At 39.6% G+C, this 42,660-nt stretch carries 39 protein-coding genes and 5 tRNA genes; 32 read left to right on the forward strand and 12 right to left on the reverse strand.

Annotated features, from left to right (window positions below; translation table 11 throughout):
* The first annotated feature begins 347 nt into the window (after positions 1 to 347).
* The 4 genes from ACFSTH_RS12350 to ACFSTH_RS12365 all read left to right on the forward strand — a co-directional run bounded on the left by ACFSTH_RS12350 (position 348) and on the right by ACFSTH_RS12365 (position 2,815).
* Positions 348 to 1,067, forward strand: coding sequence for an aminoglycoside phosphotransferase family protein (locus tag ACFSTH_RS12350; RefSeq protein WP_377770517.1), 720 nt, complete (start codon positions 348 to 350; stop codon positions 1,065 to 1,067).
* Complete coding sequence (locus ACFSTH_RS12355) at positions 1,054 to 1,872, forward strand: protein kinase domain-containing protein (RefSeq protein ID WP_377770519.1); 819 nt, start codon at positions 1,054 to 1,056, stop codon at positions 1,870 to 1,872. The genes ACFSTH_RS12350 and ACFSTH_RS12355 overlap by 14 nt, the downstream gene beginning before the upstream one ends.
* Positions 1,873 to 2,022: 150 nt before the next feature.
* Positions 2,023 to 2,433 (forward strand): carboxymuconolactone decarboxylase family protein, encoded by a 411-nt coding sequence (locus ACFSTH_RS12360; protein WP_377770521.1) that lies wholly within the window; start codon positions 2,023 to 2,025, stop codon positions 2,431 to 2,433.
* 19 nt (positions 2,434 to 2,452) lie between these two features.
* Positions 2,453 to 2,815, forward strand: a complete 363-nt coding sequence (locus ACFSTH_RS12365; RefSeq protein WP_377770523.1) for a glyoxalase superfamily protein — start codon at positions 2,453 to 2,455, stop codon at positions 2,813 to 2,815.
* A gap of 37 nt (positions 2,816 to 2,852) precedes the next feature.
* Here the strand turns inward: ACFSTH_RS12365 and ACFSTH_RS12370 are convergent, their stop codons facing one another.
* Entirely contained in the window at positions 2,853 to 4,121 is a 1,269-nt protein-coding gene (locus ACFSTH_RS12370) for a BaiN/RdsA family NAD(P)/FAD-dependent oxidoreductase (protein WP_377770525.1), read from the reverse strand.
* A 166-nt stretch (positions 4,122 to 4,287) separates the two neighbouring features.
* Here ACFSTH_RS12370 and ACFSTH_RS12375 point away from each other — a divergent pair, with 166 nt between their 5' ends.
* The 6 genes from ACFSTH_RS12375 to acpS all read left to right on the forward strand — a co-directional run bounded on the left by ACFSTH_RS12375 (position 4,288) and on the right by acpS (position 10,694).
* Entirely contained in the window at positions 4,288 to 5,118 is an 831-nt protein-coding gene (locus tag ACFSTH_RS12375) for an alpha/beta hydrolase (protein ID WP_377770527.1), read from the forward strand.
* A 141-nt stretch (positions 5,119 to 5,259) separates the two neighbouring features.
* On the forward strand, positions 5,260 to 5,694 hold the full coding sequence (locus ACFSTH_RS12380; RefSeq protein ID WP_377770529.1) for a BrxA/BrxB family bacilliredoxin: 435 nt from the start codon (positions 5,260 to 5,262) through the stop codon (positions 5,692 to 5,694).
* A 15-nt stretch (positions 5,695 to 5,709) separates the two neighbouring features.
* Entirely contained in the window at positions 5,710 to 6,519 is an 810-nt protein-coding gene (nadE, locus tag ACFSTH_RS12385; protein WP_377770531.1) for an ammonia-dependent NAD(+) synthetase, read from the forward strand.
* 623 nt (positions 6,520 to 7,142) lie between these two features.
* Positions 7,143 to 8,333: a transposase gene (locus ACFSTH_RS12390; RefSeq protein WP_377770533.1), complete on the forward strand. Its 1,191-nt coding sequence runs from the start codon at positions 7,143 to 7,145 to the stop codon at positions 8,331 to 8,333.
* A 328-nt stretch (positions 8,334 to 8,661) separates the two neighbouring features.
* Positions 8,662 to 10,242, forward strand: coding sequence for a copper resistance D family protein (locus ACFSTH_RS12395; protein ID WP_377770534.1), 1,581 nt, complete (start codon positions 8,662 to 8,664; stop codon positions 10,240 to 10,242).
* A gap of 56 nt (positions 10,243 to 10,298) precedes the next feature.
* Entirely contained in the window at positions 10,299 to 10,694 is a 396-nt protein-coding gene (gene acpS / locus ACFSTH_RS12400) for a holo-ACP synthase (RefSeq protein WP_377770536.1), read from the forward strand.
* 9 nt (positions 10,695 to 10,703) lie between these two features.
* On the opposite strand, the gene ACFSTH_RS12405 is transcribed toward acpS, so the two are convergent.
* On the reverse strand, positions 10,704 to 11,078 hold the full coding sequence (locus tag ACFSTH_RS12405; protein ID WP_377770538.1) for a c-type cytochrome: 375 nt from the start codon (positions 11,076 to 11,078) through the stop codon (positions 10,704 to 10,706).
* Between the two features lie 159 nt (positions 11,079 to 11,237).
* Here ACFSTH_RS12405 and mutY point away from each other — a divergent pair, with 159 nt between their 5' ends.
* Entirely contained in the window at positions 11,238 to 12,500 is a 1,263-nt protein-coding gene (gene mutY, locus ACFSTH_RS12410; RefSeq protein WP_377770540.1) for an A/G-specific adenine glycosylase, read from the forward strand.
* Between the two features lie 71 nt (positions 12,501 to 12,571).
* Complete coding sequence (locus ACFSTH_RS12415) at positions 12,572 to 13,864, forward strand: transglutaminase domain-containing protein (RefSeq protein ID WP_377770542.1); 1,293 nt, start codon at positions 12,572 to 12,574, stop codon at positions 13,862 to 13,864.
* A 90-nt stretch (positions 13,865 to 13,954) separates the two neighbouring features.
* On the opposite strand, the gene ACFSTH_RS12420 is transcribed toward ACFSTH_RS12415, so the two are convergent.
* Positions 13,955 to 15,103 carry a conserved virulence factor C family protein gene (locus tag ACFSTH_RS12420; protein ID WP_377770544.1) on the reverse strand — a complete coding sequence of 383 codons (1,149 nt, stop codon included), beginning with the start codon at positions 15,101 to 15,103 and terminating at the stop codon, positions 13,955 to 13,957.
* Between the two features lie 189 nt (positions 15,104 to 15,292).
* On the opposite strand from ACFSTH_RS12420, the gene ACFSTH_RS12425 reads away from it, so the two are divergent.
* From ACFSTH_RS12425 to ACFSTH_RS12440, 4 genes are all read left to right on the forward strand, one after another.
* On the forward strand, positions 15,293 to 16,537 hold the full coding sequence (locus tag ACFSTH_RS12425) for an MBL fold metallo-hydrolase (RefSeq protein ID WP_377770546.1): 1,245 nt from the start codon (positions 15,293 to 15,295) through the stop codon (positions 16,535 to 16,537).
* Between the two features lie 56 nt (positions 16,538 to 16,593).
* On the forward strand, positions 16,594 to 18,216 hold the full coding sequence (locus ACFSTH_RS12430; RefSeq protein ID WP_377770548.1) for an ABC-F family ATP-binding cassette domain-containing protein: 1,623 nt from the start codon (positions 16,594 to 16,596) through the stop codon (positions 18,214 to 18,216).
* A 215-nt stretch (positions 18,217 to 18,431) separates the two neighbouring features.
* Entirely contained in the window at positions 18,432 to 19,325 is an 894-nt protein-coding gene (locus ACFSTH_RS12435; protein WP_377770586.1) for a cation diffusion facilitator family transporter, read from the forward strand.
* Positions 19,326 to 19,758: 433 nt separating this feature from the next.
* Positions 19,759 to 20,892, forward strand: coding sequence for a C40 family peptidase (locus ACFSTH_RS12440; RefSeq protein ID WP_377770550.1), 1,134 nt, complete (start codon positions 19,759 to 19,761; stop codon positions 20,890 to 20,892).
* 81 nt (positions 20,893 to 20,973) lie between these two features.
* Here the strand turns inward: ACFSTH_RS12440 and ACFSTH_RS12445 are convergent, their stop codons facing one another.
* Positions 20,974 to 21,717, reverse strand: a complete 744-nt coding sequence (locus ACFSTH_RS12445; protein WP_377770552.1) for a YqaA family protein — start codon at positions 21,715 to 21,717, stop codon at positions 20,974 to 20,976.
* Between the two features lie 116 nt (positions 21,718 to 21,833).
* Positions 21,834 to 22,949, reverse strand: coding sequence for an MGDG synthase family glycosyltransferase (locus tag ACFSTH_RS12450; protein WP_377770554.1), 1,116 nt, complete (start codon positions 22,947 to 22,949; stop codon positions 21,834 to 21,836).
* A 629-nt stretch (positions 22,950 to 23,578) separates the two neighbouring features.
* On the opposite strand from ACFSTH_RS12450, the gene gltB reads away from it, so the two are divergent.
* The 4 genes from gltB (at position 23,579) to ACFSTH_RS12470 (ending at position 30,294) form a co-directional block, all read left to right on the forward strand.
* A complete protein-coding gene (gltB, locus tag ACFSTH_RS12455; protein WP_377770556.1) occupies positions 23,579 to 28,231 on the forward strand; it encodes a glutamate synthase large subunit in 4,653 nt (1,550 codons plus the stop codon).
* Positions 28,232 to 28,296: 65 nt separating this feature from the next.
* Positions 28,297 to 29,217, forward strand: coding sequence for an ABC transporter ATP-binding protein (locus ACFSTH_RS12460; protein ID WP_377770558.1), 921 nt, complete (start codon positions 28,297 to 28,299; stop codon positions 29,215 to 29,217).
* Entirely contained in the window at positions 29,201 to 30,016 is an 816-nt protein-coding gene (locus ACFSTH_RS12465; protein WP_377770560.1) for an ABC transporter permease, read from the forward strand. Before ACFSTH_RS12460 ends, ACFSTH_RS12465 begins: the two co-directional genes overlap by 17 nt.
* Before the next feature lie 50 nt (positions 30,017 to 30,066).
* Positions 30,067 to 30,294, forward strand: coding sequence for a hypothetical protein (locus ACFSTH_RS12470; protein ID WP_377770562.1), 228 nt, complete (start codon positions 30,067 to 30,069; stop codon positions 30,292 to 30,294).
* Positions 30,295 to 30,390: 96 nt separating this feature from the next.
* Here the strand turns inward: ACFSTH_RS12470 and ACFSTH_RS12475 are convergent, their stop codons facing one another.
* The gene (locus tag ACFSTH_RS12475) at positions 30,391 to 30,714 is read right to left on the reverse strand and encodes a dehydrogenase (RefSeq protein ID WP_377770564.1); all 324 of its coding nucleotides are present in this window, start codon (positions 30,712 to 30,714) and stop codon (positions 30,391 to 30,393) included.
* 202 nt (positions 30,715 to 30,916) lie between these two features.
* On the opposite strand from ACFSTH_RS12475, the gene ACFSTH_RS12480 reads away from it, so the two are divergent.
* The 5 genes from ACFSTH_RS12480 (at position 30,917) to ACFSTH_RS12500 (ending at position 35,870) form a co-directional block, all read left to right on the forward strand.
* On the forward strand, positions 30,917 to 31,528 hold the full coding sequence (locus tag ACFSTH_RS12480; RefSeq protein WP_377770566.1) for a DedA family protein: 612 nt from the start codon (positions 30,917 to 30,919) through the stop codon (positions 31,526 to 31,528).
* Between the two features lie 43 nt (positions 31,529 to 31,571).
* Positions 31,572 to 32,138, forward strand: a complete 567-nt coding sequence (locus tag ACFSTH_RS12485) for a thioredoxin family protein (RefSeq protein ID WP_377770568.1) — start codon at positions 31,572 to 31,574, stop codon at positions 32,136 to 32,138.
* A gap of 34 nt (positions 32,139 to 32,172) precedes the next feature.
* Positions 32,173 to 32,826, forward strand: a complete 654-nt coding sequence (locus ACFSTH_RS12490; RefSeq protein ID WP_377770570.1) for an MBL fold metallo-hydrolase — start codon at positions 32,173 to 32,175, stop codon at positions 32,824 to 32,826.
* Between the two features lie 179 nt (positions 32,827 to 33,005).
* Positions 33,006 to 35,162, forward strand: coding sequence for a Tex family protein (locus tag ACFSTH_RS12495; RefSeq protein WP_377770588.1), 2,157 nt, complete (start codon positions 33,006 to 33,008; stop codon positions 35,160 to 35,162).
* 30 nt (positions 35,163 to 35,192) lie between these two features.
* On the forward strand, positions 35,193 to 35,870 hold the full coding sequence (locus ACFSTH_RS12500) for a nitroreductase family protein (protein WP_377770572.1): 678 nt from the start codon (positions 35,193 to 35,195) through the stop codon (positions 35,868 to 35,870).
* A 109-nt stretch (positions 35,871 to 35,979) separates the two neighbouring features.
* Here ACFSTH_RS12500 and cmpA read toward each other — a convergent pair whose 3' ends face one another.
* Together cmpA and ACFSTH_RS12510 are read right to left on the reverse strand one after the other, a co-directional pair.
* Positions 35,980 to 36,126 (reverse strand): cortex morphogenetic protein CmpA, encoded by a 147-nt coding sequence (gene cmpA, locus ACFSTH_RS12505; RefSeq protein ID WP_377770574.1) that lies wholly within the window; start codon positions 36,124 to 36,126, stop codon positions 35,980 to 35,982.
* Positions 36,127 to 36,234: 108 nt separating this feature from the next.
* Positions 36,235 to 36,597, reverse strand: a complete 363-nt coding sequence (locus tag ACFSTH_RS12510; protein WP_377770576.1) for a hydrolase/acyltransferase — start codon at positions 36,595 to 36,597, stop codon at positions 36,235 to 36,237.
* A 139-nt stretch (positions 36,598 to 36,736) separates the two neighbouring features.
* Here ACFSTH_RS12510 and ACFSTH_RS12515 point away from each other — a divergent pair, with 139 nt between their 5' ends.
* The 3 genes from ACFSTH_RS12515 to ACFSTH_RS12525 all read left to right on the forward strand — a co-directional run bounded on the left by ACFSTH_RS12515 (position 36,737) and on the right by ACFSTH_RS12525 (position 37,742).
* Positions 36,737 to 37,201, forward strand: a complete 465-nt coding sequence (locus tag ACFSTH_RS12515; RefSeq protein ID WP_377770578.1) for a SprT family protein — start codon at positions 36,737 to 36,739, stop codon at positions 37,199 to 37,201.
* Between the two features lie 370 nt (positions 37,202 to 37,571).
* Positions 37,572 to 37,647 (forward strand) — tRNA-Asn (locus ACFSTH_RS12520).
* Positions 37,648 to 37,651: 4 nt separating this feature from the next.
* Positions 37,652 to 37,742, forward strand: a tRNA-Ser gene (locus ACFSTH_RS12525).
* A gap of 108 nt (positions 37,743 to 37,850) precedes the next feature.
* Here ACFSTH_RS12525 and ACFSTH_RS12530 read toward each other — a convergent pair.
* Together ACFSTH_RS12530 and ACFSTH_RS12535 are read right to left on the reverse strand one after the other, a co-directional pair.
* Complete coding sequence (locus ACFSTH_RS12530) at positions 37,851 to 38,162, reverse strand: hypothetical protein (protein WP_377770580.1); 312 nt, start codon at positions 38,160 to 38,162, stop codon at positions 37,851 to 37,853.
* Positions 38,163 to 38,168: 6 nt separating this feature from the next.
* Positions 38,169 to 40,022, reverse strand: coding sequence for a hypothetical protein (locus ACFSTH_RS12535; RefSeq protein WP_377770582.1), 1,854 nt, complete (start codon positions 40,020 to 40,022; stop codon positions 38,169 to 38,171).
* A 417-nt stretch (positions 40,023 to 40,439) separates the two neighbouring features.
* Here ACFSTH_RS12535 and ACFSTH_RS12540 point away from each other — a divergent pair, with 417 nt between their 5' ends.
* The 4 genes from ACFSTH_RS12540 to ACFSTH_RS12555 all read left to right on the forward strand — a co-directional run bounded on the left by ACFSTH_RS12540 (position 40,440) and on the right by ACFSTH_RS12555 (position 41,961).
* Entirely contained in the window at positions 40,440 to 41,444 is a 1,005-nt protein-coding gene (locus ACFSTH_RS12540; RefSeq protein WP_377770584.1) for a LacI family DNA-binding transcriptional regulator, read from the forward strand.
* A 131-nt stretch (positions 41,445 to 41,575) separates the two neighbouring features.
* Positions 41,576 to 41,650 (forward strand) — tRNA-Glu (locus tag ACFSTH_RS12545).
* A gap of 47 nt (positions 41,651 to 41,697) precedes the next feature.
* Positions 41,698 to 41,773, forward strand: a tRNA-Lys gene (locus ACFSTH_RS12550).
* Positions 41,774 to 41,875: 102 nt separating this feature from the next.
* Positions 41,876 to 41,961 (forward strand) — tRNA-Leu (locus tag ACFSTH_RS12555).
* Between the two features lie 220 nt (positions 41,962 to 42,181).
* Here ACFSTH_RS12555 and ACFSTH_RS12560 read toward each other — a convergent pair.
* Together ACFSTH_RS12560 and ACFSTH_RS12565 are read right to left on the reverse strand one after the other, a co-directional pair.
* Entirely contained in the window at positions 42,182 to 42,475 is a 294-nt protein-coding gene (locus tag ACFSTH_RS12560) for a site-specific integrase (protein ID WP_377770590.1), read from the reverse strand.
* 12 nt (positions 42,476 to 42,487) lie between these two features.
* Positions 42,488 to 42,660, reverse strand: a 173-nt coding sequence (locus ACFSTH_RS12565; protein WP_377793700.1) for an IS3 family transposase, incomplete at its 5' end; no start/stop codon positions are given.

The following is a 42,660-nucleotide window of genomic DNA, read 5'->3' on the forward strand; positions in this document are numbered from 1 at the left end:
AGAGGAGATACATCGATATGGACCTATATTGGACGTGGAAAAAAGAGAAGAAGAAAGCCGAACCCAAGTCATAAGTCCGGCAGATCATATCTAAAGGGAATTTACACATAAAAAAGGACTTGACCTTCCGATCATCGCAATTGCGGTTGTTTGTTTGTTATTTCGTATAAACTTGATCTCTCCACTCGTTTGTTCGAATGTTTGTATGTTTTTTAGCATAATATACCACTGTACTCTCATCCTTTATTAATAGAAAAACTTCTATTGCTAAAGGATGGGAGCAATTTACGTTAGTTCAATTGTATAATACATTTATAGCTAGAATTGGATGAACGGACGGTGACGGTATGAAAGAGATAGTGGATATAATGGATGATAAAACGTTTGTAAAGGTTGAGCAGATCGATAAAGGCTGGTCGAATGATAAGAAATATTATATAGAAACTATTGATGGTAGGAAGCTGCTTCTGCGAGTAGCAAACATTTCCGAATACAGCAGAAAAAAAGTCGAGTTTGAACTGATGCAACAAGTGGTTACTTTGGGAGTAGCTATGTCGGAGCCTCTGGACTTTGGGATTTGTCATAACGGGGAGAGTGTCTATTCCCTTTTTACATGGTGTGACGGTGAAGATGCTGAAGTTGTCATCCCACACCTCTCCGAAACCGAGCAATATGTGCTTGGTGTAAGGTCTGGCGAAATACTTAGAGAAATTCATTCTATTCCCGCTCCGAAAGAACAGGAAGAATGGAGCAGTAGTTTCAACCGAAAAACGAACAATAAAATTGAAAAGTATAACGCTTGTGGCATTAGCTTTGATGGCGATGATAAGATAATTAGTTACATAGAAAGCAATCGTCATTTACTTCGTGGCAGACCGCAGTGTTTTCAGCATGGTGATTATCATACTGGAAATATGGTTATTTCATCGGACAATGCTCTTTCCATTATTGATTTTAACCGATTAGATTATGGTGATCCATGGGAAGAATTTAACCGAATTGTATGGAGTGCCGCTTCATCCTATTCCGACTTGGTATTTAGAAAATTTTCACATGCAATATATTAATGATGTGCCCTATAAGTTGAAATCAGCGTTTGATTTATCATTTATTGAGAAATACGGTCATGTGTTTAAAGTGTATGATGATCAAGATTCCGGAAATATTTGTTTTGGGGTAAAGCAAAAAAATAATAAATATTTTATCAAGTTTGCTGGAGCACCGACTGAACAGTATGCAGGATCACGTGAAGATGCAATAGCAAGGCTACAAGCTTCTGTATCTATATATGAGAATTTGGTTCATCATAATGTCATTAAATTTATAAGGTCAGAAGAAATTAATAGTGGATTTGCGATGATTTTTGAATGGATTGACGGTGAGTGTATGGGCAGAATGTATCCACAGTCGAGACGAAAATTTATGCAAATGCCTTATAGTACAAGGCTAGATGTGTTCGATGATATTTTGTCTTTCCATGCTTATGTGGTCGCTCAAGGTTACGTTGCTATTGATTTTTATGATGCTAGTATTATGTATGATTTCGAAGCAAAGAAAACTATAATATGCGATATTGATTTCTATTCTAAGATGCCCTATACAAATAAAATAGGGAGAATGTGGGGAAGTTCTCGTTTTATGTCACCCGAAGAATTTGAATTAGGCGCGACTATAGATGAGGTAACGAATGTATATCTGATGGGAGCAACTTCATTTGCTTTATTTGCTGAGTATGACAGAACGCTTGAAAAGTGGTCACTTAGTGAGGATTTGTATAAAGTGGCTATAAAAGCTGTAAGCAATGAGCGTAACCAACGACAACAATCGATAGAGCAATTTATAGAGGAATGGAACGAAGCGAGAAAAAAATAAAGAATTTCTATACGATTTCATTTGCAACTATAACGAGCGCCTGCCCTCATTAATAGTAAAAATGGTATAATGCAATAGGATATGACACGATGTTTCACTATCTATATTTACAAATTAATAAATTATACAATTACGGAGGAGGATTTTGTCATGACAAATGAACGTTATCAAAAGGGGATCGAAACAATTAAACAGTTTACCATTCCAACGGAAGAAAATCCAACGGGTCATATGGATATTGGGGAAGCATTTACAGATATTGCTCCAGATTTAAAGGAAATTATCGTTGAATTTGCATTTGGAGATATTTATGCTCGCCCTGGATTGGATAAAAAACAAAAGGTAATTGCGACTATCTCAGCTCTTGTTGCGCAAGGAACACCACAAATCGAAATGCATGTAAGGACAGGATTGGCGGTTGGTTTAACAGCAGAGGAAATTGTCGGATGTATCATTCACCTAATTCCATATACAGGTTTCCCTCGCGTGTTAAATTCTTTGAAAGCAGCACAAAAAGTATTTGCTGAGCAAGGGATTACAATAAATACGAGTGGACAATAAGGAATGGAGCTGGTTGGAGATGCAAACAGTAATTCCTGCTTTTCGTATAACCGATTATAGCAAAAGCAAAGCCTTTTATGTGGAGGGAATGGGGTTCAAGATCGATTGGGAACATCGCTTTGAGCCGCACTTCCCTGTTTTCGTGCAGATTAGTAAAGATGACATGATTATTTATTTAACGGAGCATACAGGTGATTGTCAAGTTGGCGGATTAATTCATTTATTTGTCCCCGACGTTGACGAGTGGTACGCTGCATTGCAGGTGAAACTTTCTACTAATATTGCGGAGCCTCCCAATGAAGATCTTGAAGGGTTGCGCATGATGACAATAGTCGATCCAGATGGAAATCAAATCCGAATATGTTCGCGAATAGCTTCTTGAGATAATACAAGCTTCCATCTTTTAGATGACACATAGTTCAACTATACAATTGCGCAGCACTTGTGCCAGCCGCATGACCTGTTGAGAAAGCAGCAGTAATATTGTAGCCACCAGTATAGCCATGGATATCTAGTATTTCACCGCAGAAGAATAGTCGCTCCGTTAATTTAGACTCCATTGTTTTTGGCTCGATTTCTTTTAAATGTACACCGCCTCCGGTGACGAATGCATCTTCGATAGATAATGTTCCATTGACGTTGACGGGCAACGCTTTAAGAAGTATTGCGAGTTGTTGCCATTTTTGTTTGTTAATATGGTCGTAAGTAATATCATCTTCTATATTTGCCATCGTAAAAATAAGCGGTAGTAATCGATCTGGTACGACTGCTTTTAATACGTTTTTCATTGCTTTTTTCGGTTCGTTGCCAGCTAACTCATAGGTGAGATCGAAAACATCTTGTATTGTTTGCTGCGGAAACAAATCAATGGTTGCCAATACATGCGAAGATGCAGGGTTCTTTTTTAACTGTTTCACGACAAACTGACTACAGCGAAGGGCAATCGGACCAGATAGACCAAAGTGAGTAAAAATCATATCTCCTTCATGGGAGATCAATTTTTTTTCTTTTTCGTTCCAAATGGATAGTGTAACATCGCGCAGCGATAATCCTTGTAATTGACGATCTATTATAAATGGTTCTTGTGATGTTAAAGGTACTTCCGTTGGGAATAGGTCTGTAATGGTATGACCTGCTTCGATAGCCCACGGATATCCGTCACCTGTTGAGCCTGTTTTCGGCACAGATTTTCCACCAACGGCAACGATGACAGCGGATGCTGCAATAGATTGCCCATTTTTTAATAACACACCGCACGCTGCTCCATTGTTATAAAGTACTTTTGCTACAGGGCTATTAGTCATAATGGTGACCCCTTGCGCTTTGACTTGATTGACTAACGTATCGACAACTGTTTTCGCTTTATCCGAAATAGGGAACATCCGCCCATTGTCTTCTTCTTTTAATTTGATTCCTAATGATTCGAAAAAATGGATGATATCAGTATTGCCAAATTGGGAGAGGGCGCTATACAAGTAACGTCCATTACCAGGTATATTTTTAATTAGTTCGTCGGTTTCTTTGGCATTAGTAACGTTGCATCGCCCGCCGCCTGAAATACCTAGTTTTCGTCCCAGTTTATCTCCTTTATCGATTAAAATAACTTTAGCTCCGTTTTTGCTAGCTGCAATGCTGGCCATTAATCCGGCTGAACCTGCCCCTACAACTACGATTGGATGATTATTCATTTTATGCTCACTCGCCTTATATAATATATATAAAAACATTCATGTCCTTTGGTCATACTAATTTAAGTTTTGAAATTTATAGTGTAATAGAACCATGTCCATTATAATCGAAGCAAGAAGGATATAAAAGGTGAAATGAAATAGAGTGTGGGGAGGGGAGTAGTTTATGAAGCATAATCAGTGGTTTGTTCAAAGCAAAGCGGACTATAAAATTTTTGTACAGCAGTGGTTGCCCGATGATGGGGAGGTTAAAGCAGTTGTCTGCTTATTGCATGGTAGCGGAGAACATAGTGGACGTTATGATCACGTAGTTGAAGTGCTGATTGCTGCTCATATTGTCGTTATTGCCTATGACCACTATGGTCACGGTCAGTCTGAAGGTAAACGAGGCGATATGTTGAGCATTGCTGCATGTCTAACAGATGTGGCAGATATTTGTGAATATGCTAGTCAACAATTTTTAGATAAACCACTTTATTTATATGGACACAGTATGGGAGGTAATATTGCGCTTAATGCTGCATTGCGTCAATCGCTACCAATTAGCGGGTTGATATTGACTAGTCCATGGCTGCGGCTAGCATTTTCTCCTTCGCCATTCAAAGTATGGTTAGGGAAAAAACTTGTTAATATAGTTCCAACTTTGCAGCAAAGTACTGGTTTAAAAAATGAAGATTTGAATCGACCAGGATTTAGACCAGTTCGAACGAATAACGATCCACTTTTACATACTCGAGTAACTGTACGAGCTTTTGTAGCATTGGAGGAAGCGGGTGCTTGGGCATTGCAGCATGGAGATGAACTGAAAGTACCTTTACTATTACTGCATGGAGATGCAGATAATATAACTGCTTATGAGGCTAGTGTGGAATTGAAAAAAACGGTTGGAGCCAATTGCCGATTTATAACGTTTCACGGTGGATATCACGAGCTACATAATGACTTGGAAGGAGAGAAAATGTTAAGGGAAGTTGTCGACTGGATTAGTTTGGATTAATCTGTTGCTTTACTGTATAAAAATGCGAATATAGCTCATCCTATTTTATATAAATGGAAGGATACTGTACTAGCCGTTTACAGGGCAACTCTCTAAAGGTATAATAGTAGCTAAAATAATGTAATTAGGAGTGTTATTATTATGTCTATGTCTTTTGAAAGATATATGTTCGATACGATCCAACCTATGCGCGATGAATTAACTAATATTGGTATTAAAGAATTGCGTACACCAGAAGAAGTAGAAGCTCATTTACCAGATGCAAAAGGAACAACTCTAGTCGTTATTAACTCTGTATGTGGATGTGCAGCCGGATTATGTCGTCCAGGAGTAGCCAAAGCGTTGGAGAATGCTGTAGTTCCAGATCATTTGTTTACCGTATTTGCTGGTCAAGATAAAGAAGCAACAGCAGCAGCACGTGAATACTTTGCACCGTACCCACCTTCATCTCCATCCATAGCGTTGCTAAAAGATGGTGAGCTTGTTCATTTTATTGAACGTCATGGTATAGAAAACCGTTCAGCAGAAGAAATTGCTGCTGATTTGACAGAGGCATTTGATAAATATTGCCAATAAGGGGTTTGAACGTATATGAGTTTGCAACAAGAAATCATTGCTCGCTTCAAAGTGAAGCCAGAAATTGATGTAGAGCAAGAACGCGAATTACGTGTTAATTACTTGAAACTATACTTGCAACGAGCAGGAGCCACGGGTTATCTCATTGCTATTAGCGGTGGATTAGATAGTGCAGTAGCAGCCGGACTTTGCAAACAAGCAACGGATGAACTATCCAGTGAAACAGGACAGCCATACGTGACGTTAGCTTTGTTTCAACCGTATGCTGAACAATCGGACATTGCTCACAGCTATGAAGTAGCTGACGCATTTCAGCTTTCGCTCAGAACGGAAACGAATATTGAAGAAGCAGTAGACGAAATTTCGTTAGAAGTAGAACATAGTTTCAAAGCAATCCAAAAATCTCGCCATATAAGCCATGCAACTAAAGGCAACATCAAAGCGAGAACACGAATGGTTATGCAATATGCGATAGCCCAAGAATTGAACTTACTAGTTGTTGGTACTGATCATGCATCTGAAGCGATAACGGGGTTTTTCACAAAATGGGGTGATGGTGCAGTTGATCTGGAGCCATTGCAGTCGCTAAATAAACGTCAAGTGTATCAACTTGGAGCATTAATTGGTGTACCTACATCCGTAATGGAAAAAACACCTACAGCTGGGCTCTGGGATGGTCAAACCGATGAAAATGAACTCGGCATCAAATACTCTGACATTAATAATTATTTAGAAGGAAAAGCGATCGATCCAGTTGCGCAGGAAAAATTAGAAAAACAATACTTACGATCTGAGCATAAGCGTTCGCCAATTCCTGGAATTTAACACAGCCCCCCAACTTTTTAATGATGAAAAGAGTACCAAGTGCGATATTAGTAATGAAATTTTATTACTGATATTCGCACTTTTTTTATTATTTTTCGCTGGTTCTTGCGAACTACTCCCTTTTTAGCACAAGCACGAACCTCCAACCTTCAGCCTGAAGTACACAGTCCCAATCAACCACCAACCACCAACGACCAACGACGAACAACGAACAACGAACAACGAACCACGTACCACATACCACATACCACATACCACATACCACAAATCACGTACCACATACCACATACCATGTACCTGCCTAGCATAGCTTTCAATGCGTATCCCATTCGCTCAGTATTATTTAAATGTAAATAATTAACAATTATTTGTGGTTATAAATAGTTAAATTATGGTAGATTTATGCATTGAAAAACGTTTGCCAAAAGGAATTGACATAAGAACGTTTGTTCTATATAATTGAATTATAAGAACGTAAGTTCCTGTTTTGTCTCCTGTAATGGATTCTGTCTCTGTCTCTGTCTCTGTCTCTGTCTCTAGTTAGATCTACTTAAATTTTTTTACTTATTAATTATAAAATCGTTAGAATCCAGAATGACAAAACAAGATTGGTGGGGATGATAGTGATTCAAGAAGATAGGATGTTAGCCATTTTGTTTCGGGTTCCATACTTAAGAAATCGAATTAGCGTACATAATTATCCATGGATTACGGAGCTTCTTGCACAGTGGAGACAATTTATAGATCAGTTCCCGACTGAGGAAACTTGCTATGCTTATTTATATGAACTTAAGTGGCCTCGTGGTTTCCGGTGTCCGAAATGCAATTTTTCTAGTTGTAGTAAAATAACTACTCGTAGATTGCCAATTTATCAATGTCATAACTGTTATCATCAGACTACTCTAATAGCGAATACGATCATGGAACAATCACGCTTACCTTTGAAAAAATGGTTAGCTGCTTTCTTTTTTCTATCATTAAATCAAATAGGGGTTAACGCTTTACAATTACATCTCCTACTAAAAATAACCTACAAAACTGCTTGGGCACTCCATCGCAAAATTCGCCAAGCTATTAGTCAAGCTGATTCTTTCGATCTAATAGGAAAATCTATTAAGCCTTTTGACAGCGCATCACGTGATACAACGATCTCTAACAAGAAAGTTATTAATGAAGAAGTATTAGATGAAAAAATGAATGAAAAAAATTCCGTATTGGACTCATTGAGAAGGAAAAGACTTATTAATTATTCTCCTGAAACCAAAGAATGGAAAGAGAATAAATGTGATGATGCAATCCGAAAAAGAGCAAATAACAGCAAAATTATTAAGCTGGACCAAGCGAATCCACAATTGTGCGGGATTATGTTTGAGCGTGCACCACAGGAGAAGCCTATTATGGTCGGCTTTGAACTGCAACACTGTAATAAAACATCTTCACGATTTGCTTCGCATGTAACATCTGTAGTAGTACAAGTAAAACTTAAACTAATTCCCTCTGCACAGATGACACACGATAGTATAGTTAATACTTCTTATGTACACGACTTCAAGCAACAACACTTTTCAAACCAACTTCCAACATCACAGATTATTCATTCACCTCGAATAGCTTATCGTCAAAAAAGAGCAGTACAAAAAACATTTGATTCCATAATGCAGCGTTTTCTCCAGACTTATGGTACAATTCGAAATAAATATTTACAGTATTATTATGATGAAATGTGTTTTTACTACGCAGCTTCTATTCACCAACGTTCTATATTCCATCAATTATCACTACTTAGTATGACTTACCAACTTCGATCTCATTAAATTGGTAGTCATAAACTATTAGTCAGTCTGGGTTAATTTGTATTATTGACTATTAACTTAACTATTAACGTAACTATAAACTATTAGCTAATATCTATCATCTATCAGTCTTAAAATCCAATTATTGAGAATAAGCAATTACTGAGCGATGGGGATACGTCAATAAAGGCTAGAAAAGAGGTAGTTAGATGCTGATGGGTTATAGGGAGTGTTAACTTCTTCACATAACATTCACAGTTACTTGTAGAGAGTAGTCATGTTAAGCATGAATATTCTGTTACAATTATGGCTATATCTGAAAATATTATAACTTCGGGGGCTATAACGAATGAAAAACATCGCAGTAAAAGTTATGACCATTGTGCTGCTGCTCGTTATTCTCTTGCCGCATAGTTTGGCGAGCATAGAGGCAGCCTCAAGTTCACAAGTAGAATGGTTTGCAGCGGTAAATAAATCAGAACAAGCAGGTAAAACAGAGCAATCAAATCAAGCAGATTCTTCTGAGCACTCAAATCATGTGGGACAGGAAAGTAATGAAATTCATGAAGGGCACGAAGGTCATGAAGATCATGGGACGAATCAAGGTTATTTAATTGCTATGCGTATATTTGAGATAGTGGCGGCTATAGCTATTATTGGTGTGTTATTTTTTAGATATTTTTTATGGCGAAATATAGATGAAGAGGAACCGTTTGGATTTACGTTGCGTTCGGAACGAATTATTTTGTTTACAGTGTCTATTTTATGGGCTGTTACAGGTACTGCGCGACTAGCTTTATTGTCAGAACAGTTGGGCGGTGTGTCGCTTCTAGCTATTGCAACAGGGACGATGACAGGTTATGTCGCTATTTTGCGTCCAGTAGGAGCTTTAATCATATTATTGTTGGCATTTGCTCCGAAAAAGGAGTTAGTGTGGTCAAGACCGTTGCAATATATTTTTGCTTTAGCGTTAATTGTTACTTTTCCGCTAACAGGTCATGCGAATGCTGCGGAATCCGGTGTAGCTGGTTTAGTTATTGCTCATAGTTTTCACATAGCAGCAGCAGCGTTATGGATTGGTGGGTTAGTAGGTTTATATTCAAGTGCAAGTAAGAGTAAATATGTAAATCATATTAATATTGTTGCAACACGCTTTGCAAAGTGGGCTCTGCCGAGTGTTGTATTAATGATTTTAAGTGCATGCTGGTTGGCATTTGCGCAAGTAACGTCTTATAAACAATTGTTGACGAATGAGTACGGAATTATGTTGTTAATCAAAGTAATTCTCATGTTACTTGTCATTGTTATTGGAGCTTTTCATCGTTTATGGTTTATGCCGGCGATTGCAGCTGTGGTGGCTGAGCAGCAAAATAAACAACCTGATGGTATAGCGAGTATATTTGCTACTGATTCAACTACAAAGCAAAATCCACAAGTAACTGTCCAGCGTTTATTAGCGGGAGTGAGGGCGGAGATTGTAATCGCTGTCTGTTTAATTATCGCAGCTGGCTGGTTGGCAACGACTTCACCACCTAATGCAGATGTATATACATCTTCGGAACCGGTACACTGGCATGAAATGGGTAGTAAAGTTCATATGACATTGCGAGTGTCTACGGGTTTTGAATCAGAGACGCAATATGTTCGTTTGTTTGTTTGGCTTCCTGAAAATGTAGGTGCTCCTGTGGAAGCATCTGTACAAATAGTTACTACGGAACCAGGCGGAAGCGGTAAAGTGATTGATATTCCTTTGCAAATGGAACAAAATACAGAAAATAAGTTCGAATTTCCTGGGTTTTTAAAATATAATTATATTACACAAGGGGCATATATGGATCTAAACGAGCCGCATGAAGCGTTAGTGAAAATTGTAGATGCGGAAGGTAATGAATTTAAGTACAGCAAGTTGATCGGTGGTTCTCATCGTTAGCAAATTAATGTGTATAGTAAAACAAACTATTGTATAGGATAAGGCGGTTGTTGTAGTTGATTATTGGTATCGGGCACGATTTGATTCGAGTGGAAAGAGTTGCAGCGATATTATCGGGAAAAAACGGTTCACGTTTTTTAGAGAGGATATTAGTTAGTGCTGAACTACAAATGGCGAAACAGTATAGTAATGGTCGTTTGCATCAATTTGTAGCTGGTCGCTTTGCAGCTAAAGAAGCAGTATCGAAAGCGTTTGGGACGGGTATTGGTGCTGCGCTTGCGTTTTCGGATATATCAATAGAGCGAGATCGTTTGGGGAAGCCATTTTGTCATTTGACAGAAAGGGCTTGGCATAGTTTAGGAATGGAACCGAGCGCTACTCGTATACATCTAACAATTACACACGAGGATCATTTAGCGTCAGCTTTCGCTATTGTAGAGCAGCAGCCGTAAGGCTGACTGCTATTTTTTTTTGGATAACCATTCAGACAATCGATCCATTTCTTCGGCAGTTAATTTGTCTTTATGTGGTTTCATACTATATCCGCCATTGGCGTCTATAACACCATTAGCAATCGTATCGGAGATTTCTTCTTTCGATAATCTTGCTCCGATTTTTTGCAAATTGGTTCCTGGACCAATTCTTCCTTGTAAATCTGTGCCATGGCAGCTAATACAATTGTTACGATAAACACTTACGACGTCTTTGGGAGCAGATAGTAGCGCTCGTCCAGTTACTTTTTGTTTACCGCCATCGCTACATGCGGCTAGAACGAACAGTATGCTCGTCAATATTAATGCTATCTTGCTAATATGGACAAATTTTCTTTTGTTCACTCGTCTCATCCTTAAATCAATTATTAAATTTATTTTATTATTGCAACTGTAGTAGTCTTATATAGTGTATCATAGCTTTGTATAGATTGTATAATTTGGATTATCGAAAAAGTGATTTAGCAAATAAACGGTCAGTGCTTTTGTGAAAAGGTGGATGAAATGTTTAAAGAAAATGAAGTATATATAGGCTCACCTTTGGATGAGCAGTCATTAAAGCAGTTTTATAGTAAGGAGTTATTACATTGGTATCGAGCGCAGAAGCGATCGTTGCCTTGGAGAGAAAATAAAGATCCGTATCGGATTTGGGTATCTGAAATTATGTTGCAGCAAACGAAGGTGGATACGGTTATTCCATATTTCCAACGATTTATGGAAAGGTTTCCTACGGTGCAGCAATTAGCAGTAGCAGAGGAAGAGGAAGTGCTCAAATGCTGGGAAGGGCTTGGATATTATTCAAGAGCTCGTAATTTACACACTGGTGCGAAGATGGTAGTAGAGCATTTTGGTGGAGTAGTCCCTAACGATAAAACGGAGGTAGCTTCTCTTAAAGGAGTTGGTCCGTATACGACAGGTGCGATTATGAGCATCGCTTTTAATGAACCAGTACCGGCTGTAGATGGTAATGTTATGCGGGTGTTATCACGCTTTTTTTTGTTGCAGGATGATATTGCTAAACAGAAAACGAGAGTCTCTATTGAACATTTAGCGGTGTCGCTTATACCAGAAGGAGAAGCAGGTGACTTTAACCAAGCATTGATGGAACTAGGCGCATTGGTATGTACACCGAAAGCTCCAGTATGTCTGACTTGCCCTGTTATGGAGCATTGTGCAGCTAGACTGAATGGAATGGAATTGCAGCTACCGATTAAAACGAAGGCAAAACCACCGCGTTCGGAATGGCGAGGTGTTGTTATAGTAGAAGGAAGCGGCGAACAGACAGGAAAAATATTAGTTCGGCAACGACCGGAGACTGGATTGCTGGCGCAGATGTGGGAATTGCCCCACTTGTTGTTACCAGAAGAGAAGGGAAAGCAGTGGTTTCAAGAAACAGCTACCAAAAAAGAACCACAGCTGGCTAGGCTATTAGGAGAAATGTTAGTAGAGGAACAGCAATTAATTATTCGACCTACGCAATGGTTAATGGATATTGATCATATTTTTAGCCATATTCATTGGAAAATGCGAGTATATATAGCAGATACCAGTACAGCAAATGACTGGATGCAAAGTGATAGAGTAGCTGAAACTGCTAATTCTATAGCCGAAGAGAGTTTGCCCGATCAACAAAGCGGATATACTACTAGTATTACAGTTAAGGAAGAATTGGCTGATATGTACAGATGGATCGGTAAACAAGACTTGGAGCAGCTGCCGTTTCCTAATGTGTTTGTACGCATATTGCAGCAGTATTGGTCAGAGTAGCTTTAGTAGCTCTAGTACCTCTAGCCAGCAGAATAATATAGAACTATTGCTTGTGATACGGAGGGTTGGAGATGAAACGTGCCCTATGGCGATTAATGTGGATCGTTGTTATTGTTTATGGTATTTATTACTTAAATGAGCAAGTAAAAGACGAATCAGAATTAAGTAAACAAACATTAAGCGATGAACTGTCTACACTATCTACAGCAGAGCCTATTCCTCCAGAAGTACAGATGGACTCGGAATCTAGTTTAGAAGATGATGAGCAGCAAGTTCCTTCTTTATTAGTACCTGAAGATGTGGAAAGCAACGATTCGTTATATGAGCAAATAAATCCTGAAGTAGCAGAGCCGTATGTGGCGTTGGAAAAAGAGATTCGACGAGCTTTCTTAGATCGGGAAGAGTCATTCACAGTAACCTTTGACGGAGATTCAAAAAAGCTCAAGGATGATTTGGGAATTATCATTGAACAAGCGATGACGTGGGATGATTATACGGCCTATATAATAGAATCTTATCGTTATACGGTGCAAAGCTTTGCTAAAAATAATACGATAACGATTGAAAGTAAGTATCGAGAATCAATAGAACAGTCAGCGTTTGTTAGCAAGCAGGCGGATGATATATTAGCAAAAATTATTAAACCAGAGATGAATGATCATGAAAAAGTATTGGCTATTCATGACTGGATTGTAACTAATATTACGTACGATAGTTCCCTCACTCGCTATACTGCTTATGATGCTTTAACAGTCGGTACGACGGTATGTCAAGGTTACTCGTTAATTACGCATCGATTGATGAATGGAGCAGGCATTGAATCGATCATTACGGAAGGCGAGGTGGAATCAGGTTTACATTCATGGAATATGGTGAAACTTGATGGACACTGGTATCATATTGATACGACTTGGGATGATCCGGTTGGTGGTACAGGTATTTCGTACAAATATTATTTGGTAACCGACGAACAATTGCAAAAAGATCATAGTTGGACTAATCCGTATCCTGTTGCGACTGTTTCGTATAATCAACAACTACAGCAACTAACACAGCAATTAAATAAAGCGGATAGTAATCAGGAGCAAGGCAATCTTTATGAAAATATCCGCCAGCATGTAGGATTGCATTGGTTTGATGATGAGCATACCGTTAGCTCGGTTTCAGCGATTGAGCAGCGAATGAAAGCAGCTCTGAAATCTAAAAAAGAGCTTGTACAATTTCGCTATAATGGTGATCAGGAGTTGAAGCAATTGCTGCAAGCAGCTGCGAAAAAAATGAATACATCGTTTAGCTATAGCGCTACATTTGAACCGATGATAGATGGTCAATCACAATTCGTGAATATTCAATTGAAATATTAATAATTGCAATATCAAAGACACTTCTGCTCCGTGACGGAAGGAACTGAAGTGTCTTTCGTTTATTCTTTGAAGTTGAAATTGTTGCTATGGTTACTGTTGTTGTTTACGAGCGGCGGTCATTTGTTGCCAGATGGAGCCAGCAGCTTCTTCTCCCCGCTCAATGCGTTCGAGCGCCATGCGGGCTTGCAATTGAATTTCGAATTCGCTATCATTGGCTGCTTCTCTAAGTGCTTCAGTGGCAGTTTCGTCACCCGCTTCATATAAAAATCGAGCAGCACGCCAGCGGACTAACTTGTTTTTATCTTTTAGCGATTTGATCATGGGACCGATGGCTTCTGTATGACCTAGATCAGAAACGGTATCACCAGCTGTGCGTCGCACAGAAGCAGATGAATCTTGCAAAGCGGTAAATAATAGCGGTAGAACAGCTTTCGATTCCAAATCGCCTAAATATACGACAGCTAGTCTACGTATCGATGTATGTTCATCATGAATTGCTTTTTCTATTAAATCTAGTCCCGCTTCATCAATAACGTAACGATCCAATGCTGCATATCTTTCTTGCCAATCAGCGGACTGAAATTTTTCCGTTACTTCAGCAAGAGTGAGCGGAGTTGGGCGAATAACTTCTACTTCGCTCGTTGGCTCAGAGCCTTGCGCAATGGATGCTGCAATAAGTTGTTGCAAGTGCTCATCGGAATAAGCAGCATCTAGTTCTTTTATAACTTCTTGAATGATTTCTTCAGCATCACCATAACGTACGCCGAATTCTTCTAGTTTACGTTCGCGAATCATGGAAGAGCCAGCAGCTTGCGACACCGCTTGTCCGAATTTATCTGGCAACGCGGAGCGAGTTTCTTGATCGCCGTGTCGTACTCGTATTTGCATCGGAATGCCGCGGAACATTTGTACTAGTACCTGTGCTTCACCAAAGCTACCTGTACTATTCATCGATGGAGCCGCTGTATCACTGGTTGAATCTGCTGCATCAAAGTATTGACTAGCTGTATGCAATATCGCCGACCAATCGGCGCCAGGTCTACGGTCAAGTGCAATAAAATCTGCGGTACGAAACACGCTACGTACACCTTCAATTTGTAATAGATTACGATAAAATGGTGGTGCTTGTTCTGCTTCACTTACTTTGTAAGTAAAACGTTGTCCCCTTGGCAACAATTCATCAACATTTATTTTCATAGAATTTGGACTCGGAGTAGGTTCTACAGAAATGAGTTTCATTCTAACAGCCTCCCTAAAAAGTTTGTGGCGTTAAGTTACAATCATCTTTCATTTTACTATAGGCATCGGTTTAATTCAAAAAGGGAATAAATCTGTAGTCGGATGAAAATAAAACAGTCCATCATTTGCATATAATACCCCTAAATTGGTATCTTATAAATAGTGTAACTAGCTATGCGAGGTGAAAACATGCGATCCAAAAAATTTACTAACATTGATCCGATAAAACATCATACATCTTTAAATCAATTTAAGCGATGGCGGCAAGAAAGAATTCGCAAATTGCGTTCCAAAGATTACAGCTATAATGTGCCTATGGTGCAGCCGGATCTTTCCTATATAAAGCAAAATGAACAGTCACCGACTATTACATGGATTGGTCATTCTACGTTTTTCATTCAGTTAGCTGGTTTGAATATTGTTACTGATCCTGTTTGGGCAAGCCAGATGGCATTGCGAAAACGAATGACTGCTCCCGGAATAGCGATTGATCGTGTACCGCCGATAGATGTTGTCTTAATCTCACATTCTCACTATGATCATTTAAATATACCTTCCTTACGCAAGCTGCAAGGGGATAAGCTACTGCTTGTACCGGCTGGGTTAAGTGCGAAGTTAAAGGGGAGAGGTTTTACAAATGTTCACGAATTATACTGGTGGGAATCTTATACTGTAGGCGAGGTTACATTTACGTTTGTTCCTGCGCAGCATTGGACAAGGCGTAACCCGTGGGATACGAATAGTTCTCACTGGGGAGGATGGTTGATCGCACCGGCAGACAAAGAGCAAACGAGTCAGCAATCCGACAATCAGCATTCAGATAAGCAAATAAAGAGCAATTTGGTAGATGGCAATGAAGTTGATACAGATGTAGATACAGTTACTGATGTAGATACTGATGTAGTTACAGATACTGATATAGATTTAGATATAGATAGAGATAGAGATGTAAATGGTAAAAATAGTAGTGTGAAAAAAGAACAAGCCACAATATCCTCTGCTTCTTTAGCAGGTGAGGTGTGTACAGAAATGACTGCTTCGGTAAGTTGTTTTTTTGAACAGCATGAGGCGAAAAGGCCAGAGCTGACGGAGCAGCCAGTTATTTATTTTGCCGGAGATAGCGGGTATTTTGCTGGGTTCAAAGAAATTGGCTACCGCTTCGATATAGATATTGCGCTTTTGCCGATAGGAGCCTATGAGCCAGAATGGTTTATGGGACCGCAGCATATTACGCCGGAGGAAGCGTTGCAAGCATTTTTGGATACGAAAGCAAAACATTTTGTGCCAATGCATTATGGATCTTTTAAATTGGCAGATGATACACCGAGAGAAGCGCTGGAGCGGTTATTTAACGAAATGAATAGATTGGTGATTGATCCCGCTTCCCTTATTTTGTTGCCGCACGGAGAAACTTGGCGCATCACGAATGAATAATTTTGTGCTATAATATAGAGTGGTATGTACAATTAGTGAAGGACGGGATTAAATAAATGATTAGTACTTCAGGCATTACATTACGCTTTGGTAAAAAGGCGTTGTTTGAAGATGTGAATATTAAGTTTACACCGGGAAACTGTTATGGTTTGATCGGTGCCAATGGTGCAGGAAAGTCTACCTTTCTAAAAATTTTATCAGGAGAAGTTGAGCAGTCACAAGGTGAAGTGCATATGACTCCTGGCGAGCGTTTAGCAGTATTGAAGCAAAACCATTACGAGTTTGATGATTATGAAGTGTTAGAAACTGTTATTATGGGGCATAAGCAGCTGTACGATGTTATGAAAGAAAAAGATACACTTTATGCAAAAGCTGATTTTACCGATGAAGATGGCATGCGTGCTGGTGAACTCGAAGCTGAATTTGCCGACATGAATGGTTGGGAAGCGGAGTCAGAAGCAGCTGAAATGTTGAACGGTCTAGGTATTACAACAGACCTTCATTACAAAAAAATGGGTGAGCTGGGTGGTAATGAGAAAGTACGTGTTTTATTAGCACAAGCTATTTTCGGATCACCACATATTTTACTACTGGATGAGCCAACGAACCATTTGGATATTGAATCTATTCGCTGGTTGGAAGAGTTTTTGGCAGATTATCAAGGTACTGTTATTGTAGTCAGTCACGACCGTCACTTCTTAAATACGGTATGTACGCATATTGCTGATATTGATTTTGGAAAAATTAGACTATATGTCGGTAACTATGATTTCTGGTACGAATCTAGTCAATTAGCACTTGCATTGATGCGTGCAGATAACAAAAAGAAAGAAGACAAAATTAAAGAGCTACAAGCGTTTGTTCAACGTTTTAGTGCGAACAAGTCGAAATCGAAGCAAGCAACTTCTCGTCGGAAATTGCTTGATAAAATTACGCTTGATGATATTCGTCCATCTAATCGTAAATATCCGTTTATCCTTTTCAAAGGAGAGCGTGAAGCGGGTAAACAACTACTTCTTACAGATGGATTGTCAGTTTCGGTAGATGGTGAAAAAGTAATTGACAATATGACGATCGCTATTAATAAAGGTGATAAAGTCGCATTTGTTGGACCGAATAGTTTGCCGAAGACAGCTTTGTTTGAAGTGTTGTCAGAGGAACAAGAAGCGAGTGCTGGCTCCTTTTCTTGGGGTGTAACAACTACTCGTGCTTATTTCCCGAAAGATAACTCCAAATATTTTGACGGAGTAGATATGAATCTAGTAGAATGGTTGCGTCAATATTCGAAAGATCCAGATGAAACATTTTTGCGCGGCTTTTTAGGTAGAATGTTGTTCTCTGGTGATGATGCGATGAAGAAAGCTAGTGTATTATCTGGTGGTGAGAAAGTTCGTTGTATGCTGTCTAAGATGATGCTTGAAGGTGCTAACGTGTTTATTATGGATGAGCCAACGAATCACTTGGACTTGGAGTCTATTACGGCACTTAACAATGGTTTAATAGATACGGATTGTACGGTGCTCTTTACATCTCATGACCATCAGTTCGTACAAACGATTGCTAATCGGATTATCGAGATTACACCAAATGGTATTATAGATCGGATGACTACGTATGATGAATATTTGGAAAATCCTGAAATTCAAGCTCTTCGTGAAAAAATGTATGCTACTGAGTAGTGAAAAAAATGCTGGCGGCAAGGAAACTTGCTGACCAGCTTTTTTTGCTTTCCTTATTTCTCCTGGTAAAAGTAGAGTGTGACCAACTGTGTTGGTACGATGCATAAAAGTCTGCGTGTAGTCAACACTGTTTCTGTAGACCCACATGATATTCATTTAGTATGATGATATAGAGAAATGATGATATAGAAAAACATACATAGGAGGAACGGACACTGGATGAGTATACAGAAATAAGACAGGCTGAAAAAGGTGCCTGGGTTAGTATAGCTGCCTATTTGGTTTTGACAATATTCAAACTCGTGTTTGGCTATTTGTTCCTGTCTAGTGCGCTCGTAGCAGATGGATACAATAACTTAACGGATATTGTTGCTTCAATAGCTGTTTTAATTGGTTTGCGAATATCACAAAAGCCCCCCGATAAAGATCATGCATACGGACATTTTCGCGCTGAAACAATTGCAGCATTAGTTGCATCGTTTATTATGGTTTCGGTTGGTATTCAAGTTATCGTTACTGCTGTCAAATCGATTTTTGATCCTGTACAGCAAACACCTAGTTTATTAGCAGCACTTGTTGCACTTCTATCAGCTATTTGTATGGTATTTGTCTACCGGTATAATAATAATTTAGCTAAAAAGCTCGGCAGTCAAGCACTACATGCTGCGGCGAAAGATAATCTATCTGATGCGCTTGTAAGTATTGGAGCTGTTGTAGGGGTAGTTGGAGCACAATTAGGGGCAGCGTGGCTTGATCCGTTAGCAGCTTTAGTTGTCGGCATCATTATTTGTAAAACAGCTTGGGATATTTTTTATAGTGCCACTCACGCTTTAACCGATGGTTTTGACGAAAATGAACTAGGAACATTACGGACGACGATTAGTAAAACGAAAGGTGTGCGAGATATTACAGATATTAAAGCACGCATTCATGGTAGTAAAGTACTGTTGGACGTTATTGTGCAGGTAGATCCCAAATTAAGTTTAGTAGAAAGTCATCATATATGTGACGATATTGAACGAAGAATGCTGCGCAAACATAACATCTGGAGTGTACATGTTCATGTTGAACCATTTAAAATGGAAGTCGATAAAGAAAGTAATAAGTAGTGATTGGATGAAAAAAAATAAGCTATACTTCGTAAGTCAACAGTTGGTTTCAAACAAATGTAATTAAATAAGTAAAGTATGGTAACAATAGACTAAATTTGGTGTGGTAAAAGTAACCACACCTTTTTTTTGTATTTTTTAAAATGGTACTTTTGCCCTAATGAGTATGAGAATTATGAGTAGACAGATGAAGGTCTTAATATTGCGGATACGTGTCTACATATCTATTGGTTTTCTATACCAAGCTTAGTTCTTTGATGGAAACATGACCATATTATTAATTTTTTCTTAGCAAAAACTAGTCGGTCCATCTTCCCAAGTTCGCTATTTTACTATAGGTGTCTGGGTCGATGCTCGTCTGTATGCCCTCCTCTTACAATGAAAACATCGCCGATAGCCGGTGGATAAAATCATCTTAGAGGAGGCGTATGCTTTGAAAGCTTCAATAAAAATCAAAGTAGCAACAGCGGTACTATCTACAACATTGGTGATGGGGTCAATTGCTTGGCCAAGTGCGGCAGAGGCAACATATGCAGCACAATCGATCCAAACAGCAACAGTGCAATATGGTGTCAATATGAGAACCAAGGACTCCACAGCGGGTAAAGTGATCCGCATGCTACGTAAAGGTGAAACGGTTACGATAAACTATCAATCTAATTCTGGTTGGTATCAAGTGACGGATCGAAATGGCGTAAGTGGGTTTGTTTCTAATGACTCTAAATATTTAGATATACAGCAAACGACTACTCCAGAACAGCCAACTAACCCTGTTCAACCTGTCGATCCCACCCCAACAGAACCAACTAATCCCAATCAAAATAATGGGTCACAAACAGTGCTTAACCAATCTGCTACCGTAATATATGGTGTTAATATGCGGACAGCACCTGTAAGCGGCAAAGTTATTCGGATGCTAAGTAAAGGTGAACAAGTACAAATTGTTGGACAAGCTGGTGCGGGTTGGTATCAAGTGAAGGATGCTCGTGGTACAAGTGGTTATGTATCTGCTAGTAGTAAGTATTTACAAATAGCTGGTGAACAACAGCCAGGAAATAACAATGGAAACAACAATAATAACAGTAATAACAACAATGGTGGAAATAATGGCGGCAGCCAAACAAGTAATGCAACGGTAGAAAAAATTATCGCTGCTGGTATGAAATATTTAGGTACGCCTTATGAGTTTGGCTCCAGCCGTAGTTCTACCAGAACATTTGACTGCTCGGCATTTGTGCAGCGTGCATTTTTGGATGTAACAGGGAAGAAAATACCCGGCGATTCTCGTAAGCAAGGTCAGTATGTAAAAGATAAAGGTAATGCAAAATATAGTATAAGCAGCTTGAAACGCGGAGATTTAATGTTCTTCATGTCATACAAAGGTAGTAGCGCTTCGTCTTATAGTGGTCTTAATAAATCCAGTCAAAGAATAACACACGTTGGGATTTACTTAGGGAACAATCAGATATTACACACTTATTCTAAAGAAAGTGGTGGCGTAAAAGTGGATACCTTTACTGGGAAGCATTGGGAGCACCGCTTCTTATATGGAGGAAGTGCGCTATAATTCATTAGCAATATTATCATAATGTAATGAAAGAAAAAGTCGAATCAATTAGCTATAAAATTAGCAATTGATTCGACTTTTTTATTTTGCACGTGAAGTGTGAGATTGTTCGCTTATAAGTGATTGTTTCTTTTCCTCAAGCGGTTCTTGGTTTGTTCGATTAACAGTAGCAATGTCCACTACTACTTCAGTAGACTTACTTGCAGATGCCATATCGGATTGTTTTGTAGATTCACTAGCTGAGTCAAGCGCTGCTTTTGCTGCTTTTCGTTTTCTGATGACACGACGAACGAGCAAAAAGATGAGAACGATTGGGATTCCAGCAAGGAACATGTAAAGAGAAACATCCTGCACCATATTTTCTGCTGCGCGACCATAGAGGTAAAACAAAATCCCTACTGCATAGAATTTCACAGCTCTACCCATTGCTGCATAAGCAAGCAGTTTCCATAAAGGAAAATTAAGGCAACCGGATAAAATAGTGAAAACTTTGAATGGAATCGGAGTAAAAGAACCAAGTAATATTGCAGTTTCTCCATTTTTTTGGAACTTGTCTGTTGCTGCGTCAATCCATTCTTTTTTAAGAATTTTGTACAATACTGATTTTCCCATTAACTTTCCAATTAAATAACCGATAGGCGTACCAAGTAAACAAGCGATATAACCTATAGTTGCTAATACGATAGCGTTGGATGGATTTACTAAGCTTAATGATACTTGTGAAAAAAAGGCAGGTATAGGGAAAATAATAGCATCAAAAAAAGAATGAATAAATAATCCCCAGGGGCCAAAGTCTCGCAAAAAATCTACAACAGCTTGAATCATAGGCAGGCTCCTTCAATTTTGTCTAACGACACAATTATAACATAGGCTGCTAGTCCAAGTCTCCTAGACCTCCGTACAGTAAAATTTGGAACTTTATAATAAGAAAAAAAAGACTGTTATTGCAAAAATTGCATAACAGTCTCTGGGCATTTCTGTGGATTATAGTTTTCATTTCGTTTTTCTATTAGTTGCTGCCGGTAAGTTTGCTTATTTGCTGGATCATGTATATGAGAAAACCATTTGTCTACTGTTTCATTGGAAGTAAGCATTTCACCAAACCCTGCATTAATAAAATGTTCGCAGTTCTCTTCTTCTTGCCCAGGTATTGGTTCGTAGAACAGCATAGGCAATGCTTTGCTCATACCTTCTGTACAAGTCATTCCGCCTGGCTTTGTGACCAGTATATCGGCTATATCCATCAATTTGTTAACTTCTGTCGTAAAGCCAAAGATTACAATGTTCGGATGATTAAATAATGGATCTGCTTCCATCTTTTCACGAAGTTTTTCGTTGGAGCCAACGCAAAAAATAAGCTGCGTCGTATCTTTCCATTTGGTCATATACGTGAGCGCATTATCTTCGAACAATATCCCCCATCCTCCACCCATAATGAGTGCAGTTGGCATGTCTTTCAATTGAAATTGTTCTAATACTTGCTGACGTGGATGAACTTCCCAAAATTTGGGGTGAACTGGGATGCCAGTGACGATTATGCGATCTTGGTCTACCCCTTTGTCCATCAGCTTTCGCATGACACTGGACGAAGAAACCAAATAATTGTTAATTTCATCTCCAAGCCATGAGCCGTGTGCATCATAATCGGTAATAACTGTATATAGAGGCATGTTCAGCCCTAATCTCTTAAGTCGAGCAACTACCGCATTAGGAATAGGATGAGTACAAATAATCATATCCGGTTTTAATTGAGAAATGACTTGGGAAGCTTGCGTATAAAAAACACGGTGTAACGCTAACTGTGTCACTTTGTTAAGTGAACGCTGATAGTTACTGCGATACATCATGCCTACCATGCGAGGCTGGTTGCTCACTGTTTTACGATATGCAGAAACGATTATCGGTTCAACAACAGGATTAAGAAATTTGCCCAACTCAATTACTCGCGATTGAATGGAAGGGTTTAATTGTTTTAAGCCCATTGCCAGCGCATAAGCTGCTTGCGTATGTCCCGATCCGAATCCTTCTGACAGCAATAGCACTCTCTTCTTACGCATAATTTCACCTACTTTTCTTATTCCATATTACTGCTCCTCCAAAAACAATACAAGGAAAAATTGAAGACGTTCCTCATACTATTTGATAACTTACCATTAATTATAACAAAATGAAATAAAAAGGTTCATCACCGTAACTTGGGGTTGACTAGTTAAAGATTTAAACGTTAACGGATATATGTGAAAATTTGTATAGAAAAATGGAACTATCCGCTAAAGGCAGGTTATGCTAGGTTTTAACGAAGATAATTCACCCTATTCACGAAATAATCGCCCTTTTCAAAATTTAGCGAAGATTTATCACGTTAATCGTCCTTTATACTAACATTTTGAGCTACTTTTCCATCGATAAGGTTTAAAATCTTCTTTAGAAATTCTATCGCCCAGATATTCTTCGTTTAGCGATACAAATCTTCCTTACACTTGAGATCAACCCCGTCTTATGGTGATAAACCAATAAAAATCATTTTAGGTAAAATTATCTTTAGGTTAGAATTTGCTCTAGTTGTCTATCTATACTATATCTATGATAAAATAATAGAAGTATGTTAACAAATGGATATAATATTAATAATAATAGATAGACTAATAGATATTCGAGCATATTGGTGGAAGGACGGAGTCAGCTTATGCAGCAATCATCGATGGTAACAAACAATATCGAGCAATATCCAGCAATATATGGACCAGCTATTACAGAGGTAGCGTTTGTCGCTCGACAAAGTTCAGATTGTAGTCAGATTATTCGTTATGCCAAGCAATTAATGCAAGGTATGAGTAGAGGCGAAGAGGTATTCCCGCAACAAGCAGCATTGTCTTGTTCAACATTTAGCGGACATGCTTTGATGACACAATTACCAGACCAACTTCTTCGAGAGCAATTAGCTGCTCGTGAGATTATGCTGCCAGCAAAAAAAAATTACGCTGTAGCTATGTTGTATATGCCTACTGATGAGACTACCCGTCTACAGATAATGGAGGAAATAGAACGATATATTCGTGATTATCATTATGAATTGCTTATTTGGCGTGAAGTACCTGTTAATGCTCAACTTTATAAAGATAGTTGGGATCAGCTTGTACCGAAGATGTATCAATGTATTTTTTCTTTAGAAAATTCCTCCATTGGTAACGAGCAGCTGGAACAACTTTCACGCGATCAGAAGTTATATCGGTTGCGAAAACAAATAGAGCAGCTATTTAAAATAAAACAATTGCCAAGTGGATCGGTTGTCAGCTTGTCAGCAACGGTTGTGACGTACCAAGCTCCGCTCGAGGCAGGGCAATGGTTTACGTTTTTTAAAGACTTGGAAGATACTTCTTATGAAACGAAGTTTGCTATTGTGTACCGTTATCGAGCTATGCTAGCTCAAGAAAGCTGGATACTGCCACTCGCTTGTCATTATATGTTACGTAGTGGCAAGTTACATTCGCTTCGAACTAATCGCGATCTGCTCAAATCACGACAAACGGATATGCAAGTGTCGTGGCTTGCCGATCTGGATGATCCACTCGATATACAGTATGCGACAGATGTTTTGGCAGAAAAAAGCGAATATTATGGTTCCATCATTACCGATAGATTAGCTGAACAGTACTATTTGACTGGACATGGCTTAGCACATTGTGCACTGCAAATGATGCCAAATTTGGCATTGTCTGCTTCGCCTCAAGATAGTCAGCAACAAGCTTATTACACCTATAATAGTGGGCAAATGGAAGCATGGGAAGGTCCAGCTATACTGCTATTTACCGATGGTTCTACTGTTGGTGCGATGATTGATCGAAATTCTTTTCGTTCGGTACGCTATGTGCAAACGAGTGATCAATATTTGTTACTATCTTCGAAATTGATCTACTCGGCGCTTGATGATGTGCAGCTAGTTGCCAAAAACAGGCTGCGACCGGGCAGATTATTAGTAGTAGATACAACGACTGCTCGCATCATCAGTGATGATGTGATGAAACAACGATTGGTAGATCGCAATCCCTATGAAGCTTTGGTAGAGCAACAATTTGTTCATATTGATGAATTACCAGAATCAGCAGCGCAAGATACTTTGACAGAGCACGAGCTGTTTCAATTGCAATTATTGTATGGTTATACACGAGAAGATATACAGCGCATCATGGAGCATATGGCGATAATGGGGCAAGATCCGCTTGTTTCGATGGGTTTTGACGCTCCACTTGCTCTTTTATCGAATAAGCAGCAATCGGTATACAACTATTTTAAACAGCGATTTGTACAAGTGTTATATCCTGCTATTGACCCGGTGCGAGAACAAGCGTCGACTGCAACGAAAATGATGCTTGGCGCTGATCAAAATTTGTTGCAGATTGGTGTTGCACAGTTAAACAAAATTACTGCGGATACACCAGTGTTGTTACCGCAACAAATGGGCAAGCTGCGTCGTTTGCGGATGGCAGGTATGAGAGCGATGACTTTGCCATTAGTTTTTGCTGACGAAGGAATGGAGCAGGCGCTTGATCTGTTATGCAAAGGAGCAGTACGTGCGATTGAAAAAGGTCATACGTTGCTTATACTATCCGATCTGCATTTGCTAGAGGAGCAATATCCTTTAACTGCATTATTAGCGGTTGCTGCTGTTCATCAACATTTGGTCAATGTAGGGCTGCGTTCACGAGTGTCCATTATAGTGGAATCGGGTGAAATAAGGGAAACACATCAATTTGCCTTGTTATTAGGTTATGGTGCAGATGCTGTCTATCCATATTTGGCTTTTGCAACAATCATTCATTTAATTGAGCATGAAGTGTTAAAAGGAATATCCGTAGACAAAGCTGTTCGTAATTATGTGCAAGCGGCAACCCGAGGTATAGTAAAAGTGATGAGTAAAGCGGGTATCGCTACTGTTCAAGCATATCGTGGTTCGGGACTGTTCGAAGCTGTCGGTTTGAGTGATACGTTGATAGCACGTTATTTTCCAAGTACAACTGCTCATTTGGGTGCAATAGATTTGCATGATTTAACGGGAAAAGCAATCGCCCATCGACGAATGGTCCAGCAGTGGAACGGAAAATTTGAACAAGGGGAAAGTAATATGCAGCTGGATAGCGGTGGTCAATTCCAGTGGCGCAAAGACGGGGAGGAACATTTACTTCATCCGCAAACGATTCATACATTACAAAATGCTGCCAGCAAAAATGATTATACATTATATAAAAAGTTTTCGAATCTCATTCATAGTCATGGTAAAAAGCATGTGACGCTTCGTTCTATGCTCTCGTTCAAACCAACTCATCGATCTATTCCACTGGAAGAAGTCGAGCCTGCACAAGCGATTGTAAAACGGTTTAAAACAGGGGCAGCTTCCTATGGAGCTATAAGTGAAGAGGCACATTATAGTTTGTCAGAAGCGATGCATCGATTGCAGGCACGTTCCAACAGTGGGGAAGGTGGGGAAAGCCCACAGAGTCATAGTGAAATACGACAAATTGCATCTGGCAGGTTTGCTGTAACGAATCAGTATTTAGTCACTGCTGCTGAATTGCAGGTAAAAATTGCCCAAGGAGCTAAACCAGGAGAAGGTGGGCGCTTGCCTGGGTTGAAAGTATATCCGTGGATCGCGAAGGCACGTCGAACTACGGCAGGTGTAGGTCTTGTATCACCTCCAAGTCATCACGACGTATATTCGAGCTATGATTTGGCGGGGCTGCTCTACGATTTACGTATGGTAAATGAACAAGCACGTATAAATGTGAAAATAGCTAGTGGCTCCGATGTTGTAGAAGCTGCTATTCAAGCAGTAGAAGGAGGAGCTAATGGGTTAGTCATTAGTGGTTACGATGGTGGAACAGCAGCAGCTTTGAGTGGATCACTCAGACATGCTGGACTACCATGGGAGCTTGGTTTGACAAAAGTGCATCGTGCATTGCAAGAAGTCGGACTAAGAGATCAAGTTATATTAGAAACAGATGGAAAGCTATTGACAGGACGAGACGTTGCAATTGCAGCTTTGATGGGAGCGGAAGAGTTTGGTTTCACAACAGCACCTCTTATCGTACTTGGCTGTATTATGATGCGTGTATGTCAACTAGACACATGCCCAACTGGTATCGCTACGCAAAACGAGCAGTTGCGCAAAAAATTTGCCGGTGATCCCGAACATATTGTTAATTACATGTTATTTATAGCTGAAGAGTTGCGTGAAATTATGGCGCAATTAGGTTTTCGGACGATGGAAGAAATGATTGGGCGAGTAAATCAGCTTGAAGTAGTAGAAGATAGTTCCGCTACAGACATATCGGAAGCTCCTAAGTGGAATCGTGTGCAATTAGAGTCATTGCTTCAACAAGTAGATCCAGAACAGAAGCTAGCAATAAAGGGGCATCAGAACAGAGAAGCAGTAACGGTGGATCATCGTCTACGAGTACAATCTAGCTTTGATCGACAACAGTTAATACCGGTTGTTAGGAAGGCATTAGCTGGGGATGAATCGGTGGTGGGACAATTTATTATACCCGATGGTGAGCGAGCCGTTGGAGCGCAGCTTGGCGCATATGTAAGTTGCTATTATCGTAAGAATAAACCTTTAGAAGTTGCGAAGCGGACTATTCAATTCGAATTGCGTGGTAGAGCTGGTGACAGCTTTGGAGCGTTTCTTCCAGAAGGAATTACTTTAGCACTAATTGGCGATGGTAACGATGGTTTTGGCAAAGGATTGTCAGGTGGTACACTTCTAGTAAAACCTTCGAGAAAACCTAATTATGTAGCAGCTGACCATATTATTGTGGGTAATTCAGCGTTATATGGTGCGACAAGGGGAGAAGCGTACATTAGTGGTATTGCTGGCGCTAGGTTATCTGTTCGTAATAGTGGAGCAATTATTGTCGCAGAAGGAGCAGGCGATCATGCTTGTGAATATATGACGAGCGGTACAACTATTATTTTAGGAGAAACGGGACGCAACTTTGGTGCTGGCATGACGGGTGGAGTGTCGTTTGTATACGATGTTACAGGAGATTTTCATTACCGTTGTAATTTGAAAACAATTATGCTGGAGTACGTAGAAGAGGAAGAAGATATCGCATTTATAAAGCATTACATCGAAAATCATTTGCAATATACTGCTAGTAAACTTGCAGCAACGATACTTGACGATTGGGCGGTAAGTGTGGAACGATTTGTCAAAGTAATACCAAAAGACTATCAAAAATTACTACGTCGAACGAAGCAATTACAAGCACGTGGATTGAACGAGGAGACAGCGGCATATTCCGCTTTTGAAATGATGCGTAGAGAAATGACTCGTACGTAATAAGTATGTAAATATTGATAAATGACGATGCTATTTTTATAGCAAGGAAGTAGGGAGGGTGTTAGATGGGCGAGGTATTAGTGCAATTGCAAAATGTTACGAAAAAAATTAGTGGTAAAACGATTATAGATCAATTAACACTCGATGTACCAAAGGGGGAAGTGTTTGGTTTTTTGGGACCGAACGGCTCTGGTAAAACAACAACAATCCGAATGATGGTCGGGTTAATGAAGCTATCAGCTGGTGAAATTCTAATAGACGGACATAGTATCAAAACAAATTTTGAACAAGCGATTCGTCAAGTTGGTGCAATCGTAGAAAATCCGGAGATGTATAAATATTTGACCGGTTATCAAAATTTACTCCATTATGCACGCATGATTCCGGGAGTGACTAAGGCAAGAATTGAAGAGGTTATTGAATTGGTCGGCATGCGCTCGAGAATCCAAGATAAAGTAAGTACGTATTCCCTTGGTATGCGGCAACGACTTGGTGTAGCGCAAGCGATATTACATCGTCCTAAACTACTTATTTTGGATGAACCAACCAATGGGCTTGATCCGGCTGGTATTCGTGAGCTGCGCAGCTATTTGCGACAATTGTGTAAAGAAGAAGGGACGAGCGTATTTGTATCGAGTCACTTACTTAGCGAAATGGAGCTAATGTGTGATCGAGTAGCGATCATCCAAAAAGGAAAATTGATTGATATTCGTAATATACAGAAAGAATTTACTAAAGCGGCAAGTCAGTTAATGACGATAGAAACAAATGATCCAGAGCGAGCAGTACAGCTTATTAAACAAGCTGGCATTGAGGCGCATAGCAATGAAGCGAATCAAGTAGTTGCTGTCGGAGGCAAAGATGCACGAGCGGAATTGAACGAACTTCTTGTCGTCGCGGGGCTAAAAGTATATAGCGTTCGTGAGCAAGTGAAGACGTTAGAAGATCAATACTTAGAAGTAACAGGGGGTGAAAGTATTGACTAACTTTTGGAATTTGCTTAAAAACGAAAATATGAAAATTTATCGCAGACCACGTACTTATATTATGCTGGCAATTATTGCAGGTCTAGTATTACTTATTTCACTGCTGTGGTTTTCGTTTGATAAGCAATCGACATCTATGTGGGAAGTGGCACAATTAGAGATGACGATTGTTAACGTATTAGTTGCCATATTCGCTGTAGTGATCGCTGCTAGTATCGTTTCTGAGGAGTTTTCAACAGGTACGATTAAATTATTGTTAATAAGACCATGGTCCCGCTCCAAAATATTGTTATCCAAATACATTGCCGCTATTTTATTTTTAATATTGGCTACGGCTGTATTGATCACAAGCAGTTTGTTAATAAACTGGCTGTTATTTTCGGTATTTTCACCAAATACAGTACCGCTGATTGATCCAGAATTTTCGGCGATAATAAATGATGGATCATCGTCTGCTTATTTATTTAAAAGCTATGGATTAAATTTAATTACGACTATTGTAACAGTAACGATGTCATTTATGATCTCGACCATTTTTCGCAGCAATATATTGGCGATCAGTATATCGTTATTTATGTTGCTGATCGTTAACAATATGATGATGTTGTTGACATTAATTAATAAACCATGGGTAGATTATTTATTGTTCATTCATTTAGATTTGGTCAGTTACTTACATAACTCACCAATTCGTGAAGGACTAACCTTATCGTTTTCGTTAACAGTACTGGCTTGTTATTGGTTGCTGTTCATGATATTAACGTGGGTGTTTTTCAAAAAAAGAGATGTCGCATCATAAAATAACTATTTTTGCACATTCTAATGGAGATGAATAAGGAGGGATTAGTTATGAGCAAGTCGAAAAATAATAAGGCAACAAAGCATCCTAAACAGCATTCATCTCCAACGTATGTGCCGGATAGTTGGCATGAAGGAAAGTCAGAGGCTGAGATGGATATCGACCGAATGATTAATGAAGGGCTTGGCGGTGGTCAAGTAACGATGAACAACGGTTTTGTTGGTAAAACGACGACAGATACGATGGAACCACAACCAACGAAAAATTTGGACGATTAGGCAGATAAAAGTTAAAAACAAAATAAAAATTGCTATGTAAAACTCGATTACGCTATTATAAAAACTAGTGTATCGAGTTTTTTTATGTTTGCTATGTTAAAATTGTTTGCCTGTATAGGCATGACTGAAAGCTGCAATTAATGCTTGTTGATCTACATTCCATAATTGTGCAATTTCTGCACTAACTTCTTGTGCCCACCAGTTTGCTTGTGCTTTTTTGTTTTGTTGATTTTCTACAATCCAAATAATGTGGTGAGCTACTTTTTGTACATAAATTTGTTCGGCTGCTGCTATTTTCTCATCATCAATCCATACTTTTAGCCGTTTAATGGTGCGATATAATTCTTTACTACAAGCTCGGCGAATAGCTCTTGCCGTGGGCAGTTTCGGATCGTGCTTTTTCATATGACTCATTGTCAATTTGTTATCACCAACTTATTATCCAGTTATCATACATCTGTATGCATCGGATTCGCACTTGGTCACTAATGAAAGAATAGACAGTTGTTACTATTTATCGCACTACAAAAGCGGCACAGACAAGCATATATAGGAGGTACAAGCATAAAATTGGATAGGTAGCTTCTCAAACTTAAATCGTTGAATAGTGGAGGTAATGAATATGGAACAATGGGTAACGCAAATGATTGAACAATATGGATACGCAGGTATTCTGTTATTAATTGCGATTGAGAATATATTTCCGCCGATTCCATCGGAAGTTATTTTATTGTTAGGTGGTTTTATGACGACTCGAACTTCGCTTAGTGTATTTGGTGTGGTCATTGTCGCCACGCTTGGTTCGCTAATTGGTGCTACGATATTGTATGGGGTTGGTAGAATTGTTAATTTGCAAAAGCTCGAGAGATTTGTAGAAACAAAAGGTAGTTGGATGCGTATAGATGGACAAGATATTGTTAAAGCTAATCGCTGGTTTGATAAATATGGCTATTGGGCTATTTTAGTATGCCGGATTATTCCGCTCGTTCGTAGTTTAATTTCCTTGCCCGCTGGAATGGCGAAAATGCGCATGCCGACATTTTTACTATATACGATGGTAGGAACGTTTATATGGAATATTGTACTCGTTTCGTTGGGAGCTTTTGTAGGCGAGAGATGGACGGAGTTATTAGATTTTATGTCGGTATATTCCACTATTATTTATATTGTGTTGGGGTTAGTGGCTGCTGCATTCCTTGTATATATATTACGAAGAAGAGCAAGTAAACGTTAATTATAGTATAATAACGGTAATAATAATAGAAAGAGGGATAGAGATGACAATAAACCTTGCACTTAAATTGGGGACAGGTAAATCACCACAGCAATTTATCGATGGTATGAGTAAAAATCAAGAGCAGTTTTTACAATGGCAGCAACGATTTGCATGGTCGTCTGCTGATGATCAGCAGTTTTTTGAAGCGTTGCAATCACGAGCTGATTTACACTGTTACATACTAATGGCAGATTGGTGTGGTGATGTTGTACGCAACATACCGGTAGTATTCCAGCTGATGGAAACTAGCGCTATCCCAGTAGAAGTATTAGTGATGGAGGAGCATCTGGAGACGATGGACCAATTTTTAACGTTAGGCGGTCGCTCTATACCAGTCGTTATATTTACAAATACAGCTGGTGATGTGCTTGGCAAGTGGGGACCACGTCCAGCTTACATTCAAGAACCGATGGTTGCATTTAAGCAAAACAACCCGGATCGCGAAGCAGCAGACTATGCTACTAATTTAACGGAAACTCGTGCCGAAATAATGCGTCGTTACGGAGAAGATACAGCGTATCAAGCAGATATTGTTAGAGAAATACGTTCATTATTAGTAACTATTTAATATAAAAATACGAAGGAATAGCAGGGATAGACCGATGGAAAATAAACAACAACAGATAACTTTTACAGTAGAAACGTATGAATTAGGACCACTCCAAACGAATTGCTACGTATTAATTGCACCAGATAACAAAGCTGTTATTGTTGATCCTGGTATGAATCCAGCACGGTTGCTGGAACGAATAAAAGGTTTGCAAGTAGAAGCTATTTTGCTAACGCATGCTCACTTCGATCATATGGGTGGTGTAGAGCAAGTAAGAGTGGCTGCCAAGTGCCCCGTATATTTACATACATTGGAAGCAGATTGGTTAACAGATGCTAAGAAGAATGGTTCTATGCGTTGGTCAGATGTGACACCACCACTTACTACAGCGCCAGCAGAATATGATCTTGCGGATCGGCAAACATTGCAACTTATTGGGCATACTTTCAAGGTGCTACATACGCCAGGTCACTCGCCAGGTAGTGTTAGCTTTGTATGCGGCGAGCATATTTTTTCTGGAGATGTTTTGTTTCGAATGTCGATTGGTAGAACGGATTTGCCTGGTGGAAAAGAAACGGATTTGTACCATTCTATTCAATCGAAATTGTATCCACTGGCTGATGCGACGGTCGTTTATCCTGGGCATGGTCCCAAAACAACGATCGGTTTCGAAAAGCAAAACAACCCATACGTGCGTCAAGCTTAATTAATAATACGTTAGTTAAGCTTATAGGTTGATGTAAGTTTAAGGAACGCTAAAAGGACGGTGCCTCCATTTTGACAAACGAAGTGAAAGAACCAACACTAATAGATAATAGCTCAGAAGAACAAGGAAGTAGTTCGGTAAAACTAACGGCAGAGCAGCAAGCAGCCGAAACGGTAAAACTGATTGAAGCAGTTAGTAAAGAACTATCATTGCCAAAGCAAAAAGTAAAAGCAGCGGTTGACCTGTTGGATGAAGGGAACACGATTCCCTTTATTGCCCGTTACCGAAAAGAGGCGACAGGTGAACTGGATGAAAATGAGCTGCGATCTATTGAAGAAAAATTGCAGTATATGCGTAATCTTGAGGAGCGTAAACGAGAAGTAATTCGCTTAATTGATGAGCAAGGAAAATTGACAGACAAGCTGCAACTGCAAATAACGTCGTCGATTAAACTACAAGAAATCGAAGACTTGTATCGACCATATCGCCAAAAGCGGAAAACGAGAGCAAGTGTAGCCAAAGAAAAAGGATTGGAGCCATTGGCAGAGTGGTTGTTATCCAAACCAGCCTCGATAGAGCCTTTGGAAGAAGCTGCACGTTATATATCGGAACAATTCGCAGTAGAAACAGCAGAACAAGCGCTGCAAGGTGCGATGGATATCGTCGCAGAACAAATAGCGGATGATGCAGCAATTCGAGCTTGGGTGCGAAAGTTTACAAAAGATCAAGCGCTGTTAACAACGGTAGCAAAAGATAGTGAAGTAGAATCGGTGTATGAAATGTACTATCAGTATGAAGAACCGCTACGGAAGTTACCGCCACATCGAACGTTAGCGATTAATCGTGGAGAACGTGAACAAATATTGCGGGTAGCATTTCAGCTAGATCCACAACGTATTTATGACTATATAGCGAATAAATTAGAAGTTGCTCGTAATAATGAAGCGATTAGTTATATTTTAACGTTAGTTGTAGAAGATGCTTATAAACGTTTAATAGCACCATCTATCGAACGTGAAGTTCGTAATGAACTAACGGAGCAAGCAGAAGAGCATGCGATTGCAATATTTTCAGAAAACTTACGTAATCTCCTGTTACAACCACCTGTACGTGGTCAGACTATATTGGCAGTCGATCCGGCATATCGGACAGGCTGTAAATTGGCAGTAGTCGATGATACAGGAAAGATGCTAGAAGTTGGCGTATGCTACCCAACACCGCCGAATAATAAAGTAGCAGAAGCAACGCAAATCGTTAATCGTATGATCGATCAGTATGGCGTTACACTTGCTGTTATTGGAAATGGTACGGCATCTCGTGAATCAGAACAGTTTATTGCGGAGCTGATTGCTAATCGCAAACAAGCAACTGGCGTAGCTGCGTTAAAATACATTATTGTGAACGAAGCAGGTGCCAGTGTTTATTCCGCTTCTAAATTGGCGCAAGAGGAATTTCCAAAACTAGACGTTGCTGAGCGAAGTGCAGTTTCGATTGCACGTAGACTACAGGACCCGCTTGCCGAACTAGTGAAAATCGACCCGAAAGCGATTGGTGTCGGGCAATACCAGCATGATGTTAGTCAAAAAAGATTAAGTGAAACGTTAGGTGGAGTTGTGGAATCTGCCGTTAACCATGTTGGTGTCGATGTAAATACAGCTTCCGCTTCGCTATTATCTTATGTAGCAGGAGTTAATGCGACGATTGCTCGCAATATTGTGAAACATCGTGAAGAGAATGGGCGATTTACTAACCGACAACAATTGAAAAAAGTAGCTCGTTTAGGAGCAAAATCGTTCGAGCAATGCGTTGGTTTTTTGCGCATACCCGAAGGAGCTAATCCACTTGATACAACACCTATTCACCCGGAATCTTACGCGGTTGTAGATCGTTTGTTCCAAATGGTCCAATTGCAAATAAGTGAAATAGGATCGCAGTCGTTAAAAGAACAATTAGAACAGCTTAATCTAGAGCAATTAGCAGAACAATTGCAGGTTGGTGTACCGACGTTACGAGATATCGTTGATAGTTTATTGCGTCCAGGTCGTGATCCACGTGAAGAGTTACCCGCTCCGATTTTTCATACCGATGTACTGCAATTGGAAGATTTGGTAGCAGGGATGGAACTGCAAGGTACTGTCCGCAACGTCATAGACTTTGGTGCTTTCATTGATATTGGTGTGAAAAATGATGGGCTAGTTCATATTTCACAATTGAGCGATAAATTTGTCAAACATCCGATGGATGTCGTGTCGGTTGGAGATATTGTCACCGTATGGGTGTTGGATGTAGATGTGAAGCGGGGCAGAGTAGGGCTTACGATGCGCCGTCCTACTTAAAGCAAACTTACTATTTGGAGTGAATGGATAATGGAAAATACAACGATGATGAAGTCGGATGTAGCTATGACGGCAGAACATTACACGACTCTACAACAGATTATTGAAGGACGACATGCTGTCCGCCACTATGATGAAACATTTGAAATTGCGAAAGAAGAAATAAAACAATTGCTAGAACTTGCTACCCGCGCACCATCTTCGTCGAATTTGCAGCCATGGCGCATAATTGTTGTGGATGATAAGCAATTGCAGCAACAAATCGTACCGATTGCTAGCAATCAACAACAAGTAGCACAAGCATCGGCTGTTATTCTACTGTTCGCAGATACAAAAATGTATGAAAAAAGTGAACAAGTAGCTGAAGCAGCATATGTTGCAGGTATTGCAGATCAACCGCTTCGAGATAGAATGGTAGCTAGCTTTCGAAAACAGTATGGTGCGATGACAGACGACAGATTGAAGTCGATTGCACTGTTTGATGCTGGCATGATAGCGATGAACATCATGTTACTTGCCAAAGCACGCGGCTACGAAACAGGTCCAATGGGCGGTTTTGATCACGAGCAATTGAAACAGTTGTTTGGTATATCTGATCGTTACGTACCAGCTTTGATGATGCCAATCGGTAAAGCTGCTTCACCTGGTCGTCCGACTGCACGGATGCCCATATCAGAAGTGATAGCTTTCAACCAATCATTCGACTAACCTATATTGTGTCAAATAAAGAAACACTCTGAGCTCTTATAACGAGATTTCGTTAATAAGAGCTTAGAGTGTTTTTTGATAATATAAGTAATAGTTAAGTATATAATAACTACAGTTGTCCTGGATTAGATATTGGTTGCTGCTCATCCTCTAATTTCGTACGATAAAAATACCAGCAGTCATTTAATAATTTTATTTGTTTACGATCACGCTTGAAGTAAGCACGCTGTAGTTGGTTACATAACCATTGTGGCATGCACACCCCTCCCCTCAACTTCACCACTTAGTGTAGGTTATTGTCATAGGTTATTATCCTATGAAGCGGGCAGATTGGAAGTGCAGGTCCCACACAAATCTTTTTTAATTAGGAATGTAAACCTTCTTCTAATTCTTCATACCATTGTTCCAGTTGGGCTTGCAATGCTCTGATTTCAGTTAGTAGCGAAATAAGCGGATAATCTTTTTCTTGAATAGCTGCAAAATCTTTTTCTAATGTATTAATATAATCTATACCAGAAATGATCGATGTGTGTTCACTATGCAAATCAATATTATCACCCTCAGCTACTGCTCTTGGCAATGTAGGGATATGGTCTGCTGTTAACTTCTCCATTTCTTTATGTAGACGCAAATTTAATGCACTCAATTGATAAGCATGCGTAGCTGGCATTTCTACAAAAAATAGCTGATCTTGCTGCTGCATAATTACGTATCGCATTTGGCTCATTACTTCTTGCACTCCTTTTTGATAGGTTCATGTGAAAAAATGTCGATTTAAAGTATCATCTATTTGACAGTGTATCGTATTAGATGTATATAATTCAAGTATAATAACGGATGATCTTCAAGGGAGGGATAAGCGAAAAGTGACAGATGAGCAATTACAACAATGGGTAGAGCAAATATCATTACAGTATTTTAAACGGCCATTTTTACATAAAGCAACCTTCAACGCTCGTTTGAAAGCGACTGGAGGACGTTATTTTACAAAGACACATCACATCGAGATTAGCCCGCATCAATTAGAAACATTCGGCAAAGACGAAACCGAGAAAATTATAAAACATGAATTATGCCATTATCATCTTCATTTACTAGGGCTAGGCTACAAACATCGAGATGCTGCGTTCAAACAGTTGCTGCAACATGTAGGAGGTGCTAGATACTGTCAGACGTTGCCCGATCGTGAGCAGCGCAAACCGGAACCGTATCGTTATAAACTGCAATGTGAAGCTTGTCAGCTCGTTTATATGAGAAAACGAAAAGTCGATCCCAAAAAATATGTATGTGGCAAGTGTCGAGGGAAATTACGTTTATACGAGATTACTTAAAAATTAACGAGTATAGCTTCAAGAGGAAATTATCCTAAAATAGGAAGAGAAGTGGCGTAGTATACGTATTTGCTTATTTATTGCGTATCCCCGTTGCTCAGTAGGCGTGGGCAAATAGAAAGGGATATCGTATCCCCGTTGCTCAGTAGGGCGTGGGCAAATAGAAAGGGATATCGTATCCCCGTTGCTCAGTAGGGCGTGGGCAAATAAAAAGGGATATCGTATCCCCATCGCTCAGTGGGAGTGCTGAGGGTAGGAGTAGGAGTTGTCGATCTTAGTTTGAGATATGCACTGTGATATGGAAATTAATGATCAAATCCTTGACAAATGTTACCGAACATGATATATTAATAATTGTCGATTTTAATATTCCCTGATAGCTCAGTTGGTAGAGCACTCGACTGTTAATCGAGTTGTCACAGGTTCGAGTCCTGTTCGGGGAGCCAATGTGGGGAGATACCCAAGTGGCTCAAGGGGACCCTCTGCTAAGGGGTTAGGCTGAGTGATCGGTGCGAGGGTTCGAATCCCTCTCTCTCCGCCACACATTGACATGGATACCCGCAAATCGTTTATGCTATAGACGAGTTTGCGGGTTTTTTGTGTTTTGCACAGTAGGTTAATATTAGTTGTTTATAGATTTTATTGTTATTTAGTTATAATGAAATATAGCTGTAGTTGTAGCATTATCTTTAGCTACTAGTCGCACCCAGTGAGCAGAATAGCCTTGTGGGAATAGATGTTCGACGGTAGTACTTGCTCGAACATCTATCGTTGTGTAGTGAACCCATGTACCATTTGCCAAGAAATCTACTTCCACGTCAAATGTAATTTTTCGTTGCTCTGTATGACTTAAAGCCAATTTTTTGTGTAAATATCCAGCCATTAAGTAGGGATCAGAAGGTTCGTTTGCTAGCACAGTACTGTTACACCAAGGTCCGCCCCAACCTCGAGGTGCTCCCATTTTGCGTCAGTCGTCTACATTTCCAAACCATAACCCGACATCGTGATTATAACAAACGTGTTCAGAAATAGTGGAGTCGATACTAACTGCATTATTGTCTAATTCCTTTTCTGTCATTAAACCAGATAATACAAGCATTCCTCTCCAGGAACAGAAATCATAAATATGTTTTTCATGTGTGCAAATGGGTTGGATTTTTTGAACTCCTCCTGATCTATCCACCGGTAACTCGTAGAATGATCCATGAATATTTAGTAACTTCCGTTCGGTAACGACTTCGCGGATTGCCCGTGCTTGCTGCACGGAGTTATTGTTTTTGGTAGCAGCGCTTTTTGGTAAACGATATTGTTGACCGTCTGAAGCTCGAATGATCACAGAAGCAGCGTCTACTTTACAATCGGTAGTAATGCTATATTTGTCCACAAACTCTGAACATAATGAATCGTCCTTTACTTCTTTTATTTGTAGCTGTTCATTCCATTTATATAACGTTTGTTGTGTTGCTTTACCTACATCATCTCGTGCTTGACGAACCATATATAATGGCAAATCCATATCATCTGCATTAATTAACAATCCATCTGTCCGCTCTACTGTGCTGCCAATAGAGGCAAGAGCAGTGAACATTGCTGGTTGCTCCTTATTTCCTGTAGCAGGGCTATAGTGGTAGTGAGCAGTTACTTTAGATGATGCTTGTTGCACCTGTAATCTGATCCATTCTGCTTGCAGCTGTTGGGGAAAAATAACGTACTGATAACTATGAGCTGGTACGGTAATCGTTTGATAAGTCGTCCAGTTTCCATATCCTTGTTGATCTAATTCAATCGCAAAGGTTACTTTCTCATCTTGTTGATGGGAGAGATGCAACGTACGTTGTTCATAGCCAGCAAACAAATAGGGTTCCGAATACTGCCCAGCAGTCACATCTTCATTTGCCCACACACCGCCAAAACCAGTTGGATTGCCGAAATCCTTCAGTTTATCAACAGATGTAAATAATAAGTTGGACTGACACCGCCCAGTAAGTGGGTTTTCTTGTACAGAAGCATCATTACAACCCAGCACGAGCTGTTCATTCCACTTGGCAAAGTCAACGATCATTTTATGGTGAACGGAAATAGGTCGAATCCCGCTACTGTTTGCTTCAGAAAAGGTTGGTGGAAACCAAAAGAGCGTACCAAACATATCCATTAACCAATCTGTTTCGCCAATATCACGAATTCTCGGCCATTCTGTAAACCAACCATCATCGGCACTATGTGTATAACTCCCCATCGGTAAACGATATCGTTGCCTTGACTTATTTTCACAAACGTTTAATAAAACTGATTTTTCATCCCAGCCAAGTGCCCATATTGGAGCTTCATCGGTAGGTGAACCGTATATTCCACCTGGTCCAGTAATTTCGGTATATTTGTTCTGATCGACAATAGTCCAATTTTCTCGTTTTCCAGCGTCTCCCTCGCCTGTCCATTCCGCCAGTACGCCACCTAAACCATTGTTTGACACAACTAATCTGCCTTGCCCAGAATAAGCACCTTTGCCATGTACACCCGGTAATAGATACATCATAGGATTCATATGATTGGGATCTCGATATAGCGTAGTGACTTGCAGCGAATGGACATCAACTTCATATAAACCTGACTCCATCGTATAAAAAACAACTTTGTTCTGTGGATCAGTCAAATGTTTGGTAACGGCTGTAAGACGACCTTCCATTTTTGCTGGTGATATTACTCGTACGGAGCCAAACTTATCGATAAAATAAGGTTCAATAATTAACTGTTCTGATTCAAGATGAATCATTCTATTCGCATGTGTTCCTTCCACACTAAGTGGATGTGTTTCTACATTCAAATGGGCATCTAGCGCAAATAATTTGTCTTTACTGCCATAAGGCTTGTGGGCGGGGTAAGTGATGTACCATAATTTGTTGGCCCAAGGAACGATTGCTCCTAGTCCGGATTCCCATTCTGGATCGTCTATTGTTCCATTCCAAGCTGGGGATAAATTCCGCTAAAATGTAATAAATCATTATTTTCCTTCCTGATAGGCTTTTGACTGGTTGTTTCCGATTGAGTGTTCATATTATATCTCTCCTTTTCTTACTCGAGTAAGTTTAAATAACAATATAAACGGGAACGGATTAGTTGTCAACAGTTATTTACTCGAGTAAGTATTGGGTTGTTATTTGGCAAGAATGTTGTTAAGATAAAAGATAGTTAAGTCCATATTTGATAATGATAGTACGTAGATTTGGCAGGGGGTATACTATTGGCAACACGTAAAGAAGTGGCGGATAAAGCGGGTGTTTCAGTTGCTACTGTTTCCTATGTGATGAATAATAAACAAGGCGTTAGCGAAGAAACTCGGGCACGAGTATGGCAAGCTATTACGGAATTGGAGTACAAACCTAGCTACGCAGCTAGAAGTTTGAAAATACAAAAATCTAACAATTTAGCCGTATTTATCAATTACTTAGGGGACCCCTTTGAAGCTGGTTTATTGAACCATTTGGAAGAAAGAGCTCGCGAAGCAGGATATTTTCTTAACTTTCAAACGTTTTCGTCTGAAACAGAAATCGAATTTCGTCATCAATTTGCTGGGAGAGTAGATGGATTACTTTTGATAGGGCAAACTTTACAAGCGGAGACGCTGCAAACTTTACGTGCTAACAACTTACCAATTGTTTCGATTACACAGGCAGCTTCCGACCATTCCTTTGACGCTATTGCAGATATTGATTGGGAGATGGCGATGTATCAATTATTAACTCATTTGTACGAACAAGGGCATCGCCGTATTGCTTTTATGGAAAATGAACACTACAATCATCCCCATCACTATCGCAAAATTGCCTTTGTGAAAGCGATGGAGCGGTTGCAACTTACATTTAACGAGCAGTACTTTTTGCAAGGAGGTGGTCGATTAGAGCAGGCACAACAACAGATGTACAGCTACCTACGAGCTAGTTCGTCCGAGAAGTTTACCGCATTTGTAGCGGCATCAGATCTAATGGCAATTGGCATGCTTACTGCCTGTCGACAATTACAAATTGCAGTACCAGAAGAGCTAGCTATTTGTGGATGCGAAAACATTCTAATGACTACGCAAACGGAACCAGAAATAACGACTATTCACTATCCTCGGAAAGAAGTAGCTTATGCAGCTGTCGATTTAATTAGCAAATTATTGCAACAGCAGTCTGCTCCATCCTATAAAATATCTACTGAGCTAGTATTGCGCAAATCTACGATTCAGCAAGTGAGTTTAGTATAGGGAAACTAATTTAAAAAAAGACTTGCATGTTTTAATAGAACTCGATATAATATACCTTGTCGTCAAAAAGATTTCGGTAGTGTTGGCGGTCATCGTATACTTATAATAAGGGTATATATCGATGTATGTCAGGCCCGTTGGTCAAGGGGTTAAGACACCTCCCTTTCACGGAGGTAACAGGGGTTCGAATCCCCTACGGGTCACCATTTACTTATTTTTGGAGCAGCTCTTGTGGAGTGTGTTTCGATCATGAGAGCCATTAGCTCAGTTGGTAGAGCACCTGACTTTTAATCAGGGAGTCGAAGGTTCGAGTCCTTCATGGCTCACCAGTTTTTTATAGGTGTAACTATAATAGAAGTTAACAGAAGCTGAATTTTACGATAGGGTAATTCGGCTTAATATTGTACCTATCAGTTGTAAAATTTTAATTTGCGGTCGTGGTGGAATGGCAGACACGCTAGCTTGAGGGGCTAGTGGGCGAAAGCCCGTGGAGGTTCGAGTCCTCTCGACCGCACCATATAGAAAATCGTTAGAACCCTTGATACATAAGGGTTTTTGTTGTTATATAACAGTGTGTTTGGAAATAGTATAACAGATGCGGTTTTGATGATTGATGTAAAATTGATGTAAAAAAATAAATGATTACATAGAATTCAGCGATATTATACATAAAAATATAGAAACGGCTAAGGTGAGACGTGCAGCTCCTTAACCGTTTTTTTTATGCTTATTTTCACTCATATGGATAACAGATCATCAAACTTATTAGCTGCCGCTTCATCAGCTGTCTTGAGCGTGTGGGCATAGATGTTAAGTGTGGTAGTAATGTCGGCATGTCCTAAACGATCAGAAATCACTTTGGCATGTACACCGCTATTGAGTAGCAATGTAGCTGATGTATGACGAAGATCATGGAAGCGGATATAGCGAAGATTATGTTTCTTGGTGAAGGTTGTCCAGAAGCTATTAACACTGTAGGGGCTCATAGGCTTACCTTCTATAGCAGTGAACACAAAATGCCTGTCTGGTATGGCAACACTAAATCAAACAATTTTTTTAGGGGCTTGTAATCGATACTGTACAGGTGTAAGATAGTCCAATGTTCCATGAATACGATGATTATTAAACCAATGGACATAGTCGGATAATTCTATTTGTAATTGCTTAAGAGTATGAAAAGTAATGTGATAAATAAATTCTGTTTTCATACACTTAA

The sequence above is a fragment of the Paenibacillus yanchengensis genome (assembly GCF_042684845.1).
GTDB classification, from domain to species: domain Bacteria; phylum Bacillota; class Bacilli; order Paenibacillales; family Paenibacillaceae; genus Pristimantibacillus; species Pristimantibacillus yanchengensis.

Bases quoted from the DNA above. Each gene is read 5' to 3' on its own strand.
- ACFSTH_RS12350 (WP_377770517.1), top strand. From the start codon at position 348: ATGAAAGAGATAGTGGATATAATGGATGATAAAACGTTTGTAAAGGTT.
- ACFSTH_RS12355 (WP_377770519.1), top strand. From the start codon at position 1,054: ATGCAATATATTAATGATGTGCCCTATAAGTTGAAATCAGCGTTTGAT.
- ACFSTH_RS12360 (WP_377770521.1), top strand. From the start codon at position 2,023: ATGACAAATGAACGTTATCAAAAGGGGATCGAAACAATTAAACAGTTT.
- ACFSTH_RS12365 (WP_377770523.1), top strand. From the start codon at position 2,453: ATGCAAACAGTAATTCCTGCTTTTCGTATAACCGATTATAGCAAAAGC.
- ACFSTH_RS12370 (WP_377770525.1), bottom strand. From the start codon at position 4,121: ATGAATAATCATCCAATCGTAGTTGTAGGGGCAGGTTCAGCCGGATTA.
- ACFSTH_RS12375 (WP_377770527.1), top strand. From the start codon at position 4,288: ATGAAGCATAATCAGTGGTTTGTTCAAAGCAAAGCGGACTATAAAATT.
- ACFSTH_RS12380 (WP_377770529.1), top strand. From the start codon at position 5,260: ATGTCTATGTCTTTTGAAAGATATATGTTCGATACGATCCAACCTATG.
- nadE (WP_377770531.1), top strand. From the start codon at position 5,710: ATGAGTTTGCAACAAGAAATCATTGCTCGCTTCAAAGTGAAGCCAGAA.
- ACFSTH_RS12395 (WP_377770534.1), top strand. From the start codon at position 8,662: ATGAAAAACATCGCAGTAAAAGTTATGACCATTGTGCTGCTGCTCGTT.
- mutY (WP_377770540.1), top strand. From the start codon at position 11,238: ATGTTTAAAGAAAATGAAGTATATATAGGCTCACCTTTGGATGAGCAG.
- ACFSTH_RS12415 (WP_377770542.1), top strand. From the start codon at position 12,572: ATGAAACGTGCCCTATGGCGATTAATGTGGATCGTTGTTATTGTTTAT.
- ACFSTH_RS12420 (WP_377770544.1), bottom strand. From the start codon at position 15,103: ATGAAACTCATTTCTGTAGAACCTACTCCGAGTCCAAATTCTATGAAA.
- ACFSTH_RS12425 (WP_377770546.1), top strand. From the start codon at position 15,293: ATGCGATCCAAAAAATTTACTAACATTGATCCGATAAAACATCATACA.
- ACFSTH_RS12430 (WP_377770548.1), top strand. From the start codon at position 16,594: ATGATTAGTACTTCAGGCATTACATTACGCTTTGGTAAAAAGGCGTTG.
- ACFSTH_RS12445 (WP_377770552.1), bottom strand. From the start codon at position 21,717: ATGATTCAAGCTGTTGTAGATTTTTTGCGAGACTTTGGCCCCTGGGGA.
- ACFSTH_RS12450 (WP_377770554.1), bottom strand. From the start codon at position 22,949: ATGCGTAAGAAGAGAGTGCTATTGCTGTCAGAAGGATTCGGATCGGGA.
- gltB (WP_377770556.1), top strand. From the start codon at position 23,579: ATGCAGCAATCATCGATGGTAACAAACAATATCGAGCAATATCCAGCA.
- ACFSTH_RS12460 (WP_377770558.1), top strand. From the start codon at position 28,297: ATGGGCGAGGTATTAGTGCAATTGCAAAATGTTACGAAAAAAATTAGT.
- ACFSTH_RS12470 (WP_377770562.1), top strand. From the start codon at position 30,067: ATGAGCAAGTCGAAAAATAATAAGGCAACAAAGCATCCTAAACAGCAT.
- ACFSTH_RS12480 (WP_377770566.1), top strand. From the start codon at position 30,917: ATGGAACAATGGGTAACGCAAATGATTGAACAATATGGATACGCAGGT.
- ACFSTH_RS12485 (WP_377770568.1), top strand. From the start codon at position 31,572: ATGACAATAAACCTTGCACTTAAATTGGGGACAGGTAAATCACCACAG.
- ACFSTH_RS12490 (WP_377770570.1), top strand. From the start codon at position 32,173: ATGGAAAATAAACAACAACAGATAACTTTTACAGTAGAAACGTATGAA.
- ACFSTH_RS12500 (WP_377770572.1), top strand. From the start codon at position 35,193: ATGGAAAATACAACGATGATGAAGTCGGATGTAGCTATGACGGCAGAA.
- cmpA (WP_377770574.1), bottom strand. From the start codon at position 36,126: ATGCCACAATGGTTATGTAACCAACTACAGCGTGCTTACTTCAAGCGT.
- ACFSTH_RS12510 (WP_377770576.1), bottom strand. From the start codon at position 36,597: ATGAGCCAAATGCGATACGTAATTATGCAGCAGCAAGATCAGCTATTT.
- ACFSTH_RS12530 (WP_377770580.1), bottom strand. From the start codon at position 38,162: ATGGGAGCACCTCGAGGTTGGGGCGGACCTTGGTGTAACAGTACTGTG.